The sequence below is a fragment of the Amycolatopsis sp. genome, from assembly GCF_036008905.1.
GTDB lineage: Bacteria > Actinomycetota > Actinomycetes > Mycobacteriales > Pseudonocardiaceae > Amycolatopsis.
In genome coordinates this window covers 1-54,802 of the sequence record NZ_DASYMU010000087.1, presented here as the reverse complement: position 1 = coordinate 54,802, position 54,802 = coordinate 1, and the positions used below count along the sequence as shown (strand labels likewise).

47 protein-coding genes, 2 pseudogenes and 1 riboswitch are annotated in these 54,802 nt (G+C 67.2%); of the genes and pseudogenes, 20 read left to right on the top strand and 29 right to left on the bottom strand.

What is annotated here, in order from left to right; translation table 11 throughout:
* Positions 1–161 precede the first annotated feature (161 nt).
* From VGP60_RS16630 to VGP60_RS16610, 5 genes are all read right to left on the bottom strand, one after another.
* The gene (locus VGP60_RS16630; protein ID WP_327548909.1) at positions 162–548 is read right to left on the bottom strand and encodes a hypothetical protein; all 387 of its coding nucleotides are present in this window, start codon (positions 546–548) and stop codon (positions 162–164) included.
* On the bottom strand, positions 545–2,119 hold the full coding sequence (locus VGP60_RS16625; RefSeq protein ID WP_414640362.1) for an FtsK/SpoIIIE domain-containing protein: 1,575 nt from the start codon (positions 2,117–2,119) through the stop codon (positions 545–547). Before VGP60_RS16625 ends, VGP60_RS16630 begins: the two co-directional genes overlap by 4 nt.
* A gap of 565 nt (positions 2,120–2,684) precedes the next feature.
* Positions 2,685–3,074 (bottom strand): helix-turn-helix transcriptional regulator, encoded by a 390-nt coding sequence (locus VGP60_RS16620; protein ID WP_327548907.1) that lies wholly within the window; start codon positions 3,072–3,074, stop codon positions 2,685–2,687.
* Positions 3,074–3,301, bottom strand: a complete 228-nt coding sequence (locus VGP60_RS16615) for a hypothetical protein (protein ID WP_327548906.1) — start codon at positions 3,299–3,301, stop codon at positions 3,074–3,076. Before VGP60_RS16615 ends, VGP60_RS16620 begins: the two co-directional genes overlap by 1 nt.
* Before the next feature lie 290 nt (positions 3,302–3,591).
* Positions 3,592–4,059, bottom strand: a complete 468-nt coding sequence (locus tag VGP60_RS16610; protein WP_327548905.1) for a hypothetical protein — start codon at positions 4,057–4,059, stop codon at positions 3,592–3,594.
* A 459-nt stretch (positions 4,060–4,518) separates the two neighbouring features.
* On the opposite strand from VGP60_RS16610, the gene VGP60_RS16605 reads away from it, so the two are divergent.
* Positions 4,519–5,949, top strand: coding sequence for a helix-turn-helix transcriptional regulator (locus tag VGP60_RS16605; protein ID WP_327548904.1), 1,431 nt, complete (start codon positions 4,519–4,521; stop codon positions 5,947–5,949).
* 2 nt (positions 5,950–5,951) lie between these two features.
* Here VGP60_RS16605 and cutA read toward each other — a convergent pair whose 3' ends face one another.
* A complete protein-coding gene (gene cutA / locus VGP60_RS16600; protein ID WP_327548903.1) occupies positions 5,952–6,275 on the bottom strand; it encodes a divalent-cation tolerance protein CutA in 324 nt (107 codons plus the stop codon).
* 766 nt (positions 6,276–7,041) lie between these two features.
* Here cutA and VGP60_RS16595 point away from each other — a divergent pair.
* The 4 genes and pseudogenes from VGP60_RS16595 to VGP60_RS16580 all read left to right on the top strand — a co-directional run.
* A pseudogene (locus VGP60_RS16595) lies at positions 7,042–7,830 on the top strand (dihydroxy-acid dehydratase); the annotation flags it as partial.
* 162 nt (positions 7,831–7,992) lie between these two features.
* Entirely contained in the window at positions 7,993–9,795 is a 1,803-nt protein-coding gene (locus VGP60_RS16590; protein WP_327548902.1) for a VanW family protein, read from the top strand.
* Positions 9,796–9,838: 43 nt separating this feature from the next.
* Positions 9,839–10,606, top strand: coding sequence for an ABC transporter ATP-binding protein (locus VGP60_RS16585; RefSeq protein ID WP_327548901.1), 768 nt, complete (start codon positions 9,839–9,841; stop codon positions 10,604–10,606).
* Positions 10,582–12,168: a hypothetical protein gene (locus VGP60_RS16580; RefSeq protein ID WP_327548900.1), complete on the top strand. Its 1,587-nt coding sequence runs from the start codon at positions 10,582–10,584 to the stop codon at positions 12,166–12,168. Before VGP60_RS16585 ends, VGP60_RS16580 begins: the two co-directional genes overlap by 25 nt.
* 90 nt (positions 12,169–12,258) lie before the next feature.
* Here VGP60_RS16580 and VGP60_RS16575 read toward each other — a convergent pair whose 3' ends face one another.
* The 4 genes from VGP60_RS16575 to VGP60_RS16560 are packed head-to-tail and all read right to left on the bottom strand — an operon-like array spanning position 12,259 to position 16,513.
* On the bottom strand, positions 12,259–13,830 hold the full coding sequence (locus tag VGP60_RS16575; RefSeq protein ID WP_327548899.1) for a precorrin-2 C(20)-methyltransferase: 1,572 nt from the start codon (positions 13,828–13,830) through the stop codon (positions 12,259–12,261).
* A complete protein-coding gene (locus VGP60_RS16570) occupies positions 13,827–14,450 on the bottom strand; it encodes a precorrin-8X methylmutase (protein WP_327548898.1) in 624 nt (207 codons plus the stop codon). Before VGP60_RS16570 ends, VGP60_RS16575 begins: the two co-directional genes overlap by 4 nt.
* Positions 14,447–15,568: a precorrin-3B synthase gene (locus tag VGP60_RS16565; RefSeq protein WP_327548897.1), complete on the bottom strand. Its 1,122-nt coding sequence runs from the start codon at positions 15,566–15,568 to the stop codon at positions 14,447–14,449. The genes VGP60_RS16570 and VGP60_RS16565 overlap by 4 nt, the downstream gene beginning before the upstream one ends.
* A gap of 24 nt (positions 15,569–15,592) precedes the next feature.
* Positions 15,593–16,513, bottom strand: a complete 921-nt coding sequence (locus VGP60_RS16560; protein ID WP_327548896.1) for a hypothetical protein — start codon at positions 16,511–16,513, stop codon at positions 15,593–15,595.
* Between the two features lie 199 nt (positions 16,514–16,712).
* On the opposite strand from VGP60_RS16560, the gene VGP60_RS16555 reads away from it, so the two are divergent.
* The 5 genes from VGP60_RS16555 to cobN all read left to right on the top strand — a co-directional run bounded on the left by VGP60_RS16555 (position 16,713) and on the right by cobN (position 25,428).
* Entirely contained in the window at positions 16,713–18,974 is a 2,262-nt protein-coding gene (locus tag VGP60_RS16555) for a HAMP domain-containing protein (protein WP_327548895.1), read from the top strand.
* 1 nt (position 18,975) lies between these two features.
* Positions 18,976–20,160: a poly-gamma-glutamate synthase PgsB gene (pgsB, locus tag VGP60_RS16550; RefSeq protein ID WP_327548894.1), complete on the top strand. Its 1,185-nt coding sequence runs from the start codon at positions 18,976–18,978 to the stop codon at positions 20,158–20,160.
* A 5-nt stretch (positions 20,161–20,165) separates the two neighbouring features.
* The gene (locus VGP60_RS16545) at positions 20,166–20,639 is read left to right on the top strand and encodes a poly-gamma-glutamate biosynthesis protein PgsC/CapC (RefSeq protein ID WP_327548912.1); all 474 of its coding nucleotides are present in this window, start codon (positions 20,166–20,168) and stop codon (positions 20,637–20,639) included.
* A 7-nt stretch (positions 20,640–20,646) separates the two neighbouring features.
* Positions 20,647–21,660: a C40 family peptidase gene (locus tag VGP60_RS16540; RefSeq protein WP_327548893.1), complete on the top strand. Its 1,014-nt coding sequence runs from the start codon at positions 20,647–20,649 to the stop codon at positions 21,658–21,660.
* A gap of 19 nt (positions 21,661–21,679) precedes the next feature.
* Positions 21,680–21,787: riboswitch (cobalamin riboswitch) on the top strand.
* Positions 21,788–21,822: 35 nt separating this feature from the next.
* Positions 21,823–25,428 carry a cobaltochelatase subunit CobN gene (gene cobN / locus VGP60_RS16535; RefSeq protein WP_327548892.1) on the top strand — a complete coding sequence of 1,202 codons (3,606 nt, stop codon included), beginning with the start codon at positions 21,823–21,825 and terminating at the stop codon, positions 25,426–25,428.
* A 181-nt stretch (positions 25,429–25,609) separates the two neighbouring features.
* Here cobN and VGP60_RS16530 read toward each other — a convergent pair whose 3' ends face one another.
* The 13 genes from VGP60_RS16530 to VGP60_RS16470 all read right to left on the bottom strand — a co-directional run bounded on the left by VGP60_RS16530 (position 25,610) and on the right by VGP60_RS16470 (position 38,581).
* A complete protein-coding gene (locus VGP60_RS16530) occupies positions 25,610–26,227 on the bottom strand; it encodes a TetR/AcrR family transcriptional regulator (protein ID WP_327548891.1) in 618 nt (205 codons plus the stop codon).
* A gap of 97 nt (positions 26,228–26,324) precedes the next feature.
* Positions 26,325–27,650 (bottom strand): ABC transporter substrate-binding protein, encoded by a 1,326-nt coding sequence (locus tag VGP60_RS16525; RefSeq protein WP_327548890.1) that lies wholly within the window; start codon positions 27,648–27,650, stop codon positions 26,325–26,327.
* The gene (locus tag VGP60_RS16520) at positions 27,647–28,720 is read right to left on the bottom strand and encodes a branched-chain amino acid ABC transporter permease (RefSeq protein WP_414640361.1); all 1,074 of its coding nucleotides are present in this window, start codon (positions 28,718–28,720) and stop codon (positions 27,647–27,649) included. The genes VGP60_RS16525 and VGP60_RS16520 overlap by 4 nt, the downstream gene beginning before the upstream one ends.
* Positions 28,721–28,722: 2 nt before the next feature.
* The gene (locus VGP60_RS16515) at positions 28,723–29,574 is read right to left on the bottom strand and encodes a branched-chain amino acid ABC transporter permease (RefSeq protein ID WP_327548888.1); all 852 of its coding nucleotides are present in this window, start codon (positions 29,572–29,574) and stop codon (positions 28,723–28,725) included.
* A gap of 34 nt (positions 29,575–29,608) precedes the next feature.
* Positions 29,609–30,316 (bottom strand): ABC transporter ATP-binding protein, encoded by a 708-nt coding sequence (locus tag VGP60_RS16510; RefSeq protein ID WP_327548887.1) that lies wholly within the window; start codon positions 30,314–30,316, stop codon positions 29,609–29,611.
* The gene (locus VGP60_RS16505; protein WP_327548886.1) at positions 30,309–31,100 is read right to left on the bottom strand and encodes an ABC transporter ATP-binding protein; all 792 of its coding nucleotides are present in this window, start codon (positions 31,098–31,100) and stop codon (positions 30,309–30,311) included. The genes VGP60_RS16510 and VGP60_RS16505 overlap by 8 nt, the downstream gene beginning before the upstream one ends.
* Before the next feature lie 207 nt (positions 31,101–31,307).
* Complete coding sequence (paaE, locus tag VGP60_RS16500; RefSeq protein ID WP_327548885.1) at positions 31,308–32,387, bottom strand: 1,2-phenylacetyl-CoA epoxidase subunit PaaE; 1,080 nt, start codon at positions 32,385–32,387, stop codon at positions 31,308–31,310.
* Positions 32,387–32,878 (bottom strand): 1,2-phenylacetyl-CoA epoxidase subunit PaaD, encoded by a 492-nt coding sequence (paaD, locus tag VGP60_RS16495; RefSeq protein WP_327548884.1) that lies wholly within the window; start codon positions 32,876–32,878, stop codon positions 32,387–32,389. Before paaD ends, paaE begins: the two co-directional genes overlap by 1 nt.
* On the bottom strand, positions 32,872–33,747 hold the full coding sequence (gene paaC / locus VGP60_RS16490; protein WP_327548883.1) for a 1,2-phenylacetyl-CoA epoxidase subunit PaaC: 876 nt from the start codon (positions 33,745–33,747) through the stop codon (positions 32,872–32,874). The genes paaD and paaC overlap by 7 nt, the downstream gene beginning before the upstream one ends.
* Before the next feature lie 12 nt (positions 33,748–33,759).
* Complete coding sequence (gene paaB / locus VGP60_RS16485) at positions 33,760–34,044, bottom strand: 1,2-phenylacetyl-CoA epoxidase subunit PaaB (RefSeq protein WP_326415673.1); 285 nt, start codon at positions 34,042–34,044, stop codon at positions 33,760–33,762.
* Positions 34,041–35,048, bottom strand: a complete 1,008-nt coding sequence (gene paaA / locus VGP60_RS16480) for a 1,2-phenylacetyl-CoA epoxidase subunit PaaA (protein ID WP_327548882.1) — start codon at positions 35,046–35,048, stop codon at positions 34,041–34,043. Before paaA ends, paaB begins: the two co-directional genes overlap by 4 nt.
* A complete protein-coding gene (gene paaZ, locus VGP60_RS16475) occupies positions 35,045–37,075 on the bottom strand; it encodes a phenylacetic acid degradation bifunctional protein PaaZ (RefSeq protein ID WP_327548881.1) in 2,031 nt (676 codons plus the stop codon). The genes paaA and paaZ overlap by 4 nt, the downstream gene beginning before the upstream one ends.
* A 252-nt stretch (positions 37,076–37,327) precedes the next feature.
* Positions 37,328–38,581, bottom strand: a complete 1,254-nt coding sequence (locus tag VGP60_RS16470; RefSeq protein WP_327548880.1) for a cytochrome P450 — start codon at positions 38,579–38,581, stop codon at positions 37,328–37,330.
* A gap of 67 nt (positions 38,582–38,648) precedes the next feature.
* Between VGP60_RS16470 and paaI the strand changes: the two genes are divergently transcribed.
* From paaI to VGP60_RS16455, 3 genes are read left to right on the top strand one after another with little or no spacing between them, the layout of a single operon-like run.
* Positions 38,649–39,023 (top strand): hydroxyphenylacetyl-CoA thioesterase PaaI, encoded by a 375-nt coding sequence (gene paaI / locus VGP60_RS16465; protein WP_327548911.1) that lies wholly within the window; start codon positions 38,649–38,651, stop codon positions 39,021–39,023.
* Complete coding sequence (gene paaK, locus VGP60_RS16460; RefSeq protein ID WP_327548879.1) at positions 39,020–40,303, top strand: phenylacetate--CoA ligase PaaK; 1,284 nt, start codon at positions 39,020–39,022, stop codon at positions 40,301–40,303. Before paaI ends, paaK begins: the two co-directional genes overlap by 4 nt.
* Positions 40,303–40,917: a TetR/AcrR family transcriptional regulator gene (locus tag VGP60_RS16455; RefSeq protein WP_327548878.1), complete on the top strand. Its 615-nt coding sequence runs from the start codon at positions 40,303–40,305 to the stop codon at positions 40,915–40,917. The genes paaK and VGP60_RS16455 overlap by 1 nt, the downstream gene beginning before the upstream one ends.
* A gap of 3 nt (positions 40,918–40,920) precedes the next feature.
* Here VGP60_RS16455 and VGP60_RS16450 read toward each other — a convergent pair whose 3' ends face one another.
* Entirely contained in the window at positions 40,921–41,199 is a 279-nt protein-coding gene (locus VGP60_RS16450) for a hypothetical protein (RefSeq protein WP_327548877.1), read from the bottom strand.
* A 213-nt stretch (positions 41,200–41,412) separates the two neighbouring features.
* Between VGP60_RS16450 and VGP60_RS16445 the strand changes: the two genes are divergently transcribed.
* Positions 41,413–42,060, top strand: a complete 648-nt coding sequence (locus VGP60_RS16445; RefSeq protein ID WP_327548876.1) for a helix-turn-helix domain-containing protein — start codon at positions 41,413–41,415, stop codon at positions 42,058–42,060.
* On the opposite strand, the gene VGP60_RS16440 is transcribed toward VGP60_RS16445, so the two are convergent.
* A complete protein-coding gene (locus VGP60_RS16440; RefSeq protein WP_327548875.1) occupies positions 42,005–43,060 on the bottom strand; it encodes an AraC family transcriptional regulator in 1,056 nt (351 codons plus the stop codon). The genes VGP60_RS16445 and VGP60_RS16440 overlap by 56 nt on opposite strands.
* 378 nt (positions 43,061–43,438) lie before the next feature.
* Here VGP60_RS16440 and VGP60_RS16435 point away from each other — a divergent pair, with 378 nt between their 5' ends.
* The 3 genes from VGP60_RS16435 to VGP60_RS16425 all read left to right on the top strand — a co-directional run bounded on the left by VGP60_RS16435 (position 43,439) and on the right by VGP60_RS16425 (position 47,200).
* The gene (locus tag VGP60_RS16435) at positions 43,439–44,572 is read left to right on the top strand and encodes an epoxide hydrolase family protein (RefSeq protein WP_327548874.1); all 1,134 of its coding nucleotides are present in this window, start codon (positions 43,439–43,441) and stop codon (positions 44,570–44,572) included.
* Positions 44,572–45,660, top strand: coding sequence for a winged helix DNA-binding domain-containing protein (locus VGP60_RS16430; protein WP_327548873.1), 1,089 nt, complete (start codon positions 44,572–44,574; stop codon positions 45,658–45,660). Before VGP60_RS16435 ends, VGP60_RS16430 begins: the two co-directional genes overlap by 1 nt.
* An 82-nt stretch (positions 45,661–45,742) precedes the next feature.
* Entirely contained in the window at positions 45,743–47,200 is a 1,458-nt protein-coding gene (locus VGP60_RS16425) for an NAD(P)/FAD-dependent oxidoreductase (RefSeq protein WP_327548872.1), read from the top strand.
* Between the two features lie 14 nt (positions 47,201–47,214).
* Here the strand turns inward: VGP60_RS16425 and VGP60_RS16420 are convergent, their stop codons facing one another.
* Genes VGP60_RS16420 through VGP60_RS16410 form a run of 3 tightly spaced genes read right to left on the bottom strand, consistent with a single transcriptional unit; the run spans position 47,215 to position 50,638 of the window.
* Positions 47,215–47,988, bottom strand: coding sequence for an IclR family transcriptional regulator (locus VGP60_RS16420; protein WP_327548871.1), 774 nt, complete (start codon positions 47,986–47,988; stop codon positions 47,215–47,217).
* Between the two features lie 50 nt (positions 47,989–48,038).
* Positions 48,039–49,898 (bottom strand): GMC family oxidoreductase, encoded by a 1,860-nt coding sequence (locus VGP60_RS16415; protein WP_327548870.1) that lies wholly within the window; start codon positions 49,896–49,898, stop codon positions 48,039–48,041.
* Complete coding sequence (locus tag VGP60_RS16410) at positions 49,895–50,638, bottom strand: SDR family oxidoreductase (protein WP_327548869.1); 744 nt, start codon at positions 50,636–50,638, stop codon at positions 49,895–49,897. The genes VGP60_RS16415 and VGP60_RS16410 overlap by 4 nt, the downstream gene beginning before the upstream one ends.
* A gap of 134 nt (positions 50,639–50,772) precedes the next feature.
* On the opposite strand from VGP60_RS16410, the gene VGP60_RS16405 reads away from it, so the two are divergent.
* The 3 genes from VGP60_RS16405 to VGP60_RS16395 are packed head-to-tail and all read left to right on the top strand — an operon-like array spanning position 50,773 to position 54,318.
* A complete protein-coding gene (locus VGP60_RS16405) occupies positions 50,773–51,786 on the top strand; it encodes an ABC transporter permease (protein ID WP_327548868.1) in 1,014 nt (337 codons plus the stop codon).
* Complete coding sequence (locus tag VGP60_RS16400) at positions 51,783–52,823, top strand: sugar ABC transporter substrate-binding protein (RefSeq protein ID WP_327548867.1); 1,041 nt, start codon at positions 51,783–51,785, stop codon at positions 52,821–52,823. Before VGP60_RS16405 ends, VGP60_RS16400 begins: the two co-directional genes overlap by 4 nt.
* Positions 52,824–52,833: 10 nt before the next feature.
* A complete protein-coding gene (locus VGP60_RS16395; RefSeq protein WP_327548910.1) occupies positions 52,834–54,318 on the top strand; it encodes a sugar ABC transporter ATP-binding protein in 1,485 nt (494 codons plus the stop codon).
* Positions 54,319–54,493: 175 nt separating this feature from the next.
* Here the strand turns inward: VGP60_RS16395 and VGP60_RS16390 are convergent.
* Positions 54,494–54,709: pseudogene (locus tag VGP60_RS16390) on the bottom strand (DUF6596 domain-containing protein); the annotation flags it as partial.
* Positions 54,710–54,802 lie beyond the last annotated feature (93 nt).

Below are 54,802 nucleotides of genomic sequence, written 5' to 3'. Positions count from 1 at the left end.
CCGCACGGCACCGGGACGTACCGCAGTTCCCCGGTGTCCCGGTCACCGACCTCCATCGTGAACGGCCGGACACACCCCGTACTTCTCCGCCGTCGCCTTGACGACGTCAGTGGCGAGGGCCTGCCTCATTCGGCCGGCGCGCGTCGCGATCTCCGGACTACTCACGCCGCCACCTCCCCGAGATCGGCCCAGCCACGCAGTACGAAGATGGGCATTTCCTGTCGCGATCCCACGGGAAGGTCCGGGAAAATCTGTTCGGAGAACGCCACAGCGCTCCATACGCGCACCGGGACACCAGAGGCCATGCGACCGGTGATGGACAGATGCACCGAGGGCCGGTCGGCGACCCGCCACAACGACGCGGCCACCTGGTCCAGGGTGTCCGCCCACGCGAGCAATCCACTGGCGACCACGGGCAAGTCCATGGCTTCCAACATGACTGTCACCGGCTTGTAGCCCGTGGTGACGTCCACCGCAGCCGACGGCGGCAGGTCATACAAGTCCAGGTGATCCCGGATCGAGTCCAGGAACGTCATCAGCGGATTCACGCCGCCACCCCCTCCTCCTCGCCGCGACGTGCCGCCAGGTCGACCACCCGGACACCGCCGTTGGTGACGTAGTCCTCCAGCTTTTTGACCGTCTCGTCGGCGACCCAGCCCGCCCGGATCCGCAACGGCTCCCGGATGCCCTCACCCCAGGCATAGCCGACACCGGCTTCGGAATCCCCGATCCGGTTCGCCCACGCACCCCGCTCGAACGCGCCATCACCCAGCGCCATCCCCACCTGCGTCCGCGAGGTGACCCGCACACAGATGCGGCGGGAGAACAGTTCCCGCACCGGAACCGTTTCCTTCGTCGGTTCCTGCACATACCCGCGCACCGTGATCCCCAACGCCCGGCCCTGGGTGGTCAGCAGCGCCACCCGCTCCACGATCGCTTCGCGGGTCTTGCGGTCGGTGTAGCGGGTCAGCGCGCCGATCTCGTCGAACTCCAGCAACTCCAACGGGTACTCGGTGCTCACCGGCAGGGTCCGGACACGACCGGCGAAGGTCTTCTTCCGCGATTCCATCTCCGCCACCAGCCCGTCAAGGACATCGAGCGCTTCCTTGCCGGACACGCCGTAGCGGGCGAAGATCCCCCGGCCGTAGGCAAGTTCCATGCCCTTCGGGTCGATACCAGACATCCGAATGACCCCGGAACGGATCGCGGAGGCCGCCGACACCAGCGGGCACCACAACACGGAGTTCTTGCCCGCGCCCGATGCACCGGCGATCAGCGCGTGAGCGCCGGACCCGACGAGGGGAAGCCGCCAGTCCTGCCCGTACTCGGTACACCCCGCCCACACGTGACGCAGATCCACGCCCGTCCCGTCGACCGAAGCAATATCGGGAACCGGCAAGGACGACACCACTTTGGACAGTAGGTCACGACGCTGGTAGTCGATCGATACGACGTTCGGCGACAGTTCCCTTATCTGACAACGAGAAACCTTCCGCGCCGACGCCAACGCCCGTGCCGCTTCGTCGAAGTCCTCCGGCTTCTGTCCCGCCACCAGCTGGACCCGGACCTCATCCCACGATGGGCCAGAGCGCACACCGAGGAGTTTCGGGATTTCCACTCCCGAGGAATCGCCGCCAGTCGAGCGCGCGACGGAACGACGACCGAACAGGTTCACCGTGACTGTGACCGGCAACGCGCCATCGGCGACGCTCAGCCCGCAGGCATGCAGCCACTTCGGGAGTTTGCGCCCGTAGACCGCCCAGCGAGCCCACACCGACCGCAGGACCCGGCCGCACCAGTGATCGAAGGTGACTCGCGAGCGCCACCACCACACGCCCAGCACTAACGACACCGAAGCCAGCGTGACTGCCAGCGACAACCAGCCGAGGACAGCACACCACGCTACGACGGCGACGATGGTAAGGCTTGTGCGCCAACGGGTTACGACTTGCCGCACCGCCCACGCGAGGCCCTTGCAGACCCACCACAGCGCGACGAACACCACGGCGAGAGCGGCCAACGCCTCCACTATGGACGCCAGCGCGCGGCCGATCTTATGCAGCACGTACACGCCGACCCCGAGCGCGCCCACGGCCAGGATGAGAAAAGTAGGTGACATGTTCATCACTGGTCACCCCGCGTCCGTGCCGGGATCACCAGCGGCAGGCGACCAGCGCACGAAGCGCATTCTCGATCGCCAGGTGCCAGCGACGCAAAACGTTTACAGGTGCCACACCGAGCACTCTCACAAGTCATTCGGGTGACGTTTGTCCGCCCCACTAGTGCGGATCGATTGCTGTCATTTATGGTTGTCATCTCACTGCTCCACAGGTGAGGAGCACAGAACCGGCGAAAAGGTTGGTAGCCAGGGAGCCGGTTCTGTGCTTTTGCTCTAAATCATTAGAAAAAGGGCGCGCGAAAGCGCCACACGAGCCGCGTGTTTTTATTGGTATTATTTCCTTATGAACGGCCTATGTGTGGCCGCTAGATTTCTGCTTTCGGAACGTTCATCCGTTCCTCAACCTGCGACACGTACCGCCGCTCACGCGCTGCCCAGTACTCCGACCCCACGGCTTCGTACCGTGCCACGTTCTCCAGGTGATACGTCCGAATCTCTGACAGACCCGCGCCCGGCGCTGGACGTCGCTTGGACATCTCGTCATGCGCCCAATCCAGCGTCCGCCTCACGTCGTCACCCCTTTCTCCAAGAGAAGCTGTTCCAGCGCCGCCGTCGAGTGCTCAGGGCTTGATTCGCGTTGCCGAAGAAAATCGACCCACGAACCCCACTGCGGATGCGATGGCATCACCACCACCACAGCCACCGAACCGAACTCGGCGACGCCAACGCTGTCAGCCACCGATGACAAGCCTTCTTTCAGCAAAGCTTCCAGCTCGTTCATGCGCAATCCGAGCATGCGCCCAAGCCGGGGACGCCTATATGCGTGCGGTTCAGCCCTGCCCCGTTCCCAGTTTCCTACGGTGGACGGGGAAACGTGCATGGCCTCGGCGAAGCTTTCTTGCGTGTATCCGGCCGCTCTACGGGCGCGCGCAAGTCCCGCACGTTTCCCCGACATCACTTACCATCCTTCATTCGATCTTCCATCCGTTTTGCCAATTCCTCAGCGGCGTCGCTCAGTTGGCGAAGGAACAGTACGAACCGGGTCCACGCCGCCGGGTCCGTAGGAGGCGTCAGGGCCAGGCTGTTGGGGTCCCCGTACACCACCAGGCCAATCTCCGAACCAAGCTCCACCATCCCCGCCACCGCGTCCGGCCCCGGTTGCCAATTCTCGTTGAGTATCATTTCCTTCTACCCGTCGCTGCCAGTCCTGCGATTGCTGTTCAAACGCCTCAGCAGCCGATAGCGCCGCCGCCAGTGACCACCACGGCAGATCCCCGCCTACCGTGATACGCCGCCATGCGACCGCGACCGCGTGAGACGCATCCGCCATTTCCCTTAATGCGGCAGGATTTGCGTCCCGTACGCTTGCGACCAGATCAGACGCCGCCAGATAGCGTCGATACGCGGTCTCCCAATCTCGAACTGCTTTCTTGGTTTCCATGACAGCGTTACCAAGTCAACCCGGCCGCACGTCACGCAGCTTTAGAGGACTGGTCAGCAGCACCTGAACTGACCTTCGAACCGGACGAACGAGCAGCACCACTGGCCACAGCTTTGAAACCCTCCGCCCGAAACGCGTAGGACTGGTACTTGAACTCGCCTTGCCCCGCCACCTTGGGCTGCGCGGTCAGGCCCTCCAGTTCGATCGGCCGCATACCTGGCAGCACCTCCGACGTCGTCGGAACCGGCTGAACATCAGCGGTGAGCGTGATTTCGAACGACGCCCGCTTAGCCTTGATCTCATCCGGATCGGTCACCGTGCACACCCACTGCCGCTTACCCGTGACCTCATCGACTCGTTGACGTACCGGTCGCCCCGCAGCCTTGTCCTCCCGCGACTGATACTCGTTATCCGGCGACACCTCGCCCACCATCACCAAACCCTGAGGAAAAGCTTCGTCGAACTCGACGCGAAACCTGTGATCCCTGTTAATCGCCATTTTTGTTACCTTTTTCGTTGAGTGTTTCTTCTGCTAGGTCAGTCTTGCGTTTTGTTGTCCGCTCATCCTCGGCGGCATCAATCAGCATTTGTCCAATGGATCGTGCTTCAGACTCAGTGAACGTCAAATCCCGTATTCCCGGTATCGAAAGGACAACCCTTGTCCCGTCCCGATACGCCCACAGGTATCGCTCAGCGCCCTCAGTGTCTGACTCGTCCGCAGGCGGGCCATCGCTCGGCTTCCGCCTGGCTGTTTTGTCACCTGTCATCACTCCCTCCGGTCTTCTCGGGTCGACCTGCCGACACCTACATTCCTGCAAGTCGCTGCGATTCCCAATCAGCAGTGCGCATACGACCACCGGCACCCACCAGTGCATATGCACGTCATACATATGGACTGGTCAGAGCCGTTCTGGCGAGCTACACTGGATACATACGCTATGCAGTCAGGGGATTTCGGATGACTAACGATGCCAGCACGCAGCCATCTAGCGACGTGCACCGTGCACCGGAGCGGCCCGAAGATTTTTGGATGCAAGATTCCTTGCAGGCCGCACTACGCGAGCATAATTTTGGTCACCTAGTAAGGGCCTACCGCAAAGCTCACGAGCCTGAAATCAAGCAGGCCGAAATGGCTGCCTGGCTCGGCATTACTCAGAGTCAGGTGAGCAGGATTGAGCGCATGATCACTCCTGTTACCGATCTTGTGAAGATGCAGCAATGGGCGGAAGCCCTGAAGATCCCTGCTCGGTTTCTGTGGTTCAATCTCGCGGCATCACTCGCCAATGAAAAGAGTGAAGCGTCAGCCAATGAAGTCATTTCCGCAGACGCGCAAGACGCCCACGCATCAACTAGTCCGGATGGGAAGAACCTTCATCGCCGCGATTTTGTAAAGGTCGCAGCTGGAGTTTCAGCTGTTGTGGCAGGCGGGATTCTTGCCGGTGCGCCATGGCAGCGCCTTGCCTCTTCGCTCGTCGGGGATCGGCCGGTCGATGAAGCAACTGTCCAGCTAATGGAAGATCGGACCCTGGACTTCTTTTACACCGAAGGAATGGCTCCCGCTCGCCAACTCGTGGAGTTACTTAGTCGACACCGTGAAACCCTAGTTTCATTGGCCAAGAATGCGCGCGTTGAAACACTGCGAAATAGGCTAGCAGTATCGGTGGGCGAAACGGATGCCCTTGCCGGTTGGGTGCAATTCGACCTAGGGAATTTCGATAAAGCAGCCAATGCCTACCGGTCGGCGCTACGAATTGCCAAAGATGCGGGCGACGGCTCGCTTACTGCTTGCGCGCTCGGCTACTGGAGCTATCTTGCTTCTGCCCAAAATGATGTTCGACCCGCAATAAAGCTACTACAGCAAGCTCAGGATTACGTGTCGACGGCATCCGCTCCGGCAACGCGATCATGGATTGCTGCACGCGAAGCTGAGGAATTGGCACGACTCGGCGATGATACCAACGCATTGCGCGCACTTGAGCGCTCATTTGTCTCTTTCGAGGTTGCACGCCCACGGACGGAACGACCTTGGACCGCGTTCTTCTCCGCCAGTCGACTTGGCGCTATGACGGTTTCGACCTATACCAAGCTTCATCACGAGGACACAGCCGCAGCAGCCGATTCGTTGCTCGCCTCACTTTCGCCGACCGAAAGTAAGCAGCGGGCGGTCGTCCTCGCCGAATTGACCACTGCGGCAGCTCAAGATCGAAACTTTGACCGTGCTAACGTGCTAGCGGTTGACGCTGTCGAGCTCACAGCGCGAACTGGAACCACCGTTGCCAAGAACAAATTATTGACTCTTGCGTCCACTCTTCCAGCGGTGCAGCATAGTGGATCGGCCACTGAACTTCGCGACCGAATAATCGGAAGTCTTCGGGTCCGCAGAGTCTGAGGCTATTCCTTTCGGGTTTCGGCGGTTATCCAGGAAAGATATTCGCTACTGCCGCCGACAATCGGCAGCGCGACGACCTCCGGCACGTCGTAAGAGTGATTCTTCTTGATGTGCTCCGTAAGTTCGTCGAGTCGATCAGTAGTGGTCTTTATCCAGCATTGCCACTCTTGGTCATCCTGAACGACACCGTCCCATTGGTACAGACTTCGAATTGGCCCTACGATCTGCACGCACGCAGCCAACTTGGCTGCCACGATGCTGCCCCCTAGTTCCCCTGCGGCCTCAGCGCTGTCCGTTGTTGTGATGACTGCCAAATGCTCTGACACGGTCTCACCTTCCCACTCGATCCGGCACGCACCAGCTTACCGATCGGCCGGGGATTCCAGCAGTACCCGGCACCAGGCACCAACGTGCTTTGTGTGTTGTTGCCGAATTTGGCTCTATGGGATCAAGGCGCCGCCGCTGGCGGCGCGCACGTCACCACCCGTACGTCGAACCTGCCCTAGGCGGCACGCCGGCCTCCCGCTCCGCTCCGGCAGGCGCACCGCCGGGCAGGCCCGCCCGAACCAGCGGCACCGCACGCGCACCGCCAGCATCGCCACCACGCTCCATATCGAACCAACTCCGCAACGCCCCCAGCACGACGCACCGAGCCCCACACAGCAAGAAGCCCCTCGACGCCACCGAGGGGGAGGTAGCGGCGTCGAGGGGCAAGCACTGTCTACACGATCCAGCGGAACCGCGACAGCGAACGCAACGCGGGTCACCAGGGGTCTCCTCGCAGCCAATCGTCTAACGCTGAGCCACCCGCATCAAGGCGGGAAAGATGCCTTGACACGGGCGTCTCAGCGCTAGGGGCGGCAGGGGCGAGGACGACGGACCAGAGCAGGACACCCGACCAGGAGGCCGCCATGCGCAAGCTGCCAGCAGGACCCAACCAGCTCACACTCTGGACCCGCGTCGAGCTCTCCAAGATCCCCGCTAGGCCGTCACCAGGCCGTCAGACGTCAAGATCCGTCCGGGCACAACCGGACCCAACCAGCACAAACGAGCAGGTCAGCAGCTTGCACCACCGTTCACCCGCTGGTCAGAGCCACCAGCCATCAGAAGGAGGACTTCTACTACGCGGGCGGCCTGCCCGGCCTGCTTTCGCGGCTCAAAGACCTGCTGCACACCGATCGCCCCACCGTCACCGGGCGCACGCTCGAAGCGAACCTCGCCGACGCGCGGGTGCACAACGACGACGTCATCCGGCCGCGCGAGAAGCCGCTGGCCGACGAAGGCGGTGTCGCCGTCCTTCGCGGCAACCTGGCGCCGTCGGGTGCGGTGATCAAGCACATCGCCGCCGAGCCGCATCTCCTCCGGCACACCGGCCCGGCCGTGGTGTTCGACGACTACCGCGACCTCAAGAAGCGGATCAACGACCCGGCGCTGGAGATCACCGAGGACTCGGTGCTGGTACTGCGCGGGTCGGGACCGCTCGGCGGGCCGGGCATGCCCGAATACGGCATGCTGCCGATCCCGGATCGCCTGCTGGCCAAGGGAGTCCGGGACATGGTGCGGATCTCCGACGCCCGGATGAGCGGCACCAGCTACGGCGCGTGTGTGCTGCACGTGGCGCCGGAATCCTTTGTCGGCGGGCCGCTCGCTCTTGTCCGAGACGGTGATCTCATCACCCTCGACGTGCCGGGCCGGGTCCTGCGACTCGAAGTCGGTGATGCCGAATTGAGACGCCGGCGGGAGCGCTGGACACCGCCGGCACCGCATTTCGAGCGGGGCTATGGCGCGTTGTACGCGGAACACATCACCCAAGCCGACCAAGGCTGTGACTTCGACTTTCTCGCCCGGAAGGGGCTAAATCCCGAGCCAGATGCACGGTGAGTAATTGACATATCGCCCAAACGGGCGAATCGTCGGGCTTGTCCGGGGTGTAGTTAAGCTGGCCGCAGGAGTCGCCCAAATGTCGCGCCACGGCCGACCACATGGTCTTTTGAGGGGCGCGCCTTCTGACGGAGGCCGCGATATGAATACAGAGGGTAAAGCGTGTCTCAGGATCCCCGTTGGCCCGAATCCCACTCGGAGCAGACCGACATCCTGCCCATCGTCAGGCCCATGGCCGACGAGGCGGCCCAGCCTCCCACAACCTCGCCCAAATCGCCATGGCAACGCCCTGGCCTGCGCAAAGGCGCGATCATCGCCGGTTCCGTACTGGGCGCGCTGGTCGCGCTCTACGGCATCGACCTGCTCATCAGCCAGGGCAGTGTCCCCCGTGGCGTGACGGTGGCCGGCGTCGACGTCGGCGGTATGGGCCGCGACGCCGCGGAGCAGGAACTGCGGGGCAAGCTCGAGCAGCGGCTGACGAACCCGGTGCAGGTCAAGGCGGGTGACTTCGTCGGAACGGTGCCGACGAACATCGCCGGGCTGACCCTGGACTGGCCCGGCACGCTCGATCAGGCGGGCAGCCAGCCGCTCAACCCCTTCACCCGGATCGGTTCGTTCTTCTCGACCCGCGAGGTCGGTGTCATCACCCACGGCGACGACGGGAAGCTGACCGCGGCCGTCGAAACGCTGCGTGCCAAGGTCGACCGGGAGCCCCAGGAGGGCACCATCCGGTTCGACAAGGCCACCCCGGTCGCGGTGGAGCCCCTGACCGGCCAGAAGCTCGACGGCGGTGCCGCGACGCAAGAATTACTGAAGAACTGGGCGTCCGGCGGGGTCATCGAACTCCCCGTCGCCGTCGTACCGGTGAAGGTGTCGCCCGAAGCCGTGCACGCGACGCTCGAGCAGGTCGCGAAGCCGGCCGTGGCCGGCCCGCTCGTGATCAAGGGCGAGGGCAAGGACGCGAAGCTCACCCCGGAGGCGATCGCCGGCACGCTGGTCTTCGAGGCGGCCGACGGCGGCACACTGAACGCGAAGGTCGACCAGGGCAAGGTCGCCGAAGCCGCGGGCCCGCAGCTGAAGTCGACCGAAAAGGAAGGCAAGGAGGCCCAGGTCGTCTTCGACGCCGGGCAGCCGACGGTCACCCCGTCCGAGGAGGGGCTCGCCGTCAACTGGGAGCCGACCGTCAAGCCGATGCTCGACGTCCTCAAGCGCGCCGACAACCGCGAACTGAAGGCCGAGTACGCGAAGAAGCCCGCGAAGGTGACCACCGAGCAGGCCACCCAGCTCGGCGTCAAGGAGGTCATCGGCGAGTTCACCACCGGTGGCTTCGCCGCGGACTCCGGCACCAACATCAAGGTCGTGGCGCAGAAGGTCAGCGGCGCCATCGTCAAGCCCGGCGAGACCTTCAGCCTCAACGGGTTCACCGGTCCGCGCGGCACCCCGCAGGGGTATGTCGAGGCGGGCGTGATCTCGGACGGCGCCCCCGGCCGCGAGGTCGGCGGCGGGATCTCGCAGTTCGCGACCACGCTGTACAACGCGTCGTACTTCGCGGGCATGAAGGACGCGGGGCACAAGGAGCACAGCTACTACATCAGCCGCTACCCCGCCGCGCGCGAGGCGACGGTGTTCCAGAACCACAGCGGTGGCAGCGTGATCGACCTGAAGTTCACCAACGACAGCGAGACCGGTGTCGCGATCCAGGCGATCTGGACGCCGTCCTCGCTGACGGTGAAACTGTGGGGCACCAAGCGGTACAAGGTCGAGTCGATCCCCGGGGAGAAGCACAACTTCTCCGAGCCGCAGCCCAAGCCCGGCCCGGCGGAGAACTGCCACGCCGGCAATGGCGCGCAGGGCTTCACGACCTCGGACACCCGGGTGCTGAAGGACGCGGCCACTGGCCGGGAGATCCGGCGCGACACCCGCACGGTCAAGTACAACCCGCAGCCGAAAATCATCTGCCCGTGAGCTGCCGCCGGTAACCTGCCCCCAAGGGAAATGGGGGTGCTCCGTGAGCGAACCGGCGCTGGAGCTTTACCGGCTGCGCAAGCAGTTCGGCACGACCAAGGCTGTCGACGACGTCAACCTGGAGGTGCCGCCGGGGTCGTTCTTCGGCCTCGTCGGGCCGAACGGTGCCGGCAAGACGACAGCGCTGTCGATGGCTGTCGGCCTGCTGCGACCGGACGGCGGCGGCGCGCGGATCTTCGGCGTCGACGTCTGGGCACGGCCCGAAGAAGCCAAGGCGATGGTCGGGGTGCTGCCCGACGGGCTGTCGATCCCCGAGCGGCTGACCGGGCGCGAACTGCTGACCTACATGGGCCTGCTGCGCGGCCTTGACCGGGTGACCGTGGCCGAACGTGGGCACGAACTCCTTGGTGTGCTTGAACTTCTCGACGCCGAACGCACGCTGGTGATCGACTACTCGGCCGGGATGCGCAAGAAGATCGGCCTGGCGATGGCATTGCTGCACGCGCCGAAACTGCTGGTGCTCGACGAACCGTTCGAGGCCGTCGACCCGGTGTCGGCGTCGACCATCCGCACGATCCTGCAAAGGTTCGTCGCTTCGGGCGGTGCCGTGGTGCTCTCCAGTCACGTGATGGCGCTGGTCGAGCAACTCTGCAGCCATGTCGCGGTGATCACGAAGGGCCGGGTCGTGGCCACCGGGTCGGTCGACGACGTACGCGGCGGCGGCAGCCTGGAAGACGCGTTCGTGCACCTCGTGGGTGGCCGCACCGGCGGCGCGGAAGGACTGTCATGGTTGGCGTCCTCGTCCGAATGAAACTGCGGGTGCTGGGCAATTCGCTGCGCGGCACCCGGGTGGCGGGGATGATCTTCGGCGCCCTGTTCGGCCTGCTCTTGGCGCTGGGCTCGATGTTGACCGGCTTGGCGCGGTTCGACGATCCGTCGACCACCGCCGACCTACTGGCTGCCCTGTACGCCGGATGGCTGGTCGGCTGGGTGCTCGCACCCGTCGCGACCGGCGGCGGGGACGAAACGCTGCGCCCCGAGCATTTCGCGCTGCTCCCGATCGGCAGGCGGAAACTGGCGCTCGGGCTGCTGGCCGCCAGTTTCGTCGGTGTCCCGGCACTCGTCAGCCTGGTGGCGTTCCTCGGTCTGGTCCTCTATGGACAGTCCTTCGGCGCGGGGCCGGCGCTCGCCGGCTTGGTGTTCGCGGTGCTGCAACTGGCGCTTGTCGTACTCTTCTACCGGGTGGTGACGGCCGCGCTGGGGGCGCTGCTGACGTCCAGGAAGGGCAAGGAACTCGGCATCGTCCTGGTCGCGCTGACCGGGTTCTCCGGTATCGGACTGAGCTACGTGCTGAACAACCTCGGCCCGGCGATCATCGCCGGGCAGGCCGACGGGTTCGTCTCCGTAGTGCGGATCCTGCCGTCCGGCTGGGGCGCGGTCGCGGTGCGGCGGGCCGCCGACGGCGACTGGGACATCGTCCTGCTGCTGCTCGCCGGAATGGTGGTGCTGCTCGCGGCGCTCATCGTGGCTTGGGGAGGCCTGCTGGCGAAACGCACCACCGGCGCGCCGTCACGCGGCTCGTCCCGTGGCGGCAAAGCCAAGGCGTTCGGACCGAAGCGGCGCTCGCTGCTGCCCGACACCCCGGTCGGCGCGGTGGCACGTAAGGAACTTCGGACGTGGTGGCGGGACACCCGGCGGCGCGTGGCACTGTTCTCGACGCTGATCATCGGCGTCGCCCTCACCGCCGTGCCGCTGTTCTCCGGCGACGGCGCGACGCTCGTGCCGTTCATCTCGGTGTACGTCGTGTTCTTCGGCTGCGTCCAGGTGGGCAACCTGTACGGGTTCGACGGCAGCGCGCTATGGCACACGCTCGTCGTCCCCGGCGCCGAACACGCCGACGTCCGCGGCAGGCAACTGGCCTGGGCGTTGATCGTCGGCCCGCTCGGGCTGGTGCTCGCCGCCGTCATGCCGGGGGTGATGTCGGCGCAGTACGCCTACTCGTGGGTGTTCGGGCTGGTACCGGTCACGCTCGGCGCGGGTTCGGGCGTGCTGGTGCTGCAGTCGGTGTTCGTCGCCTATCCGCTGCCCGATCCGCGCCGCAGCAACAATCCGCTCTCGTCTGGCGGCAGGCCCGGCTGCTCGCGGACGTTGCTGATCTTCGGCATCATGATGCTGCTGCTCGTTTCGGCGTTGCCGGTGGTCTTCGTCGAAGTGGCCGGAGTGGTGACGGACCTGCCAGTGCTGCGCTGGGCGGGCGTGCCCGTCGGCGTCGTCACCGGTGCGGTGCTCGCCTGGTGGTGGGGCCGGATCGCGGCGGACCGGCTGCGCAGGCGTGGTCCGGAACTCCTGCAAACCGTCGGCAAGGAGTGGTGAGCAAGGCTTCCCCGGGCGTGGTTCCCCGTGTCAAATGAGGCGAAGCAGGTGCTTGAACGCTCGCTGCGCGAGACCCTGGCACGTAAGCCTTTACTCCTCGTAACGGCGTGGCGTCCACACCATCGGCGAACCGTCGGGCCGGGTGACGACCCGTGTCTGCGACGAGCCGATGATCAGCAGGCAACGCATGTCCACAAAGGACTCGTGCAGCGCACCGAGCGTCTCGACGCGCACGGACTCCTCTTCCCCACCGACGTCCCGGGCGATGACGACCGGGGTTTCGGGAGAACGGTGTCGCAGCAACACTTCCTGCGCCATCGCGAGCTGGGTCGTACGGGTGCGCGACGCCGGGTTGTAGATCGCGAGCACCAGATCGGCCGCGCCGGCGGCGTCGAGCCGTCGTTCGATGACCGACCACGGCTTGAGCCGGTCGGACAGCGAAAGCACACAATAGTCGTGTCCCAGCGGCGCACCGACCCGTGAGGCAGCGGCCTGAGCAGCGGTGACCCCGGGCACGACCCGGACCGAAACCCCGCTCCACGGCCCGTTCTCGACCTGTTCGAGCACCGCGGACGCCATCGCGAACACCCCCGGATCACCCGAAGAGACCACGGCTACGCGGGCACCGGTGGCCGCCATCTCCAGCGCCTCCACCGCGCGTTCCGCCTCCACGCGGTTGCCGGAAGCGTGCCGCTGCTGCCCGGCGCGCTGCGGAACCCTTGCGAGATAAGGACCGTAGCCCACCAGATGCTCAGCCTGCCCGAGTTCGAGCTCGGCTTCCGGGGTCAGCCACTGCGGCCCGGCCGGGCCGAGGCCGATCACCACGACCTCACCGCCGGGAACAGCGTCTTCGGTTTTGGCCGGCTCGACAGCGGAAATCCCGGCCGAACGCGCCGCGTAGGCGGGACTCGGGACCACGGCGAGCGAGAAATACGGGACAGTCGCCGGATCGACCTTCGCGAACGACTCGATGCGCTGCTGATCGGCCCAGGTCGCGCGCTCGACATACCAGGCGTCGTCGAGTTTTCCGGCGTCGACGAGCGCGTCGCGCACCGAACCAAAAGTGCGGCCGAGCTTGATCACCGCGGCGGATTCGGTGTCCGCCAGACGTCGGGCCAGTTCCGGCGCGGGCAGTGTGCCGGGCAGGATCGTGAGCACCTCGTCGCGCTGCACCAGCGGACGGCCCAGCACGGCCGACGCCGCGCTCACCGACGTCACGCCAGGCACCGCTTCGGCTTCGTAGCGGTCGGAAAGCCGTTCGTGCATGTACATGTAGGAGCCGTAGAAGAACGGGTCGCCCTCGCAGAGGACGACGACGTCACGCCCGGCGTCCAGGTGCTCGGCGAGCCTTTCGGCGCTCTGTGTGTAGAAATCCGCGATGGCGCCTTCATAGCCGCCGGGATGATCGGTGGTCTCGGTGGTGACCGGGTAGACCATCGCGACCTCGAGCTGCCCCTCGCGCAGGTACGGCTCGGCGACCGACCGCGCGATGCTCCGGCCGTGGCGCGCGCTGTGGAACGCGATCACGTCGGCCGCGCCGATCAGCCGCGCGGCCTTGACCGTCACCAGTTCCGGGTCACCGGGACCGAGCCCGACCCCCCAAAGCTTGCCGGTGTTCAATGACTCCTCCGCTGGGAAAAACACGTCGTCGGTGTTCTTCATTCGACCTCACTCGCCAACGCGTTGATCGCCGCCACGGCCATCGCACTGCCGCCGCGTCGCCCGCGCACCACCAGATACGGCGCCGGTGCGCGCTTCACCAATTCTTCTTTGGACTCCGCCGCCCCGACGAAACCCACCGGCAGCCCCAAAATCGCGGCCGGCCTCCCGGCACCTTCGTCGAGCATCTCCAGCAGCCGGAACAACGCCGTCGGCGCGTTGCCGATCGCCACGACCGACCCGGCGAGCTTGTCGCGCCACAGTTCCAGTGCGGCGGCGGACCGCGTGGTGCCCATCCGCTCGGCGAGCGAGGGCACCTTCGGGTCCGACAGCGTGCACAGGATCTCGTTGCCCGCGGGCAACCGCTTGCGGGTCACGCCGCTCGCGATCATGTTGGCGTCACACAGAACGGGCGCGCCGCCAGCCAGTGCCTTGCGGCCGGCTTCGACGACGTCGAGGGTGTACCGGAGGTCGTCGACGAGGTCGACCATCCCGCACGCGTGGATCATCCGGACAGCGACGTCGGCCACGTCGTGCGGCAGGACGGCCAGGTCGGCTTCCTCGCGGATCGTCGCGAACGAATGCCGGTAGATCTCCGCGCCGTCGCGGATGTACTCGATCACTTGCTGCCCTTCCGTGCCAACGATTCTGTCAACTCTGCGACCGGGACCCAGACGTCGTCCACGCGGTAGCCGTCGCCCTCGGCGAGCACGTCGACGTACTGCCCGGCGGGTTTCCCGCAGCGGCGCTCGCACCCGGCGAAATGCGCGCGGAGCCGTGCGGGCAGCCCGGAAAGCACCTTGCCCGCGTCGGCACGCACGTCCGCACGGGACTTCGCACAGCCCGGATGCCCGATGCAGGCACTCACCGACGTCGACGCCGAGTCCGGGTCGACGACCAGCCCGGCGGCCGCTAGCGGCGCGCTGTCCCGCACGCCCGGGAGCAGCAGCGAACGCCAAGGCGTCACTATCGCCCGTTCCGCGAGTTCGGCCAACAGCCGGAGCTGCGCCGCCGACAGCTGCCCGAAAACCGGTGCGACACCAATACCTTCGCTGAGAACACCGATCGGCAACCCCGGCGAAGCCGGCATCGCGACCGGCTCGACCCGCGGCGCACTCACCGCGTCCACAAGCGGCGTCCGATCAGCCAGTTCCCTTACCCGCCAAGCACTTCCGCGAACAGCGAGGAACTCCTGAGCCACCGCCAGCATTGCCTCGGCCGCCTGCGAGGCAGCCACCCGTAACCCGGTGTCGACGCCGTCCAGCAGCACTGCGCCGATGTCGTCCATGGCCCGCCAGCAGACGTCGGCGCCCTCGCCGGAGATGTCACCGCTGCCGCCATCCAGCCCGAACAGGAACCTGCCCGGCAACTCCGCCAGCTCAGGACGCGCGCACAGTTCCCGGTCCAGGCGCGCGGCGAGCGCCCCCGCCTGTGCACTCAGCGGTGAAGCGAGGATGTTCCGGACGCGCTCGTGCGCGGGCGAGGGCAGCAGCCCGGCCGCGGACAGCCGCGGCACCAGCGGCGCGCCCCTGTCGAGCCCGCGGAGCTGGATGTTGCCCCGCGAAGTGAGGTGGGCGAAGCCGTCGCCGAGATCTTCGGCACATCCGGCCAAGATCGACAGCTGCTCGGCCGAAACGGCACCGCCGGGCAACCGGACTCGCGCCAGCGCGCCGTCAGCGGCGTCGTGAACTGCGAAAACACCAGGGCACGCGTCGACTCGAGCGCGCGCAGGAGTGTCCATGCAAGTCACTGTAGATGGTGCTTACTAGCGCTCGTTGAGGCGCGCTTCCGCCAGAGCCCGGACCACGGCGGCGCGGCGCTGTTCGTCTTCCCGGACGGTCCGGCTCATTTCGACGTGCAGGAACATCGTCCCCTCCGCCACGGCGGCCTTGCCCTGCACGTTCGTCGTGCCTTCGAGTTCCTTGCAGGGTTCCATCCAGGCGCGGCAGACCACGAACCCGGCCGCGCCGAGGTTGTCGGCGGCGCGTATGGCGGGCGCACCGGCTTCGGTCGCGCCCGGCGAGAGCACGAAATCCTTGCCCGGCATGCTCTGGTCGTCGAACCCGTGTAGCTGGACCTGCGGCAACCCGCGTCTGGCCAGCGACGCGGCGAAGACGTGGAACATCGAGTTTTCCTCGTGGGCGACGTCACCGCGGTTCTCGTCGGCCCGGCGGTGTGCCCCGGCCATCAGCATCACCGCGCCGGGAGCCTGTCGGAAGTACGCCAGCCCGAACAGTTCCGTCCGCAGGTCGGAGGCCGGATGCGGCACCTCCACCACCAGCGACGCCGGGGCCGACCGGTCGATCAGGTAGAGCCCCCAGGCGCGTTCGGAGTCCGGCTCGTTCATCGCGAGCGTGTACGGCCTGCCGGTCTTCTCGTCGACGCCGTCCTGGACGGAGAACCCGAGCTCGGCGAGCTCCGGCGACGCGGCACCGTCCAGCAGCGCGGAAAACCCCTGCTCACCGGTCTGGCGCTCAGTGGCTTTCGGTGCGCGATAACGCTGTCCCGCATGCAGTTTCGCGGTGAACGCGGCGATCTGGGCGGTCAGGGTGTCCTCCTGGTTCGGGACTGGGTCGCCGGTGCTCTGCCTGGTCTTGCCCCCCGAGACGACGAGCAGCGTGACGACCAGTGCAACGGCGGTGAAGGACCCGATCGCAGTGACAACGGTGAGCGGTCGGAGGGGCACCAGCGCGAGTGTAGTGACCGACTCTGACGACTACCGCCGGGCGCTCATGCACCCCAATTGGGTGGTATGTAACGTACGTGAGTCCTTCGCGATAGCTCTACGTGACGCACCAGGGGACGAAAGTCGCTAACTGGGCCATTTGATTCTGCAAGTACACCCTGATCGAGTGAAAGTAAGGACTGGGCCTGAGGTGAGTCACGTGCCGTCCTCCCGCGATCGCCCCCGTCCCGCCCAGCTGAGTCAGCAGCTCGTCGAATCCGGGTTCCCCCGAGGCGTCGGAGTGGCCTCGACGACCAGCTTCGTCCTTCTCGTGCTCATCGCCGGCTTCACCGCAGCCTATCTGACCACCACCGGCCCGCTCTCGCTGTTCGGCGTGAGCTCGCCGGCGATGGCCGTGCCCGCCGGTGTGCTCGAAACCCAGCAACAGGCAGCCGAGTCACTCTCCCAGGCGATCGCGACCTCGGCGACCGGAAGCTCGGCGGACCTGCGGGTAGTCGCCAAGTCCGGTGTCCTGGACACCCCGGACACCGGCCAGGTGCTCACGACGTTGAGCCAGACCTACCCGGGATGGCGCGGCCTGGCGGTACTCGACGCCGCGACACTGAAGCCGATCGGCGCACACGGCGAACCGGTGGCGGCCGAGGGCCTGCGCGACATTCGCGTCGACAACGTGACCGTGCAACCCGTGGTCCACACGGGCGGCACCCCGATGGTGCTCACCACCGTGCCGCTCACCGGCCCGCGCGCCGGGCAGCTCCTGGTCGTCTCGACGGCGTTGCGAGAGGCGTCCACCGACCTGGACAAGGAAGTACGCCAGCGCCTCCAGCTGATCACTACCGACGGCACTGTCGTCGACTCCCGCGGCCCGGCGCTGGACAAGGCCGACACGGTCGCGCTGGACCTGGTCACCCAAGCCGCATCGGCGGCCGCGGCGGGCAGCAGTGGCGTCCTGACCGGCGCGAGTGCCCCCGTCGCCGGAGGCACCGGCGAGGTGGCACCGGTGGTCTCCTACGCACCGGTCTCAGCCGAGGGACTGGGCGGTTCTCTCGGGCTTTCACTGGTTTCGGTGAGCCGCGTACCGCTCGAAACCACGCCGCAGCGTCGTCCTGGGCTGATCCCGGCCGGGGCGCTGTTGGCGCTGGCCGTCGCCGGTCTGATCCTGCTGCGGCGGGTCGTGGTGCTCCCGATCCGCCGCCTGCGATCGGACGCGCTCGCGGTCGCTTCCGGAGAGCTCGGCACCGCCGTCCGCCAGTCCCGGGTCCAGGAAGTGCGCAGCCTCACCGTCGCCCTCGACCGGTGCCGGGCCCGGCTCCGCCGCCGGAAACGGTCCGGAAAGCCCGCCGAAGCCACCATTTCGGCACAGGTCGTGGTGATCTTGGTCGCGGTGGCCCTGCTCGGATGGTCCGCGGCGCTCGCGATGACGCTCGGCAGGCAATCGGCGGCAGCCTCCCCGACCGTGGTGAGCGAGCACAGCCTGCGAGCGACCCGGTCCGCCGACACCTTGCGGCGCAGCTTGACCGAAGGCCTTTCGGACCTGCAGGCGGTCGCCAGGCTCAACAACGGAAAGCCGGTCGAAGAGCTGCGTCCGATGCTCGACGAACTGGCCGCCAGCGAAACCCGGTTCCGCAGCATCTACCTCGCCGACGCCGGCGGAGCCGTGTTGCTGTCGAGCGGGCGGCAAGCCCTGCGGGACGGCTCGAAGCTGCCGGACGGCGAAGGGCTGCACCAGCACAACACCAGCGGCCGGGTCCCGATCGTGTTCGCCTACACGCACTTGGCGGACACCGGGCGGGTTTTGGTCGGCGAATTCGACGTCACCAGGATGTCGGCGCTGATGCAGCCCGCGGGCGGCCGGGTACGAGTGGTCGACGAAGGCAACCGCACGATCGCGGACACCGAGGGCTACCTCGCGTTCGAAGAGCTCACCGACCCAGCGCTGCGCAGGAGCGTCGCCAGCGCGCTGGCCGGCGGGGACACGCGCGAGACGACCGGCTCGACCCTGGTCGCCGCGCAGGGGCTGGCCACCAAGGGCAGTGCCGCCGCACTGCGCTGGACGGTGGTCGCCGAGCAGCCGTTCGGCGCGCTGGGGGTGCCCGACAACACCGTGCGCGACGGCGCCCGGGTGGCCGCCCTGCTCACCGCGGTCGTCGCGGTGCTGCTGTTCGGCTGGCACCAGCTGATGGTGCTGAACCCGCTGCGCCGGGTCACCACCGCCGCCAGACGGGTCGCGAAAGGCGACACCGATCTGGTCGTGTATCCGCAGCGACAGGACGAGATCGGCACGATCGCGTCCTGCCTGGAGATCTGCCGCCAGGGGTTGGTCGAAGGCACCGAACGGCTCGGGGACGTTCGCCGTCCGCGCGGCGCGGCCACTGATCCGACGGAACTCATGTCTCGGATAAAGGCCGAAGCGGCCGAGAAGCCCCCGGCGCCACGGCAACGGGTGAGGCACGGAGTCTGACGTGCTCTTTCTCTACGGCGTGCTGCTGATCGCCTCGCTGGCCATGTTCGCCGCGGGGGTGGCCGAACAGCGCAACCACTTCAAGAACCTCCACAGCATCCCCACGCGGGTGCTGATCAACGGTATCCGCGGCAAAAGCTCGATCACGCGGCTCTGTGCCGGGGCGCTGCGCGGCGGCGGCCTGGTGACCACGGCGAAAACCACCGGGACCGCCGCCCGGTTCATCCACCCCGACGGCAGCGAAGAACCCGTGTACCGCAAGTTCGACATCGCCAACGTCGTCGAGCAGATCGGTATCGTCCGCCGCGCGGCCGCCTACCGGCCCGACGCGCTCGTCATCGAATGCATGGCCGTGATGCCGGATCTCCAGGAGATCAACCAGAGCAAGCTGATCCAGTCGACCATCGGCGTGCTCTGCAACGTGCGCGAAGACCACCTTGCCGAGATGGGGCCGACGCTGGACGACGTCGCCCGGTCGCTCAGCCGCTCGATGCCCGTCGGCGGGATCTGCTTCACCGCCGAAGTGGAACGGCTGCCGATTCTGAAGGAAGAGGCCGCGAAGCGGAACTGTGAGCTGATCGCCATCGACCCCGAGTCGATCACCGACGAGGAGATGCGGCGCTTCAGCTGGATCACCTTCAAGGAGAACGTGGCGATCGCGCTGGCCGTGGCCGAACTGCTCAAGGTCAACCGGCAGTCCGCGCTGGAAGGGATGTGGGCGGCCCCACCGGATCCCGGGGTGCTCCGCGTGCACCACTACCGCGCCGGACGCCGTCAGCTGCGGTTCGCGAACGTCTTCGCCGCCAACGACCCGGAATCCACGCTGATGAACATCGAGCAACTGCTCAACCAGGGCGCGATCGCCGACCCGCTGCACGTGATCATCAACTGCCGTCCGGACCGGGTGGAGCGCAACGCGCAGATGGGCGCGCTGATCGGGAAGATCCAGCCGGACAAAGTCGTCCTGATCGGCGAGCCGACCCGGAGCGCGCGATCGGCGATCCCCGCCGAGTGGCAGGACAGTGTGCTCGACCTTGGCGGCTCCCGGCCGGGCGGGGAGATGCTGCGCAAGATCGTCGCCGGGGTGTCCCGCGAGGCGTCGCTGGTGGCCATCGGCAACATCCACGGCCAGGGCGAGGTCCTGATCGAAGAACTGGCGAAGCTGGAAATGGTGCCGGGCGCGTGATCACGATGGAACTGGCCCCCGAGATCGCCACGATCGGGCTCGCCATCGGGCTACTGCTCTCGCTGGTGTGCTACCTGACCACGAACCTCTCCCCCGGCGGCATGATCACGCCGGGCTGGATCGCGCTGACCATGGTCGAGGACTACCGGCGCGCCGCGATCATCGTGCTGATGACGGCGCTGACCTACGGCGGCACGAAAGTGTTGCAGCGGTTGGTGATCCTGTACGGGAAGCGGCTGTTCGCCGCGGTCGTCCTGCTCGGGGTGCTGTTGCAGACGACGTTGCTCCTGTTCCTGCAGGCCGATTTCCCGCTGTTGTTCGTGCACCAGACGCTCGGTTTCGTCGTGCCGGGCCTCGTCGCCTACCAACTGGTCCGGCAGCGGCCGGCCGCGACGCTGCTGGCGACCGGCGGGGTGAGCCTCGCGAGCTACGCGATCCTGATCAGCGGTGTGCTGGTCGGACTGGTTCCCACGGTATGAGGTGGCTGTGAACAGAGGACGCCTGCTGCGGATGGCTGTGCTGGTCACGGTGATCGGCGTGTCCGGCACCGCGGCGATCCACTTCGCCACCCAAGACCGCCTCGGCGGGGTCACCGCGGTGTCGGCGTCCGGGAGCGATGCGTCGAATCCCGGTTCCTACAGCTATGAGCGGGTCGAAAACCCGGCCAGGACGCTGGTGCGCCAAGCCTCCGGCCCGCTGATCGCCACGCTCACCGACGGGTCGCGGACGGTGATGCTCGCCGGCCCGAGCCGGACCTTCCGGGAACCGAAGTTCACCACGGTCGAGGTCACGACGACGGCCTGGGTGCGGCTCGCCCCTCAGCCCTGGGCCGCAGGCGCGGAGAAGGCCGAGTGGTTCCGGACCTGGCTGGCGAAGTCCGCCGGCGACACCAGCCCGGACATCTTCGCGGTCGCCATGCAATACATCGACAGCGCGGCGGCAGTGACGAACGCCAAGAAGCTGCGCGTCGCGGGGGACGCGACGTTCGGGCCGGACAGCGGTGAGGGACGGCTGGAGCGCTCCGACTTCTATGACTTCCTGGGCGTGAACTGGGATTTCCCCGACAAGGTGACCGAGGCCGCCAGTTCGGAAAGGTACGGTTCGCTGGACTGCTCCGGCTTCGTGCGCATGGTGTACGGCTACCGCGCCGGGTATCCCTTGCGGGGCTCGAACACGGCCGGTCCCGGTCTGCCCCGGCGCGCGTGGGCGATGTCACAGCTCGGGCCCGGTACGCCGATCATCGCCGATTCGGGTCAGCGAACGCTGGCCTACGCCGCACTACAACCCGGTGACCTGCTGTTCTTCAACCTGGATCCCTTCGACGGCCCGCAGATCGACCACGTCGGGATCTATCTCGGGATCGACGACGAAGGCCATCACCGGGTGCTGTCGAGCCGTCAGGTGGCCAACGGTCCGACCTTCGGGGACACCGGCGGCAAGTCGCTGATCGACCAGGGCGGGAAATACTCGCTGGCCTTCCGGGCCGCGAAGCGCATCTGACTCACGACCTATGCTGAGCTGAACCCACGCGACGGCAGGTGGAGGAACCCGGTGCGAATCCGGGGCGGTCCCGCCACTGTGACCCGGTATCCCGGGCAGCCAGGAACTCCCGCCGTCGCGCACCACTACCCGGGGCGAGGAAACCCCGAGGAGGAGCCACCCGTGATCCTGCTGCTGTCCACTTCGGACACCGACCTGCTCAGCGCGCGGTCCAGCGAAGCCGACTACCGGCTGGCGAACCCGTCCCGGCTCGATCTCGCGGAGCTGCCCGGCCTGCTGGAGGGCACGCAGATCGTCGTCGTCCGCATCCTCGGTTCGGAGCGGATGTGGCAGGAGGGCCTGGACACCGTGCGGGCGAGCGGCGCGCACGTCGTCGTCCTCGGCGGTGAGCAGGCGCCGGACGCCGAACTGATGAAGCTGTCCAGTGTGCCGTCAGGCATCGCGGCCGAGGCGCACACCTACCTCGCGCAGGGCGGGCCGGAGAACCTCACGCAGCTGTCGCGGTTCCTCTCCGACACGTTGCTGCTCACCGGTGACGGTTTCGAGCCGCCCGCCGAGCAGCCGCTGTGGGGCATCCTCCAGCGCGAACGGCGTCGCACCGAAGGCCCGGTCGTCGCGATCCTCTACTACCGCGCGCACCATTTGTCGGGGAACACCGCGTTCGTCGACGCGCTGTCCGAAGCGATCGAGAACGCGGGCGGGCAGGCGCTGCCGATCCACTGCGCGTCGCTGCGCAGCCGCGAGCCCGAGATGATGACCGAGCTGCGCAAGGCCGACGCGCTGCTCGTCACCGTGCTGGCGGCGGGCGGCACGAAGCCCGCCGAGGCCGGCGCCGGTGGCGACGACGAAGCGTGGGACGTCGCCGAGATGGCCGCGCTCGACATCCCGATCCTGCAGGCGCTCTGCCTGACCAGCGACCACGAAACCTGGGAAGCCAGCGACGAAGGCCTGTCGCCGCTCGACGCCGGGAACCAGATGGCCGTCCCCGAGTTCGACGGCCGGATCATCACGGTTCCCTTCTCCTTCAAGGAAATCGACGCCGACGGACTGCCGCGGTACGTGCCCGACGTCGAGCGCGCGTCCCGCGTCGCCGGGATCGCGCTGGCGCACGCGCGGCTGCGGTACACCCCGCCCGCCGAACGCAAGATCGCGCTGATGCTGTCGGCGTACCCGACCAAGCACTCGCGGGTCGGCAACGCCGTCGGCCTCGACACGCCCGCATCGGCGGTGAAGTTGTTGCGGGAGATGGAAACGCTGGGCTACGACCTCGGCACGGAGTCGTTCCCGGGTGTCGTGCCGACCGGTACCGAGCAGCCCGACGGCGACGCACTCATCCACGCGCTGATCGCCGCCGGTGGCCAGGATCCCGAGTGGCTCACCGAAGAGCAGCTGTCCGGCAACCCGATCCGCGTTCCCGCCGCTCGCTACAAGGAGTGGTTCGCCCGGCTGCCCGCGGATCTGCGCGCGGGCATGGAAGAGCACTGGGGTCCTGCGCCCGGTGAGCTCTATGTCGACAAGTCGTCCAATAAGGACGGTGACATCGTGCTGGCGTCGCTGCGGTCCGGCAACGTCATTATCATGATCCAGCCGCCGCGCGGGTTCGGCGAGAACCCAGTGGCGATCTACCACAACCCGGATCTCCCGCCGAGCCACCATTATCTGGCCGCTTATCGCTGGCTGGAAGAGGAATTCGGCGCACACGCGGTGGTGCACCTCGGAAAGCACGGCTCGCTGGAGTGGCTGCCCGGCAAGACGGCCGGACTCTCGGCGTCCTGCGCGCCTGACGCGGTGCTCGGCAATCTGCCGCTGATCTACCCGTTCCTCATCAATGACCCCGGCGAAGGCGCGCAGGCGAAACGCCGCGCGCACGCGACGATCATCGACCACCTGATCCCGCCGATGGCCCGCGCCGAAAGCTACGGCGACATGGCACGGCTTGAGCAGTTGCTCGACGAGCACGCCAACATCGCCGCGATGGACCCGGCGAAACTACCCGCGATCCGCGCGCAGATCTGGACACTCATCCAGGCCGCGAAGCTCGATCACGACCTCGGCGTCGACGCGCGTCCGCATGACGCGGAGTTCGACGACTTCCTGCTGCATATCGACGGCTGGCTGTGCGAGGTCAAGGACGCCCAGATCCGCGACGGGCTCCACATCCTGGGTGAGGCGCCGGTCGGTGAGGCACGAATCAACCTCGTGCTGGCGATGCTGCGCGCCCAGCAGATGTGGGGCGGCGCGCAAGGCGCTGTCCCCGGCTTGCGCTCGGCGTTGGGGCTGAAGGAAAACAGCGACGCGCCGATGTCCGAAGTGGACGCCATCGAAGAAACCGCGCGCTCACTCGTCGTCGCCATGGAAGCCCGTTCCTGGGACCCCGCCGCCGTCGCTACCGTCTGCACCGAGATCCTGGGCAACCCGGACGGACAGGTCGTCCGGGTGCTGGACTTCGCCGCGGCCGAGATCGTTCCCCGGCTCGCGGGGACGGGCGCCGAGATCACGGCGATCCTGCACGCCCTCGACGGCGGGTACATCGCCGCCGGGCCGAGTGGCTCGCCGTTGCGGGGGCTGATCAACGTGCTCCCGACGGGCCGCAACTTCTACACCGTCGACCCGAAGGCCATCCCCAGCCGTCTCGCCTGGGAAACCGGTCAGGCTTTGGCGGACTCGCTGCTGCGCCGCTACCGCGAGGACACCGGCGCCTGGCCGCGTTCGGTCGGGCTGTCGGTGTGGGGCACCTCGGCGATGCGGACCTCCGGCGACGACGCGGCGGAAGTCCTTGCGCTGCTGGGTGTTCAGCCGGTGTGGGACGAGGCTTCGCGCCGCGTGACCGGCATCGAGGCCATGCCGCTAGCCGAACTCGGCAGGCCGCGCGTCGACGTCACCGTGCGGATCAGCGGGTTCTTCCGTGACGCCTTCCCGCACGTGATCACCCTGCTCGACGACGCCGTGCGCCTGGTCGCCGGGCTCGACGAGTCCGATGAGGACAACTTCGTCCGGGCCCACACCAAGGCGGCCTTGGCCGAGCACGGTGACGAACGCCGTGCCACCACCAGGATCTTCGGCTCGAAGCCGGGTGCGTACGGCGCCGGGCTCCTGCCGCTGATGGAATCCGGCAACTGGCGCGACGACGCCGACCTCGCCGAGGTCTACGCGGTGTGGGGCGGGTTCGCCTACGGACGCGATCTCGACGGCAAGCCGGCGCGCGAGGACATGGAGAGTTCGTACAAGCGGATCGTGGTGGCGGCGAAGAACACCGACACCCGCGAGCACGACATCGCCGACTCGGACGACTACTTCCAGTACCACGGCGGCATGATCGCCACCGTGCGCGCACTGACCGGCAACGCGCCCGCGTCCTATGTGGGCGACAGCACCACACCGGACGCCGTCCGCACGCGCACGCTCGGCGAGGAGACCGCCCGGGTGTTCCGCGCTCGCGTGGTCAATCCGCGCTGGCTGACCGCGATGCGCAAGCACGGCTACAAAGGCGCTTTCGAACTCGCCGCGACCGTCGACTATCTCTTCGGTTTCGACGCGACGGCCGGGGTCGTGCAGGACTGGATGTACGAGAAGCTCACCGAGTCCTATGTGCTGGACAAGGAGAACCAGGAGTTCCTCACCAAGGCCAACCCCTGGGCGCTGCGCGGGATCATCGAGCGGCTCAACGAAGCCGCCGACCGCGGCCTCTGGGCCGAACCCGACCCGGACCTCCTCGCCCAAATGCGCGACGTCTACCTAACCCTAGAAGGCGACCTCGAGTCCCAGTAACCCCCCGAATATGTCGACAACTTATCCGCCCCCGCGCCAAATAAGTTGTCGACATATTCGGAAGCAAGTCGCCACACGCGCCCCACGAGTCTCTCCACGCCCCAAAACCCGCGAATATGTCGACATGTTCTGGAGCTCGGAGCCAGGGAAAGTGTCGACATATTCCCCGGGTGGGGGTGGGTCAGGCGGCGGAGGTGGTGGGCGGGAGGAGGCTGCCGAGCATGAGGTTCGCGAAGTAGAGGCCGACTTGCTCGCCGGAGAAAGCGCCGTCCGGGTGGTACCACATGCCGAGCCGGTGGATCGCGCCGAAGTGGTAGTTCACCACGATGTCCGCCGGGACGTCGGCGCGGAACACGCCGTCGCGCTGGCCTTCTTCCACCAGGGAACGGAAACGCTCGTGGTAACGCCGTCGCTCCGCGCGGACGTCGGCCTGTTTCTCCGCTTCCAGCAGGTGCATGGATTGGAAAAACACCACCGCGTCGTCGAGGTTGGCGATGCTTGTCGCCACGACGTCGGCGATGATCGCGTGGATCCGTTGCGGCAACGCCAATCCGGAATCGGCGATCGTCTCCATGCGACTCGCCTGCATCCGGAGCATCCGGCTGTAGATCTCGTACAGCAGGGCGTCCTTGGAATCGAAGTAATGGTACAAACCACCCTTCGTGACCCCGGCGGTCTCGACGATCTGCCGGACCGTCGTCGCCTCGAAGCCCTTCTCCGCGAACAGCCGGGCGGCCACCTGGACGAGCCTGTCCCGGACCGACGCGACGGGCTGATCCGCCACTCCTGTCACCACCATGTCTGAGACCCCCTTCGCTCGATCGCCCAAGCCACACTATGCGAGCACCGAGGTGAGGGTGCCGCCGCCCGCGCCCTGAGCGGCGGCACCCCGGATCTCACTTCGCAGTCAGGTTGACCTGCTCGGGAGTGAGCCGTTCGCCCGAATACGGCGTGATCGCGCCGGTTGCCCGATCCGTCACGGCCGGCGGCTGAAGGATCTTCGTCGTCGTGTCGGGGTTGATCTGGAACACGTACGCGCCGGTGTAGCCGGAGTGCGAGTCCTTCGAGAAACCGAACGGCGTGAGGCCAGGGCCCTTCAGCGAGCCCGAAGTCATCGCGTCGACGAGCTTCTGCCGGGTCAGGTCGGGCCCGGCGGCCTTCAGCGCTTGCGAGAAGGTGTACGCCTGCACCATTCCGTACATCACGGTGTTGGTGAGCGGCTCCGCCGGGATGTACTTGTCGTGGATGTCCTTGAAGAACTTCACCCACGGGTCGTCGGTCAGGCCGACGTCGGGCAGGTAGCCGGTACCGACCAGACCGGACAGCAGCTGGGCGCTGGAAACGCTGGCACCACTGCGCTTCGCGAAGTCCTGCAGCAGACCGGACAACGTCGTCGGGTCGGCGCCGATGCTGCTGACGACGAACTGCGGCTTGTAGCCGATCTTCGCCGCGGCGAGGATCGAGAGCGCGGTGAACGCGGGCACGCACTCGCACACCACGACCTCCGCGCCGGCCGCCTTCAACGCGGAAAGCTGCGGGGTGACGTCGGTGTTCGCGCTGTCATAGCCCTGTTTGGCCACGACCTCGGTGGTGAGGAACTGGTCGAGGCCCTTCTGGGTGTCCCGGCCGACGTCGTCGTTCTGGGTGAAGTAGCCGACCTTCTTCCCGGCGAAGTTCTCCTTGATGTACTTGCCCTGGATCTTGCCTTCGCGGGTGTAGTCGACCTGGTAGCCGAAGGTCATCGGGCTCTTCTTGGGGTCGTCCCACGCGAGGGCACCCGAGGACACCAGAACGTCCGGCACGCCTTCGGTGTTGAGGTAGTCGACGACCTTGGAGTGCGTCGGCGTGCCGAGGCCGCCGACGATCGCGAACACCTTTTCCTGTAGTACCAGCTTTTTCACCACCTCGACCGTCTTGGTCGGGTTGTAACCGTCGTCCTCGACCTTGTAGTCGATCTTGCGGCCGTTGATGCCACCGGCGTCGTTGACGTACGAGTACACCGCGCGGGCGCCGACGGAAATCTTGCTGTAGCCCGGCGCGGCCGGGCCGGTGAGCGGCTGGTGGGTGCCGATGACGACGCTGTCCTTCGTCACCCCGGTCGAGGAGTCGGCAGCCGGGGCCGCCGAGTTGGTCGACGTCTCCCCCGCACCGGAACAACCGGCCAGCACCAGCGCACCGGCCAGAGCGCCGGCGATCAGGTGGGCGGATCTGCTTTTTCTCATGATTCTCCTTCTGATCTCTTCGACCGGCCGCGCAAAGCCCGCAGACGCTGGATGCCCCCTTGGATCCCGTGGGGGAAAACGAGAATGACGAAAATGAGAATGACGCCGTAGACCGCGAGCGGCAGGTTGTTGGCGACGTTGGTACTGAGGTGCAGCACGTCGGCGAAGTCCTCCGACCACGCCTGGAAATAGACGAGCGCGATCGCGCCCCACAGCGCTCCCCAGATACTGCCGAGCCCGCCGAGCACCACGGCCGCCAGCAGACTCAGCGACAGCGCCACGGTGAACGAACCGGGCGCCGCCGTCCCGAGCAGAAACGCCTGCAGCCCACCGGCGAGCCCACCGCACACCGCGCTGACGAGGAACGCGAGGATCTTCGTCCGTCCGATGTGGATTCCGGCGAGCGCGGCGGAGACCTCGTCGTCCCGCACCGCACGGAACGACCGCCCGATCCGCCCGCGGATCAGGTTCGCCAGCAGGACCAGCGCGATGAGCACGGTCAGCCAGACCACCCAGGTCTGCCAGCGGGTCGGCGGCACGACCCCGACGAGCCCGTCGGGGGTGCTGTTGACGGTGAAGTTCAACCCGTTGCTGCCACCGAGGAAATCGGGGAAGCGCTGGGTCAACGCCGGAAGCCCGACGGCCAGCGCGAGCGTCGCCCCGGCGAGATACGGCCCCTTCAACCGTGCGGCCGCGGCTCCCGCGAGCGCTCCGGCGAGCCCGCTGGCGACCGCCGCGAGGATGAGGTCCAGCCACAGCGGGAACGTCGGGACGTGGATGACCAGCAGCGCCACGGTGTAGGCGCCGATGAACATGAAAGCGCCGTGCCCCAGCGAGATCTGCCCGTTGAACCCGGTCAGCAGCGCCAGCCCGGCCACCGCGATCAGGTAGTAGCCGACGGTCGCCATCCGCAGGTTCGTGAACGGGTCGGTCACCAGCGTGAGCAGGATGACCAGCGCCAGCCCCAATACCGCCCACAGCAGGTGAACGATCAGCGGCGGCAGGGAACGCCTCCGGCGTGCCGGACCGGAAGTGCTCGACAAGACGTCGTCGGAGATCTGCGTGCGCACGCTCATACCTGCCTCGCGGTGGCTCGGCCGAACAACCCGCTCGGACGCACGGCGAGCACGATCACCAGGATCGCGAGCGCGGCCATCGTGACGAGCTCAGGTCCCAAGTAGCCGGACACATAGGACAGTCCGATCCCGAGGACGAACCCCCCGATGATCGTGCCCAACGGGTTTTCCAGCCCGCCCAGGACGGCCGCGGTCAGCGCGTAGACGAACACGCCGTCGAGCACGTTCGGGAAGATGAACGGCGGCGTGGCGAGAAGCCCGGCCAGCGAACCGACGGCCGCCGCCATCGCCCAGCCGACGGTCAGCATGAGACCGACCCGCACACCGAGCATGCGCGCGACCTCCGGCCGGAAAGCCGCCGCCCGCATCTTCAAGCCGAGCGAGGTTTTCTTGAACAGCAACAGGATTCCGCCCGCGGTGACCAACACGGCCAGCACCACGAACAGGTCATTGGCGGAGAACCGCCCACGGAAGTCGAAGGCGTACGGGAACGACGTCGGCTCGTTCGACCAGATCATCCCCGCGATCGCCTGCAGTACCAGCAAAAGACCGAGGGTGACGATGATCGAGCTCAGCTCGTTGCGGTTGCGCAGCGGCCGGATCAGCAGCCGTTCGGTCGCCGCGCCCATCAGCGTTCCCGCGATCAGTGCGGTGGCGAAGCCCAGCCAATAACTACCGGTGGCCTTGTTGACGGAGTACGCCAGGTACGTCGAGATCAGCGCCAGCGCGGGCTGGGCGAAGTTCACCACCCGGGTCGCCCGGTAGATGATCACCAACGCCAGCCCCAGCGCGGCGTAGATCGCCCCGGTGGAGATGCCGTTGAGGGTCAGGTTGAGAAAGTCCTCCATACCGGACCTTTCTGTGCAGCTATAAGACAGAGGGTCAGAAACCGAGATAGGCGTGCCGAAGCTGGTCGTCCGCGAGCAAAGTGCTCGCCTCGCCCGTCGCGACGACCCGGCCGAGCGACAACACGAAGCCACGGTCGGCGATGGACAGCGCGCTGCGGGCGTTCTGCTCGACGAGCAGGACCGTCAACCCGGTGTCGGCACGGAGATCGCGCAGGACCCGCATGATCTGTGCGGTGATCATGGGTGCCAGCCCCAGCGACGGTTCGTCGAGCAGCAGCAGTTTCGGCCGGCTCATCAACGCCCTGCCGATGGCCAGCATCTGCCGTTCCCCGCCGGACAACGTGCTGGCGGGCTTCTCGATTCGTTCGGCCAGAGGCGGGAACAGCTCGCACACCTCTTTGAGGGCCAGTTCCCGATCGGCACGGTCGCGCCGCCACAACGCGCCCAACCGCAGGTTTTCCTCGACCGTCAGTTCGGCGATGACCCCGCTGCCCTCGGGAACGTGCGACAACCCGCGCCGCGCGATCTTGTCCGCCGCCAGCCCGGTGAGGTCTTCGCCGTCCCAGGTGACCTTGCCCGACCGCGCGGGCACGAGCCCGCTGATCGTGCGCAGCAACGTCGTCTTCCCGGCGCCGTTCGCGCCGAGGATGGCGGTGATGCTACCGGGTTCGATGCTGAGACTCACCTTGTCGAGCGCGCGGACCGCGCCGTAGGTGGTGACCAGTTCGTTGATGTCAAGCATCAGTGCCCTCCTCTGCCGGGTCACCGAGATAAGCCTCTGCCACCAACGGATCCGCCTGGATCTCCTCGGGCGTGCCGGCGGCGATGACCTCGCCGAAGTTGAGCACCACGACCTTGTCGCAGACCCGCATGACCAGGTCCATGTGGTGCTCGACGAGGACGACGGCCATGCGTTCACGCAGTCCGCGGATGCGGTCGACGAGCTCGTCCATCTCTCCGGCGGACAGTCCGCTCGCGGGTTCGTCGAGCAGCAGGAGGTCCGGCGCGGCGACCAGCGCCCGCGCCAGCGCGACCCGTTTCTGTACGCCGTAAGGCAACGCGCCGGGATGCCTGCCCGCGAACGAACCGAGGTCGAGCTCTTTGAGCGCGCCGGTGGCACGTTCGGTGAGGTCACGTTCGTCTCGCGCGGACCGCCCGATGCCGAGCAGCGCGGGCAGTACCCCGGCTTTGGCGTGGCGGTTCGCGCCGGCCATCACGTTTTCGAGGACGGTCAAACCGGGGAAGAGCCCGAGGCCCTGCAAAGTCCTGGCGATACCCAGTTTCGCCAGCTGGTCGGGCCGGTGCTTGCGCAGTTCCGTGCCCTGCCAGTGCAGGCTGCCTTCCTGGGGGCGGACGAACCCGCAGACGACGTTGAACAGCGTCGTCTTCCCGGCACCGTTGGGACCGATCACGCCGACGACCGTGCGCGGCTCGATGCTCAGCTCGACGCCGTTCAGGGCGACGAGACCGCCGAATCTGACCGTGATGTCCTCGACCGCGAGCAAGCTCCCGGCAGCAGCAGTCATCGTTGACTCCTTTTCCACGCAGTGCGCGGAATTTCAGCAGGTTCCCAACATGTGGACTAGTCCGTACCGCGTGGTCGGTATGAAGATGATGGTGTTCGTCACGGTGGGTGTCAAGGGTGGATCGGGCACAAAACGGGCGCACTTTGTCGCTTAAGTGCGATCTTTCACGTCGTGAGAGATCGCGCTTAAGCGAGAAAGTGCGCCCGGCTAGGCGTCGAAGTCGACTGTGAGGGTGTCGGAGACGGGAAGCGACTGGCAGGTGAGGACGAACCCGGCGTCCACTTCGGACTTCTCGAGCGCGAAGTTGCGCCGCATGTTGACTTCACCACCGGACACCTTCGCCCGGCAGGTACCGCAAACCCCGCCCTTGCAAGCAAAAGGCAGATCCGGCCGCGACCGCTGAGCCCCGTCCAGCACGGAGATGTCGCGCGGCAGCGTCATCGTGGTCGAGCGGCCGTCGAGGATCAGCGTGACCTCGCTCGACGCCCCTTCGATACCGGCTTCCTCGTGGCGCACCGGCTCCGGCGGCAGGTCGTCGACGTAGAACAGCTCCTGGTGCACCCGCTCGACCGGGACACCGAGCTCGGTCAGCACTTCCTGTGCGCCGGTGACCATCCCGAACGGACCGCACAACCACCAGTGCGCGACCTCTTCGACGGGCAGCAGCAAGGAAAACAGGCTCCGCAGCTTCTCGATGTCCAAGCGCCCGCTGAACAGGTCAGCGCCACGCGGTTCACGTGAAAGCACGTGGACGAGCTCAAGACGGCTCGGCGCCCGGTCCTTCAGATCCGCGAGTTCGTCGGCGAACATGACGGTATTGGAGCGGCGGTTGCCATAGAGGACAGTCACCGTGACGTCCGGGTTCTTGAGCAGCGAAGCGGCGATCGACAGCACCGGCGTGATCCCGGACCCCGCGGCGATCAGCACGTGGTGCCCGGGCGTTTCCAGATCCGGGGTGAAACTTCCCGTCGGCGCCTGGACTTCGATCTCGTCACCGGGGCGCACGTCGTGCACGAGCCAGCTGGAGAACAGGCCGCCAGGTACCTCACGGACGCCGACCCGCGGCCGATCCCCGGCGGCAGCGCAGATCGAGTACGACCGGCGTTCGTCACGGCCCTCGACCGTCCGCTTGAGCGTCAGCGATTGTCCTGGCAGGAACCGGAATTCGTCGGCGAGTTCCGGCGGCACGTCGAAGGTCACGGCGACGGCGTCGTCGCACAGGGACTCGACGGCGGCGACGGTCAGGGTGTGGAAACCCGTCCGGCGCCGGAGGGTCGGGGCGCTCACTAGATCTCCTTGACGTGTTCGAACGGCTCCAGGCAAGTGCGGCAGCGGCGCAACGCCTTGCAGGCGGTGGCACTGAACCGGGAAAGCTCTTCGGTGTCGGCGGAATCGCACTGCGGGCAACGAACCTGACGGACCGGCGCGCTCAGCGTGAGCGGAATCGGGCCGCTGACCGACTTCGGGGCCGCACTCGGGGGTGCGATCCCGGCTTCGGCGAGCTTGCGCTTACCGTCCTCACTGATCCAGTCCGTGCTCCAGGCCGGTTGCAGGACCGTCCGGACTTCGATTTCCTGGTACCCGGCGGAGCGCAGGGCGTGTTCGAGGTCGTCGCGCATGGTGTCCATCGCCGGGCAGCCGGTGTAGGTGGGCGTGATCGCCACGACCACCCGTCCGTCCACTTCGGACACTTCACGCAGCACACCGAGGTCGGCGAGGGTGATCATCGGGAGTTCGGGGTCGGTCACCTTCTCCGCGATCGCGAGTGCGGTCACCATGTCGCACCCGGATGCGCGCGGGCCACGCTCTGCAGTTCTTCCAGCAGAACGGGCAGTTCCTCGGTGTGGTTGCCGTCGCGCCCGAGAACCCGGGAGGACTCCTCGGAGTGCGGCCGGGTCAAGGTCGCCGCGGACAGCACGTGGGCCAGCACGCTGTCGAACTCCTCGCGCAGCTCCGCGGGATCGACACCGACACGCCGCTCGATCTCGTGCGACGCGAACAACTCCCCGACCAGCGGCCACACTGTGTCCAGCCCGGCCTGCATGCGCTCATGGGACAACTCGGTGCCATCACCAAGCCGCACGGTCCACTGCGCGGCGTAATCGCGGTGGTAGGTGACCTCTTTGACGCCCTTGGCCGCGATCGCCGCGAGCACCGGGTCAACCGAGGCTGGGTCTGATGAAGAAGCCAAGCGCTGCAACAACGCCAGCCGCCAGGTCGAGAACACGAGCAGCCGCGCGATGAGATCCCCGAAGTGCCCGCCGCCGGTCTCGGTCAGCCGCACATTGCGGAACTCGCGTGCGTCACGGAAGTACGCGTACGAATCCTCGTCCCTGTCGCTGCCATCGGCTTTTCCGGCGCGGGCAAGCAGAAGCCGCGCCTGGCCGAGCAGGTCGAGCCCGATGTTGGCGATCGCGACCTCGTCTTCGAGCTCGGGCGCGTTGGTGCACCACTCCTGCAACCGGTGCGACATGATCAGCGCGTCGTCGCCCAGCATCAGGCAGTACGCGGCCAGGTCGCCACCGTCCACACCGGACGGAACGGTGGTGTCCACTCCGGACAGCGGGTCGTCGAAGCCGGTCCCGAAGGCCCAGTGGGAATCGTCGTTGCTCTCGCCGAGCGCCTCGTAGGCGTTGTCAAAAGACATCGGTGCTGCCCCCTACATGTGCGGAACGTTGTCGGGGATGTCGTAGAACGTCGGATGCCGGTAGACCTTGTCGCCGCTCGGCGCGAAGAACGGGTCCTTCTCGTCCGGGCTCGACGCGGTGATGTCAGCGGCCTTCACGACCCAGATGCTCACACCTTCGTTGCGCCGCGTGTAGACGTCGCGGGCGTGGTGCAGAGCCATTTCGTCGTCTGCGGCGTGCAGCGAACCGACGTGCACGTGGTTGAGACCGCGCTTGCCCCGGACGAAAACCTCGTACAGCGGCCAGTCGTGCTTCATCGGTTCTCCCGCTTTTTGGCATGGGCTTGCTTTTGCTCTGCTTGTTTTTCCGCATAAACAAACGCAGCTTCGCGAACCCACGCGCCTTCCTCTTGTGCCTGACGACGTTTCGCGATTCGCTCGGCGTTGCACGGGCCGTCGCCGCTGATCACGCGCTTGAGCTCGGACCAATCGATCGGCCCGAAGTCGTAGCGGCCGCGCTCGGCGTTCCACTTGAGATCCGGATCCGGGAACGTGACGCCCAGCGCCTCGGCCTGCGGGACGGACATGTCCACGTACCGCTGGCGCAGCTCGTCGTTGGTGTGCCGCTTGATCTTCCACGCCATCGACTGCTCGGTGTTCGGCGAATCGCCGTCGGGCGGGCCGAACATCATCAGCGACGGCCACCACCACCGGTTGACCGCTTCCTGCACCATGTCCCGCTGCGCCTGCGTGCCGCGCATCATCGTCATCAGCAGCTCGTAGCCCTGCCTTTGGTGGAAGGACTCCTCCTTGCAGATGCGGATCATGGCGCGCGCGTACGGGCCGTAAGAGCTGCGGCACAACGGAACCTGGTTGCAGATCGCGGCGCCGTCGACCAGCCAGCCGATCACGCCGACGTCGGCGAAGGTCGGTGTCGGGTAGTTGAAGATCGAGGAGTACTTCTGCCTGCCACTGATGAGCTTTTCGGTCAGGTCCTGACGATCCGCGCCCAGCGTCGTCGACGCGGAGTACAGGTAGAGCCCGTGTCCGGCTTCGTCCTGCACCTTGGCGAGCAGGATCGCCTTACGCCGCAACGAAGGCGCGCGGGTGATCCACTTGCCTTCGGGCTGCATGCCGATGATCTCCGAGTGCGCGTGCTGCGCGATCTGCCGAATCATCGTCTTGCGATAGCCCTCGGGCAGCCAGTCGCGCGGCTCGATGCGCTGGTCGCGCGCGATCGTGTGCTCGAAGTCCTTCTCGAGTTCTGCCTCGGAAAGTTTCCCCGGCTTTGTCTTTTCGCTTTCCTCCAGTGTTTCAGTCATGCGGATTCCTTCGCTACCAGCGTCAGGACGTCGTACTTCGCGACCGACTCGTCGTTCTGGTTGACGACGTCGGCGTCCCAGCGGACCTCGCCGTACTCGGCGCTGTCACGCGGGGTGATCTGCTTCGCGGTGAGCGTCACCGTCAGCTCGTCGCCGGGCTTGACCGGCGTCAGGAAGCGCAGGTTCTCCAGGCCGTAGTTGGCGAGCACCGGGCCGGGCTCGGGCGAGACGAACAGCCCGGCGGCGAACGAAAGCACCAGGTACCCGTGCGCGACGATCCCGCCGAACAGCGGGTTCGCGGCGGCGGCCTCGGGATCGGTGTGTGCGTAGAAGGTGTCGCCGGTGAACTCGGCGAAGTGGTCGACGTCGGCCTGCGTGACCGTGCGGGACCCGGTGACCACGGCGTCGCCGACCTTCAGCTCGGACAGGGACTTCCGGAACGGGTGGACGTCGGAGATCGTCCGCTCGGCACCCGGGATCCACTGGCCGGTGATCGTGCTGATCACCTGCGGGGTGCCCTGGACCGCGGTGCGCTGCAGGTGGTGCATGACCCCGCGGATCCCGCCCATCTCCTCGCCGCCACCGGCGCGGCCGGGGCCACCGTGGACGAGCTGCGGCATCGGCGAGCCGTGGCCCGTCGACTCCTTGGCGTCATTGGCGTCCAGTACCAGCAGGCGACCGTGCCACGGCGCGAGGCCGAGGACGATCTCGCGGGCGAACTCGGCGTCCGCGGTGACCACGGAACCGGCGAGGCTGCCGAGGCCGCGCGCGGCATAGTCGATGACCTGCTCGGTGGAGGTGTACGGCATGAGCGTCGACACCGGGCCGAACGCCTCGACTTCGTGCGGCTCGGCGCGCTCGGGGTCGGCCTTCAGCAGGATCGGGGAGAGGAACGCGCCGGTCTCGGCGTCCGCGCCGACGACGTCGACCTTGTCCGGGTCGCCGAACAAGATGCTTCCCGCGTCCAGCAAGGACTTCAGGGAGCGACGGACCTCTTCGCGCTGCTCAAGACTGGCGAGCGCGCCCATCCGGACGCCCTCGGCGGTCGGGTTGCCGACGGTGACCTTCGCGAGCCGCGCGCTGGCGGCTTCGGCGACGGCGTCGAGCAGCTCCGCGGGTACGAACGCGCGCCGGATCGCGGTGCACTTCTGGCCGGCCTTGACCGTCATCTCGGTGGTGAGCTGCTTGACGAACAGGTCGAACTCGGTCGTGCCGGGCTTGGCGTCCGGGCCGAGGATCGAGCAGTTGAGCGAGTCGGCTTCTCCGTTGAACCGCACGGAGTTGCGCACGATCGCGGGGTGCGCGCGGAGCTTCTGCGCGGTGCTCGCGGAACCGGTGAACGAGACGAGGTCCTGCGGGGTGACGTGGTCGAGCAGGTCACCGACGCTGCCCGCGACGAACTGCAGCGTGCCCTCGGGGAGGATGCCGGATTCGATGATCAGCTCGACGAGCCGCGCGGTGAGGTACGCGGTCTGGCTGGCGGGCTTGACCAGGCTCGGCACGCCCGCGAGGAACGCGGGGGCGAACTTCTCGAGCGGGCCCCAGACGGGGAAGTTGAACGCGTTGATCTGGATGGCGACGCCTCGCAGCGGGGTCGCGATGTGCTGGCCGACGAAGGTGCCACCCTTGCTGAGCGGCTCGACCGCGCCGTCGACGTAGACCGTCGAGTTCGGCAGCTCGCGCTTGCCCTTGCTGCCGTAGGTCAGCAGGACGCCGATGCCGCCGTCGATGTCGAACTTCGAGTCGCCGAGCGTCGCGCCGGTGCGTGCGGACAGTGCGTACAGCTCGTCGCGGTGCTCACGCAGGTGCGAGCCGAGCGCCTTGAGCAGCGCCGCCCGCTGGTGGAACGTCAGTTCACGCAGCGCGGGACCACCGGTGCGGCGGCCGTAGTCCAGCGCCGCGGCCATGTCGACGCCCTCGGACGAAACCCGGGCGACTTCTTCGCCGGTCGCCGCGTCGTGCAAGGGCACGCCGTCGGCCTCGGCCGTGTGCCATCCACCAGAGACGTAACTGCGGAGCAAAGCCATCAGACCCCGACCTCTCGAATTACCAACCGTCCGTTCGGTAATTCACCGTAGCCGCCGAGATGGACGAGTGCAAGGTGTGCGCGGGTAAGTGCAGTTCACGCACACCCGAGTGCAGTCTGTGTACGGCTTGGGTTCGGACGGGAGTTGCGTGCGCGCCATATGTCGACAGATGGCGTCACCACGGGAGGCACGTTGCGCTGGGTCGGGCGCCATCTGTCGACATATGGCGCGTGGAGGGCGCGTGGAGGCACGTCACCAGCGGAGGGGGAGGTGGGTGAGGCCGTTGATGAAGTTCGAGGTCAGGCGAGTGGGGGCGGCAGAGAGAGTGACCTCAGGCAACAACGCCAAAAATTCTTCGAAGAAGATTCGCATTTGCAGGCGGCCGAAGTGGGCGCCTAGGCAGAGGTGGGGGCCTTGGCCGAAGGCGAGGTGCTCGTTGGGGGTTCGCGTGATGTCGAAGTGGTCGGGATCGGGGAAGACGCGCTCGTCGTAGTTGGCGGAGACGTGGTAGACGACGACCTTGTCGCCAGCGCGGATTGGAGTCCCGGCGAGTGCGGTGTCCTGGGACGCGGTGCGGCGGAAGGTCAGGACAGGTGGGTGCCAGCGCAGCATCTCCTCGATGGCCGTGCCCAAAAGCGAAGGCGAAGCGCGCAGGCGTCGGTACTCCGCAGGATGCTCGACGAGCGCGAGTACGCCCCCGGGCAACGCGCTGCGCACGGTGTCGTTCCCGGCGATCACCACCAGGAAGAAGAACATCTCCAGCTCAGGGCCGTCCAACGACGCCTCGACCAACGCGCTCATCAGGTCATCGCCCGGATGCGCCCGCTTGTGGTCGGCGAGCTGCCGCGCGTACTCGAACATGTCCTTCAACGCCGCCGGCGACCGCGGGTTCACCGGCTTGCCCGCCGCGTCCCGCATCACCTCGGCGTGTTCCGGATCCTGATACCCGATCACCCGGTTGGTCCACTTGAGCAGCAACCCGCGATCCTCGGCCGGAACCCCGAGCAGGTCCGCCAGGTTCAGCAACGGGAAATCGTCCGTGACCTCGGTGGTCAGGTCACACTCCCCAGACGCGGCCACCGCGCCGATCAGCCCGCGCGCCCGTTCCCGGATCTGCTCGGCGGACCGCTCCAATCGACGTCGCGTGAACACCGCCCCGGCCAGCTTCCGCAGCCGGTTGTGCTCCGGCGCGTCCATGTTGAGCATCATCCGCCGAATGAACGCGAGGTCGTCGGGCTCCGGGTCGCGGATCTGCGTCGCCCCGAGCGACGACGAGAACACCTCGGGCGTCCGCAGGACGTGCTTGACGTCGGCGTGCCGGGTCACCGCCCAATAGCCGGGACCACCGGGCCAGTCCTGCACCTCGTGCTCGTCCTGCCAGCTCACCGGAGCCTGGTCACGCAGCCGCCGCAGCTCGTCGTGCGGCACCCCGCGGGCGAAAACCTGCGGGTCGAACACGTCTGGCGCCTTGACACTCGCGGGGTCGTTGCCTTTACTGAGCGACATCTTTAACAACCGTCCATTCGGTCAGTAGCAAGGCGGGGTACCCGTGTCCAGCAATGCCGCGGAAACGATGCTCGAGACCGACGAAGCTGCGAGGTCGCTCGGCATCACGCTCTCCGAGTTCGGCGACGGTCGCGCGATCGCCAGCATGCGCGTCACCGCGCAGATGGTCAACGGCCACGCGATCGCCCACGGCGGCTTCGTCTTCCTGCTCGCCGACACGGCGTTCGCCTACGCGTGCAACAGCCGCGGCCCGGTGACGGTCGCGGCCGGCGCGGAGGTCTCGTTCGTCGCCGCGGCCAAGCTCGGCGACCTCCTCGTCGCCACCGCCGAAGAGCGAACCCTGTTCGGGCGTAACGGCATCTACGACGTCACCGTCCGCCGCGAAGACACCGTGATCGCCGAATTCCGCGGACGCAGCAGAAGCATCGGAGAAGCGAAGTGACCGACAACGCCGAAAAACTGAGCCAGGACGAACTCCGCGCACTGCAGCTGGAACGTCTGCAGTGGACTCTTCGGCACGCCTATACGAACGTTCCTTTCTACACCAGGAAGTTTGACGAGGCCGGCGTCCACCCAGACGACTGCAAGTCGCTCGAGGACCTCGCGAAGTTCCCCTTCACCACCAAGCACGACCTGCGCGACAACTACCCGTTCGGCATGTTCGCCGTGCCACAGGACCAGGTCCGCCGCATCCACGCGTCCAGCGGCACCACCGGGAAGCCCACCGTCGTCGGCTACACCGAGCAGGACATCGACACCTGGGCGACGGTCATGGCGCGCTCGATCCGCGCCGCCGGCGGCCGCCCGGGTCACAAGGTGCATATCGCGTACGGCTACGGCCTGTTCACCGGCGGCCTCGGCGCGCACTACGGCGCCGAAAAACTGGGCTGCACGGTCATTCCCGCGTCCGGCGGCATGACCAGCCGCCAGGTGCAACTGATCACCGACTTCGAGCCCGAGGTCATCATGGTGACGCCGTCGTACATGCTCACCCTGCTGGACGAATTCGAGCGCCAGGGCCTCGACCCGCGCGCGAGCTCGCTCAAGATCGGCATCTTCGGCGCCGAACCGTGGACCGAGCAGATGCGGGCCGAGATCGAAGAACGCCTCGCCATCGACGCGGTCGACATCTACGGCCTGTCCGAGGTGATGGGCCCGGGCGTCGCGCAGGAATGCGTGGAAACCAAGGACGGCCTGCACATCTGGGAGGACCACTTCTATCCCGAGATCGTGGACCCGTTCACCGAGGACGTCCTGCCGGGCGGCGACAGCGGCGAATTGCTGTTCACTTCGCTGACCAAGCAGGCGCTGCCGATCATCCGCTACCGCACCCGGGACCTCACCCGGCTCCTGCCGGGCACCGCGCGGCCCGCGTTCCGCCGGATGGAGAAGGTCACCGGCCGCACCGATGACATGATCATCCTGCGCGGGGTCAACGTCTTTCCCACGCAGATCGAGGAAATCGTGCTCCGCGTCGACGGGCTCGCCCCGCATTTCCAGCTCGTGCGATCCACGCGCGGCCGGATGGACCACCTCACTGTCCACGTCGAAGCGCGCCACGACACGCCCGCCGAACGCCGTCGCGGAGCCGCGGCCGAACTGGTCGCCGGGATCAAGGACGCCGTCGGCGTGACGGTCGAGGTCACCGTGTTCGATCCGGACAGCCTGGAGCGCTCGGTCGGTAAGATGCGCCGTGTACTGGACCAGCGAGGGGGCGATTGATGACGACGATTCCCCCGGCCCGCCGCGGCCGTCCCGGGTACGACCTCGAATCACTGCTGGAGGTCGCGGTCAAGCTGTTCAACGAGCGCGGCTACGACGGCACGAGCATGGAGGACCTCTCCCGCAAGCTCGGCATCTCGAAATCCGCCATCTACCACCATGTCCCGAGCAAAGAGGAACTGCTCCGGCTGGCGGTGGCCCAAGCGCTCGACGGGCTGTTCGCCGTCGCCCACGACGCCGATTTGATCGAGGGCCGCGCGATAGACCGGCTCGAACACCTCGTCCGCGGCAGTGTGGCCGTGCTCGTCGAGCAGTTGCCGTTCGTGACCCTGCTGCTGCGCGTGCGCGGCAACACCAAAGCGGAACGAGCGGCACTGGCTCGACGCCGGGAGTTCGACCAGATCGTCACGGAACTGGTGAAACAGGCCGAACTGGAAGGCGATGTGCGGCCGGACATCGACCCGGCCGTGACAAGCAGGCTGCTGTTCGGCATGGTGAACTCGCTGACCGAGTGGTACCGCCCGCGCCGCGGCTCCACCGGCGCCGATCTGGCCGACGCCGTCTGCAAAATCGCGTTCGACGGGCTCCGGCTGAACCGGACTCCGGCTGAATAGAGATTAGTCGGCGTCCGCCTTGGGCTGGCCTTCCTGCCAGAGGAGGGCGCCGCGCAACTGCTGGATAAGTTCTTCGTCGTCGGCCTCGGACGGGTCTACGCCGAGAGGTACCCAGGCTTCGGAGACCTTCTCGCAGGAGTCGTAATGCGTGATGAGGATGCCGGCGTACGAAACCTCGCTGGCTGCCTCTTCAGCCGCGTCGAGACACACCTGTCTGTGTTCGAGTGTGACACCGACCCAGCGACCGTCACGGCTTACCGGGTCGCCATCCGAGCAGTTCATTCATGACCCCAAACGGCGCGCGCGGATCCTGTTCCTGACGTCGTCCAGCGGGTCGAGGTAGTTACCGAGGATCTATCACAGTTCGATAACTGTGGGTCTTTTTACCCTCTTGACACACAAGTCGGCGGAGTAACCGCAAGCGCTTGCTGCAACGTCTTGACGGCACGTCAATAGCGTGTTGACATCGCGTCGAAACCCCACGACGCTGGACCCATGAGCGCGGACTCGACCGTCAAACGGCGCAGGTTGGAGCCGGAAGAGCGGCGCGCGGAGATCCTCGCCGCCGCCCGCAAGCTGTTCGACGCCGGGAACTACGCATCAGTGTCCACTTCGGACATCGCGAAGGCCGCCGGGGTGGCCCGCCCGCTGATCAACCACTACTTCGGCGGCAAACGCGAGCTGTACCTCGAAGTGGTGCGGCAGATGATGGTCGTGCCCGCGCCGGTCACCGAAAGCCTGCCGAAGACCACCCGCGAACACCGGCTCGCGATCAGCGTCGACCGCTGGCTCGACGTCGTCGAGCGCAACAAGCGCACCTGGCTGACCGCGATCGGCCCCGAAGCGATCGGCCGCGATCCGGACGTCGAGCGGATCATGCTGGAAGCCGACGAGATCGCCGCCGACCACGTGCTCGAAGCCGCGCTGATGACGGACATCGTCGAGGGCCGTGAAGAACTGCGCGCGATGATCCGTTCCTACGGCAGCATGTTGCGTGCCGCGTCACGCGAGTGGCTGATCCGCGGCACGCTCGGCCGGGAAGACCTCCGCGCGTTCCTCACCGACTCGATCCTGCACCTGCTGAACGTCACCTACCCGAAGGTCCTCGCGGCGACGCGCGACGGGCGAACGCCGCCGGAGTGATTCCCTTCCAGCGCTTGAAGGCGTAGATGAAACTCGACGCTTCCGCGTAGCCAAGCCGAATCGCGACGTCCTCGACCGACAACGCGCCGATCGCGAGCATTTCCTCCGCCAGCGCCTGGCGGACTTCGTCGACCAGCACGCGGTAGCTCGTACCCGCCTCGCTGAGCCGGCGCCGCAGCGTGCGCGGGCTCATGGCGAGTTCGTGCGCCACGGCGTCCATCCCCGCCTCGACCCCGCCGACCCGCACCAGCCGCTCGCGGACGTCGTGCGAAATCCCGGACCGCGCGCGTTTGCGCGTCACCAGCTCGCGGCACTGCTCCTCGCAGATCGCCACGGTGTGCTCATTGGCCTGCGGCAACGGTTCGTCGAGGAAGGCGAGGTCGAGCGTCGCGACATTCGCCTCGGTCCCGAAAGCCGGGACGACACCGAAAAGGTCCACATAGGACTCCACAGTGGACGGCTCGGCGCGCCGGAAGTCCAAGCTGCGGAAGGCGACATCGGGCAGCAAATCCCGCATGACCGTGTAGATCGCGGCAAGATCCCTGAGCACAAGGAACGCGGCCACGTCTTCCGGGACGCGTTCATCGTGCAGGATCATCGAAATCTTGTCGGCGTCCACCGCGACGTGCGGAATACTGAAAGTGAAGCTCAGATCGAGGTACCGCAAAGAGAACGCCATCGCGTCGCGCAGCGTCGGGCTGCTGATACAGGCGAACCCGAAGATCCCGAACGTCGTCACGTGATAGCGGCGGCCGAGCTCGATCGCCGTCCCCGCGCTGTCCCCGAGTTCGCGGACCAGGTTCCGCACCACCGCGAGCTCCTGACGCGCGTCGACGAGCAACCCCGGGTCGCGCAGCTGGGACATCGCCAGTGACGTCCCGCGCAACGCGTCTACGACGTCGACCCCGCGATCCTCGCCGAAGCGGGTCATCAGCAGGATGCTCGCGGCCGTGCGCGGGAAGTCCCAGTCGCGGATCGCGGGTGCGGCGAACTCAGCCATGGCCGGAAGTATGGATCACAACCCCGCCGGGTGCATGGACAGCCACCCCCGCGCCACCACTGGCCACCCCTCGTGGGTGTGGCGCGAGGCTACTGAGGGAAGGGCAAAGGTGGCGTCGCTCGGGTGCGAAGTTTCGCACTTTGGTGAGAAAGTGCTGCTCGGCTTGTCGCCCGAGGTAGTGAAGGCCTCCTTCACGGCGTCAGACGCTGCGAAGGAGGCCTTCACGGCGTTCCCGGGGGTTCTGTCGGGGCGTTTCTGCTGGTCAGGTGGCTCGTGAGTGGCTACGAGTGTTCTAACACTCGTAGCCACTCACGACCCCCACCAGCCCGGCCGCGCCTCCGGTCGCATCCTGTCGGTGGGCTCAAATAGGTTGGGGGCATGAACGACATCAGCCCGTTCCGCATCGACATCCCGCAGCAGCAGCTGGACGACCTGCACTGGCGCCTCGACGCGACGCGCTGGCCGGACGAGCTGCCCGGCGTCGGCTGGAGTTACGGCATCCCGCTCACCTACGTCAAGGACCTCGCCGCGTACTGGCGCCACTCCTACGACTGGCGGCTCCACGAAGCCCGGCTGAACGAGTTCCCGCAGTTCACCACCAAGATCGACGGCCAGAACGTCCATTTCCTCCACATCCGGTCCCCGGAGGAGAACGCCACTCCGCTGATCATGACCCACGGCTGGCCGGGCTCGGTCGCCGAATTCCTCGAGGTCATCGGCCCGCTGACCGACCCGGTGGCGCACGGCGGCCAGGCCGAGGACGCGTTCCACCTGGTAGTCCCATCGATCCCCGGGTTCGGGTTCTCCGGCCCCACCACCGAAACCGGCTGGGACGTACAGCGCATCGCGGGCGCGTGGGCCGAGCTGATGAGCCGCCTCGGTTACCAGCGCTACGGCGCGCAGGGCGGGGACTGGGGTTCCGGTATCTCCCGCGTGCTCGGCGGGATCGACGCCGAACACGTCATCGGCGTGCACGTCAACATGTTCCTGACCTTCCTGAGCGGCGAGCCGGAACTGACTGAAGACGACAAACGCCGCCTCGCCACCGGCGATCACTACCTCAACGAGCTGTCCGGCTACATGCGCATCCAGTCGACCCGGCCGCAGACGCTCGGCTTCGGGCTCGCCGATTCCCCCGTCGGCCAGCTCGCGTGGATCGCGGAGAAGTTCAAGGAGTGGACCGATTCGGCCGATCTCCCGGAGGACGCCGTCAACCGCGACCAGCTGCTCACCAACGTGATGCTGTACTGGCTGACCAACACCGCGACCTCGTCCGCGCGGCTGTACTACGAGTCGGGCAAGTCGGTCGGCAAGCGGCCGAAGACCACAGCGCCGATGGGCGTCGCGGTGTTCCCGAAGGATCTCGCCATCCCCGTACGACACCTTGCGGAGAAGGCGAGCCCGACGATCGTGCACTGGTCCGAATTCGACCGGGGTGGGCATTTCGCGGCGATGGAGCAGCCGGAACTACTGGTCGGCGACGTCCGCGCGTTCTTCGCGCGGCTACGTTGATGAAAATCACCCAAAGGGCACTCAACCGGGCCACATTGGACCGTCAGCTTCTGTTGCGGCGAGCCAAGATCTCCCCGATCGACGCCGTCGCGCAGCTTGCCGGGCTGCAGGCACAGGCGCCGTTCCCGCCGTATTTCGGCCTGTGGGCGCGGCTCGACGGCTTCCGCCCGGAGCAGCTCTCACAGCTGATCCTCGATCGCGAAGTCGTGCGGATCGTGTTGATGCGCGGCACGGTCCACCTCGTCACGGCCGCCGACGCGCTGGCTTGGCGCCCGCTCGTTCAGCCGATCATGGTCCGCGACCTGTCCGCCAACCCACAGCACACCCCGCATCTCGAAGGCCTCGACGTCGAGGAAGTCGCGGCCGCGGCAAGGAAACTGCTCGACGAGCGGCAGCACACGAACAAAGAGCTCGGTGCCGCGCTCGGCGAGCGGTGGCCCGATCGGGCGACGTCGGCGCTCGCCCACGTCGCCCGCGGCCTGTTGCCGCTGGTGCAGGTCCCGCCGCGCGGGATCTGGGGCAAGTCCGGCCAGCCCGCGTACGCGACAGCCGAAACGTGGCTCGGCCGTCCACTGTCCAAACCGGACCCGGACAGCACGGTGTTGCGCTACCTCAAGGCGTTCGGCCCGGCGAGTGTGCGCGACGCGCAGGCGTGGACGGGCCTGACCAGGCTCGGCGAGGTCTTCGAACGCCTGCGGCCGACACTAAAAGCGTTCCAGGACGAGAACGGCCGCGAGCTGTTCGACCTGCCCGACGCCCCACGACCCGATCCCGAAACCCCCGCGCCGACGCGGCTGCTCGGGCCGTTCGACCAGATGCTCCTGTCCTACGCCGATCGCACCCGCGTGCTCGACGACGTCCACCGCAAGCTCGTCGTCACCAGCAACGGCCTGGTCAAAGGCACTGTGCTGCTCGACGGCCGGGTCCGCGGCCAATGGGACATCACCCGCAAACGGGACACGGCCACGCTCGTGGTCACCCAGTTCGACCCGTTCACCAAAAAGGAGACCGCCACCGTCACCGATCACGCCGCTGACCTGCTCACTTTCGCCGAACCCGGCGCCATCCACGACATCCGGTTCACCTGACCCACTCAGCGTGGCCGGAAATGTTGATTTACTGACCGGTCGTGTACTTCCAGCGGCTCGGACCGGCCAGTAACTTCGGGACATGGCCCCACCGTCGTCCCCCTCCGTGCTTATCGTCGGCAGCGGATTCGGCGGGCTCGGCACGGCGATCGAGCTCAAACGCGCCGGTTTCGACGACTTCACCATCCTCGAACGCGCCTCCGAGATCGGCGGCGTCTGGCGGGAGAACACCTACCCCGGCGCCGGCTGCGACATCCCGTCACCGCTGTACTCGTTCTCCTACGCCCCGAATCCGCGCTGGCCAAGGCGATTCTCGCTACAGCCGGACATCCACGCGTACATGAAACGGGTCGTCGACGAGTACGACCTCACCCCGCACCTCCGCTTCGACACCGAGGTCACCTCCGCCGAATTCGACGGCGGCGCCTGGCGCGTCACCACCGCCACAGGCGAGGTCTTCGAAGCGAACGTCTTCATCCCCGCGGTCGGCCAGCTCTCCACCCCCGCCTGGCCGGACATCAAGGGCCGTGACTCCTTCACCGGCCACACCTTCCACTCCGCGCAGTGGGACCACGACTACGACCTCACCGGCAAGCGCGTCGCGGTGATCGGCACCGGCGCCAGCGCCATCCAGTTCGTGCCGCAGATCCAGCCGAAGACCGGGAAGCTCACCCTGTTCCAGCGCTCGGCGCCGTACATCATGCGGAAGCACGACACGCGCTATCGCCGCTGGCAGCACCTCTTCTTCGAGCGCCTGCCCGCCACCCAACTGCTCGGCAGGCTGCGCATCTGGCTGCTGGCCGAGTACGCGACCTACGCGATGACAGCGCATCCGTTCCTCACCAAGATGTTCGAGCTGCGCACCGCGCAACTGCGCCGCCGCTACGTCAAGGACAAGGACCTCCGCGCGAAGCTCAAGCCCGACTACCAGCTCGGCTGCAAGCGGATCCTCTTCACCAACAACTACCTCCCCGCGCTCACCCGGCCCAACGTCCACGTCGAAACCGAACCGATCACCGAGCTCACCCCGAACGGCGTGCGGACCGCGGACGGCGTCGAGCACGAGGCCGACGTCATCATCTACGGCACCGGATTCGCCGCGACGGACTTCCTGAGCACACTGGACATCCGCGGGATCGACGGCCAGGCGCTGTCGGACAAGTGGAAGGACGGCGCCCACGCCTATCTCGGCATCACCGTGCCCGGTTTCCCCAACATGTTCTGTGTCTACGGCCCGAACACCAACCTCGGCGCCGGGTCCATCATCTACATGATCGAACGCCAGGCCCGCTACATCCGCCAGGCCGTCGAACATCTCGCCAAGCCCAATATGTCCTATGTGGACGTCGAACCCGAAGTGGAAGAGCGCTACGACAAGGAAATCCAGGGACGTCTCGCCAAGAGCGTGTGGACGATGTGCACCAGCTGGTACCGCCAGGACGACGGCCGGGTGCCCACCAACTGGCCCGGTCTCGTCTCGGAGTACGACCGCAGGACCCGGAAGCTCGAACTGACCGAATACCGCACAGTGATCACGTGACTGGCCCTACGCCGCTATTCACGAACAATGGACCGGTCCCTGGCCAGCTCACGTGACAACGCGAGCGCGGCGGTGCGGACAGCGGGCGCAAGGCGTTCGAGGTCAAGACGACAAGAGCTGCCCGCGATCGAAATCGCGGCGATCATGCGGCGGCGCCGGTCGAACACCGGTGCCGCCACCGCCACGATCCCCAGTTCCGCTTCCTCGAGGTTGGTCCCGTACCCGCGTTCCACCACGCGCGCGAGTTCCTTGCGCAGGATTCCCGGCATGACGATCGTGCGGGGCGTGGTCCGGCCGAGCCCGGCGGCCACGGCCTGCCGGAAGTAGACCGGCGAACCCAGTGCCAGGAACACCTTCCCGGTCGCGGTGCAGTGCGCCGGCATCTTGGTGCCCACCCGCGCCAGGGTCCGCGTCGACCGATGCCCGGTCACCTTTTCGAGGAAGAGCGTGCGGACCTCGTCCTGCACCGCGATGTGGACGTTCTCGTGTGTCGCTTCGTAGAGGTCTTCCAGGTACGGCAGCGCGGCTTCCCGCAGGTCACGCCGATGCGGCACGCATTGCCCGAGCTCGAACAGCTTCATGCTCAGCCGGTACCGGTTCTCGCCGCGATCCAGGCCGCCCCACGCGACGAGTTCGGCCACCAGCCGATGCGCGGTCGCCTTCGGCAGGCCTGTGCGGGCGCACAACTCGGCGAGGGTGAGTTCGGTGTCGGCCTGGCGGAAGGCGTCGAGCAGCATCAGGCCGCGCGCCAGCACCGACTTCGGCAGTGCGCGCGGTGGCGGGCTCACCGGTTCATCGTCGCCCGTGGCCCCCGCGGGCGCAATGCCCGGCGGCCCGGTCATCGGCCGAGCTCCGCGGCGATATGGCCGGCGACCTTCGCGGCCAGCGCCATGATCGTGAGCGACGGGTTGACCGAAAGCGACGCCGGTACGAGCGAACCGTCCCCGAGGTAAAGCCCGTCGACGTCGTGCGCGCACCCGTGTGCGTCGACCACCGAGCGCGCCGGGTCGTCGCCCATCGGCGCGCTGCCCTGCATATGGGTCGTGCTGAGCCCGGTCCAGATCACCCGCCGCGCGCCGGCCGCCCGCAGGACCGCGCCGGTGAACGCGAGCGCTTCGGCCATCCGCCGCGTCTCCTCGGCGGAAAACCGTTTGGTGACCACGATTTCGTCGCGCGCGTCGAGCTCGATCCTGGCGGTGTTCTCGTCAGTGGTCATCACCAGCAGCCCCGCCCAGTTCCGATACCGGCGCACCGCGTCGGCGAGACGTCGGCCCCACAACGGCTGATGACGTTCACCGTCGAGCAGGCTTTCCGCGAACGACACCGGGTCCTGGATCGTGGTGCCCTCGACGACGAACCCGCCGTCCTCGTCGCGCTGGTGGTCCAGGGAGTGCGCGGTGATCGGATAGGTGACATGACAGTCCTGCGGGTCGTCGAACAGCCCGTACACCAGCCGCGCCGGGTGCAGTCCCAGCGTCTGCCCGACCAGCTTGGCCGACGTCGTCCGCAGCGCGGTGAAAGCGGTGCTGCGCAACAGGATCTGCGGGGTGTTGAGCGAGCCGGCGGCGAGCACGACCACCGGCGCGCGCAGTGTGCCGGACCGCCCGTCGGCCGCGGTGTAGCGGACACCGGTCACCTTCGGCCGAGATCCTCGCGTGTCGACAAGGATTTCTTCGACGGTGTGCCTGGTGCGCAGCCTGAGCCCCGCGCGGAACATGGGCGCTAGGAAGGTGTTCAACGTCGACTTGCCCGCGTTGGTCGCACAGCCTTGAAGACACGAGCCGCAGCGCGAACAGTTGTGGTCGGTATAGGACCGCACCGGACGCAGGGCTGCCCCGAGCACCTCGAACCCGCGAGCGACCCGGGGCACGCTCGGGGTCCAATCGGCGCGCTCACGAACCCCGAGCCGGTTTTCTATCTGCTGGTAGAAGGGTTCGAGATCCGCGGGCCGGAACGCGTCACCGTCCTCCCCGCGCAGGCCGGTGCGTTCCCAGAACTTGGCGACGTCGAAGTCCGGCGCGCGCAACGCGACCTTGGTGTTGATCACCGTCGACCCTCCAACGCAGCGCCCGGCCAGCATCGCCACCGACTCGTCCTTTGTGGACACCATTCGCGTCGGCCACCAGAGCCGATGCCGCGCGAGCAGCTCGAACCGGCTGTGGCTCTCGGCCGGATGCAGCGCCCCGGCCTCCACGAGCAGGACGTCGACGCCCCGACCGGCCAGTTCCGCGGCGATCACCCCGCCGCCTGCCCCCGAACCGACCACCAGGACCTCGGCTTCGTCCGGTCCCTCCGCGACAACGCCGTCCCACGGACTCGCCGCCGGGGCGGGCTCACCCAGAAACGACCAGTCCTTGCGCAGGCCGCGGGTTTGCGGTGTCGTGAAGCCGATGTGCTCATGCCCGCCTGGCCCTCTCGGCGCGAAATCTCCGTAGTACGCCTCGATCGCGAGCCTGCGCATGCTGTCGAAGGCCGCGCTCCCGACCAGCCGTCCGAGCGCGGCTTCCCCGGTGACCCCGGCCAGCACGCCGATCGCCGAGTGCAAAGCGTCCTCTTCGGACGGTGTGAGCGAGGGCAGCTTGCGTTCGAGGTACGCGGCCGGATCCCCCGCTGAAGAGCCGGGTACGAGCAGCTCGCACACCCGCGCGACCACCCGTTCCTGCCCCTCGCTGAGCAACCGCGCTTCCTCCGCGGTCACCGGAAGGCCGACCCGCCATCGACGTTGATCGTTTGCCCGGTGAGGAACCCGCTGCGCTCGTCGCAGAGGTATTCGAGGGTGGACACCAGATCCGCCGGGCTTTCGGTGTGCGGGATCGCCTGCCTCGCGCGGACGCGCTCGAATCCGCCGTCGGCTCCGGTGGTCTTGACGGCGGTGTCCGTCGAGGTCAGCCCGGGGGCCAGCGCGTTGACCGTGATGCCGTCCGCCCCGACGGCGTTGGCCAGCGCGCGGGTGAACCCGACCAGCCCGGCTTTCGACGTCGTGTAGGCCACCAGTTCCGGCGGCCCGAGGAAGACGACCGCGGAGACGACGTTGACCACGCGGCCCCAGCCCGCCGCGCGCAGATGCGGCAGCGCCGCGTGCGTGACCGAGAACGGTCCCTCCAGGTTGAGCCGCATGATCCGGCGCCAATCGTCGATCGTGGTGTCCTCGAACGGGATCGGCGGGTAGATCCCGGCGTTGTTGACCACGATCTGCAGCCCTCCGAACCGCTCGACGACCTCGTCCACGGCGGCGCTCACCTGCACGGGCTCAGTGACGTCGACCTTCAGCGGCAGGAACTCACCGCCCACTCCGGCGACCCGATCCGCTGTCTCACCGAGGTCGCCGATATCCCAGCCGGACACGCGGTGCCCGAGCCGCGCGAGCGCGACGGCGAACTCCTGCCCCAAACCCCGGGCGGCTCCGGTGACGACGGCGACACGGTCGGTGATAGCCATCCGTGGAGCGTGCCGCCGTCGCCGGGGATCGACAAGGTCACCGTTCCGTTCATCGAAACGATGCCCTTGCCGGGACGTACCGGCCGCCGTGATCCTGCGCTGTGCTTGACGAGCGCCTACGGCAGGAGACGCCGATGTCCCGACCGCCCTGGTACCGCCGCGTGGTGCGCGACGAGTTCGGCGTGGCATTGGTGCTGGTGGTACTGGTCCTCGCCGTGGGAGCCGCGCACGAGGACTTCCTGCGCCCGTCGAACCTGTTCTCGACCGCGCAGAGTTCGGTCTACGTCGGACTGATGGCCTGCGGGCTGGTGTTCCCACTCGCCATGCGTGAGGTCGACCTGTCGCTCGGCGGCACCTACGCGCTCGGGATCGTCGCGGGCGCGGTGCTGATCCGCGACGGCTTCGCGCCCTGGCTCGCGGTGCCGGTGATCCTGCTGCTCGCGTTCTTCCTCGGCTGTCTCAACGGCGTGGTGACGACGTATCTGCGACTGCCGTCGTTCATCGTCACGCTCGCCAGCGCGATGCTTTTCCGTGGTGTGGCACTGGCTTTGGCCGACGGCAAGCAGATCAGCGGGATGCCGCAAGAGGATTCGTTCTTCACCGTGCTCGGTGGCAAGCTCTTCGGCGTCCCGGCTTCGGTGCTCGTACTGCTCGTCGCGACCGTCCTGCTCACGATCCTGTTCACCCGCACCAGATTCGGCGCGCGGGTGCGGGCGATCGGGTCCAATCCGGACGCCGCCGAGTTCAGCGGACTGCCCGTCGCGCGCACGCGTGTCCTGGCGCTCGGCCTTTCCGGGCTGATGGGCGGGGTCGCGGCCGTGACCGGGCTGGCGTTCTTCACCGCGGGTGACCCGACCGTCGGCAACGGCTACGAGCTGACCGCGATCGCCGCGTGCATCATCGGCGGCACGCCCTTGGCCGGTGGCCGCGGTTCCGTGCCGGGCGCGGTGCTCGGCAACCTGATTCTCACCACCGTCGCGGCCAGCCTGGTGTTCCTGGAAGTGCCGATCAACTGGACCACCTTCGCCACGGGCGCGGTGATCCTCGTCGCCGTCGCGTTCGACAGCGTCCTGCGGCGGACCCGGGGCCACGGCCTGGTGCCGCGCGCCCTCAAGCGTCGACCGAACCGTTCGGAGGAACCACGATGAAACCGTTGCGGCTGGCCCTTTCCCTGACGCTCGTGCTCGCACTGACCGCCTGTGGTGATTCGGGCGACTCGGGTGAGCTCAAGATGGGCATCGCGGTGGCGAACATCAGCCTGAACTTCGCCCAGGAAATGGTCAAGGGCGCCGAAAGCGCGTCCGGGCACGAGGGCGGCGTCGCCTTCAAGGCCGTCGGCCCGCCGAACACCGACGGCCCGGCCGAGCAGCAGCTCTTCCAGAACCTGACCGTCACGAACCCCGACGGTGTCATCCTGATGAACCTCGACCCGCCGATCTTCACCCGGCCCGCCGCCGAGGCGATCGACAAGGGCGTGCCCGTGGTGGCGCTGGACACCGCGCCCATGCCCGGCAGCAAGATCACCTTCTACGTCGGCAACGACAACTACCAACTCGGCGTGCTGCTCGCCGAGGAAGCGCTCGAACGGCTGCCGTCGAATCCGTCGGGGTCCATTGTGGTCGGTGTGCCGAACCCGGGGACGCCAGTGCTGGACAGCCGCGCGCTCGGCATCAAAGAGACACTGAACAAGAAGGCGCCGAACATCCAGGTGCTCGGCCCGTTCCAGACCTACAGCGACGCCAACCAGAACTACGGCGCGTGGAGCTCGCTCGTGCACGCGAACGCCAACGCGTTGGCGTTCCTGGGAGTCGGTGACGCGGACAGCTACAACCTGGCGAAGATCAAGCAGGCGGAAAGCGGCAAGTACCTCGTGGCAGGCGCCGACGTGGACCCGCAGACGTTGCAGGGCGTCAAATCCGGGCTCGATTTCGTCACCATCGATCCGGAGCACTTCTTCAAGGGCTACATCGCGACGGCGATGTTGATCCGCTCGGTCAAGGAACACAAGCCGCTGCCGCAGGGCTGGCTCGTCATGCCGGGGCTCGTCGTCGACCAGGCCAATGTGGACTCGGTCATCCAGCGGATGTCGTCACCGCAGGCGGCCTACGACTTCCACAAGGCCGAGATCGACAAGATTCTGGCGAACCCGCAGGCATTCCTGAAGCCGCTGTCGGAAGCGCGCTGACGTGTCGTCGATGATCCTGCGCGCGGCCGGTGCCACCAAGGCTTACGGTGGGGTGCTCGCATTGGACACAGTGGACATCGGGCTGCGCGCGGGCGAAGTGCACGCGCTGATCGGCGAGAACGGTGCCGGGAAGTCGACGCTGGTCAAGATCCTTTCCGGCGTGCTGCGCGCGGACAGCGGAGAGCTCTCGCTCGACGAGCGGCCGGTGGCTTTCTCGACTCCGAGGGACGCATTCACCAGCGGGATCGCCACGGTCGCCCAGGAACTGACCGTGTTCCCGGATCTGACGGTGGCGGAGAACCTGTTCCCGCACAACGCTCCCCGGCGCGGCGGCCTGCTCAGCCCACGGCGGATGGCGTCGCGCGCGGCACCCGTGCTGGCCGATCTCGGACTGGACGTCTCGCCTTACGCACGGGCCGGTGACCTCACGCTCGCCGATCGGCAGCTGCTGGAGATCGGACGCGCGCTGTTGCAACGTCCACGCGTGCTGATCCTCGACGAGCCGACGTCCGCGCTGCCACGCGAAGCCGTGGACCGGCTCATGACCGTGCTGCGCAGACTGGTCGAGCGCGGGATCGCGGTGCTGTACATCTCGCATTTCCTGGAGGAAGTACTCCGGCTCGCGCAACGCGTCACGGTTCTTCGTGACGGCCGGGCGGTGGTGTCCGGCGCTCCGGTGTCCACTGTGGACTTGGACAGCCTGGTCACCGCGATGCTCGGTGAGGCCGGTCGCGCGCCCGAGCGGCGGGTCATCGCGGACCATCCCGGCCCACCGGCGGTGACCTTCGAGAGCGTCAGTGTTCCTGGCGAACTGCAGGATGTCTCGTTCACCGTCTCGCCGGGCGAAGTCGTCGGTCTCGCCGGATTGGAGGGCGCCGGGCACCTGACAGTGTTGAAGGTCCTCACCGGTCGTGTGCGCTTCTTAGGCGTAGCAAGGGTTTCCGGTGTTGCTGCGCCGCGTTCGCCGCGCGGAGCGGTGCGGGCCGGGATCGCGTTCGTGTCGAGCGATCGGAAGCGCTACGGATTGATGCTGGACAAACCGGTGTGGCAGAACACGAGCGCGGCGAGCTGGCTGGGCGTCGGCCGCGGCGGCTTTTGGGCGCATCCGGACCGGCTGGCCGCGGCTTCCGCCACACACCTTTCGCGGCTACGCGTCCGTGGCGGCCCGTACGACATCGCCGAAAACCTTTCCGGCGGAAACCAGCAGAAGGTCGTTTTCGCGAAGTGGCTGGACATCCGGCCCGAGGTCGTCGTACTGGACGACCCGACCCGCGGTGTCGACGTCGGCGCACGGGCCGAAATGCACTCCGTCATCGCCGCTTTCGCCACGGACGGCAAACCCGTCCTCCTCGCCTCGACCGACCTCCTCGAGCTCGTCGAACTCTGCGACCGGGTCCTGGTCTTCCAACGAGGCCGCCTCCTCGACGACATCCCCGCCTCGAATCTCTCCGAACAAACCCTCAGCGTCGCCATGAACGCCGGCTTCGTCACCTAGGTCACTGCTTGGCTTTCAGCTCGCCGACGGCGGCCGCGACCATCGTGTTTCCTCTCTCTTCGGCCGGTCGTCGTCCAGGTGGTCAGGGATCCGGGGTCAGGCGCGCTCGTCGCGTCTCCAGGAAGGTTCGTTCCGTGTCGTTCGTGGCGAGGGCGATTGCCTCGTCGTAGAGCGCCAGCTCATGCCCCTCGGCGATCAGCTCCCGGTTCCACAACGACCGGTCCTGCTCCGCGAGCACCACCAGTTCACCCGAAGGCCCCACCCGCGCCGGCCGCCGGGCTTCGGTGAGCAGGAGCAGCGCCAGCAGCCCGATCACCTCCGGCTCGTCGGGCATCAGCTCGGCGAGCGCCCTCGCCAGGCGGACGACCTCCAGGCAAGTGTCAGGCGAACCAGCCCGTTGCCGGACTCTCACCTTGGCTACGAACAGGCCCGACGCCATTCGACACCCCGCAGAAAGAAAAAAGTGTCCGCCATCTGTCGACAG

Excerpts from the sequence above, each read along its gene's own strand:
- VGP60_RS16625 (WP_414640362.1), bottom strand. The coding sequence starts at position 2,119 with ATGTCACCTACTTTTCTCATCCTGGCCGTGGGCGCGCTCGGGGTCGGC.
- VGP60_RS16620 (WP_327548907.1), bottom strand. The coding sequence starts at position 3,074 with ATGTCGGGGAAACGTGCGGGACTTGCGCGCGCCCGTAGAGCGGCCGGA.
- VGP60_RS16615 (WP_327548906.1), bottom strand. The coding sequence starts at position 3,301 with ATGATACTCAACGAGAATTGGCAACCGGGGCCGGACGCGGTGGCGGGG.
- VGP60_RS16610 (WP_327548905.1), bottom strand. The coding sequence starts at position 4,059 with ATGGCGATTAACAGGGATCACAGGTTTCGCGTCGAGTTCGACGAAGCT.
- VGP60_RS16605 (WP_327548904.1), top strand. The coding sequence starts at position 4,519 with ATGACTAACGATGCCAGCACGCAGCCATCTAGCGACGTGCACCGTGCA.
- VGP60_RS16580 (WP_327548900.1), top strand. The coding sequence starts at position 10,582 with ATGGTTGGCGTCCTCGTCCGAATGAAACTGCGGGTGCTGGGCAATTCG.
- VGP60_RS16575 (WP_327548899.1), bottom strand. The coding sequence starts at position 13,830 with ATGAAGAACACCGACGACGTGTTTTTCCCAGCGGAGGAGTCATTGAAC.
- VGP60_RS16565 (WP_327548897.1), bottom strand. The coding sequence starts at position 15,568 with ATGGACACTCCTGCGCGCGCTCGAGTCGACGCGTGCCCTGGTGTTTTC.
- VGP60_RS16545 (WP_327548912.1), top strand. The coding sequence starts at position 20,166 with ATGGAACTGGCCCCCGAGATCGCCACGATCGGGCTCGCCATCGGGCTA.
- VGP60_RS16530 (WP_327548891.1), bottom strand. The coding sequence starts at position 26,227 with ATGGTGGTGACAGGAGTGGCGGATCAGCCCGTCGCGTCGGTCCGGGAC.
- VGP60_RS16525 (WP_327548890.1), bottom strand. The coding sequence starts at position 27,650 with ATGAGAAAAAGCAGATCCGCCCACCTGATCGCCGGCGCTCTGGCCGGT.
- VGP60_RS16515 (WP_327548888.1), bottom strand. The coding sequence starts at position 29,574 with ATGGAGGACTTTCTCAACCTGACCCTCAACGGCATCTCCACCGGGGCG.
- VGP60_RS16510 (WP_327548887.1), bottom strand. The coding sequence starts at position 30,316 with ATGCTTGACATCAACGAACTGGTCACCACCTACGGCGCGGTCCGCGCG.
- VGP60_RS16505 (WP_327548886.1), bottom strand. The coding sequence starts at position 31,100 with ATGACTGCTGCTGCCGGGAGCTTGCTCGCGGTCGAGGACATCACGGTC.
- paaD (WP_327548884.1), bottom strand. The coding sequence starts at position 32,878 with ATGGTGACCGCACTCGCGATCGCGGAGAAGGTGACCGACCCCGAACTC.
- paaC (WP_327548883.1), bottom strand. The coding sequence starts at position 33,747 with ATGTCTTTTGACAACGCCTACGAGGCGCTCGGCGAGAGCAACGACGAT.
- paaB (WP_326415673.1), bottom strand. The coding sequence starts at position 34,044 with ATGAAGCACGACTGGCCGCTGTACGAGGTTTTCGTCCGGGGCAAGCGC.
- paaA (WP_327548882.1), bottom strand. The coding sequence starts at position 35,048 with ATGACTGAAACACTGGAGGAAAGCGAAAAGACAAAGCCGGGGAAACTT.
- paaZ (WP_327548881.1), bottom strand. The coding sequence starts at position 37,075 with ATGGCTTTGCTCCGCAGTTACGTCTCTGGTGGATGGCACACGGCCGAG.
- VGP60_RS16470 (WP_327548880.1), bottom strand. The coding sequence starts at position 38,581 with ATGTCGCTCAGTAAAGGCAACGACCCCGCGAGTGTCAAGGCGCCAGAC.
- paaI (WP_327548911.1), top strand. The coding sequence starts at position 38,649 with ATGCTCGAGACCGACGAAGCTGCGAGGTCGCTCGGCATCACGCTCTCC.
- VGP60_RS16455 (WP_327548878.1), top strand. The coding sequence starts at position 40,303 with ATGACGACGATTCCCCCGGCCCGCCGCGGCCGTCCCGGGTACGACCTC.
- VGP60_RS16450 (WP_327548877.1), bottom strand. The coding sequence starts at position 41,199 with ATGAACTGCTCGGATGGCGACCCGGTAAGCCGTGACGGTCGCTGGGTC.
- VGP60_RS16445 (WP_327548876.1), top strand. The coding sequence starts at position 41,413 with ATGAGCGCGGACTCGACCGTCAAACGGCGCAGGTTGGAGCCGGAAGAG.
- VGP60_RS16440 (WP_327548875.1), bottom strand. The coding sequence starts at position 43,060 with ATGGCTGAGTTCGCCGCACCCGCGATCCGCGACTGGGACTTCCCGCGC.
- VGP60_RS16435 (WP_327548874.1), top strand. The coding sequence starts at position 43,439 with ATGAACGACATCAGCCCGTTCCGCATCGACATCCCGCAGCAGCAGCTG.
- VGP60_RS16430 (WP_327548873.1), top strand. The coding sequence starts at position 44,572 with ATGAAAATCACCCAAAGGGCACTCAACCGGGCCACATTGGACCGTCAG.
- VGP60_RS16425 (WP_327548872.1), top strand. The coding sequence starts at position 45,743 with ATGGCCCCACCGTCGTCCCCCTCCGTGCTTATCGTCGGCAGCGGATTC.
- VGP60_RS16410 (WP_327548869.1), bottom strand. The coding sequence starts at position 50,638 with ATGGCTATCACCGACCGTGTCGCCGTCGTCACCGGAGCCGCCCGGGGT.
- VGP60_RS16405 (WP_327548868.1), top strand. The coding sequence starts at position 50,773 with ATGTCCCGACCGCCCTGGTACCGCCGCGTGGTGCGCGACGAGTTCGGC.
- VGP60_RS16400 (WP_327548867.1), top strand. The coding sequence starts at position 51,783 with ATGAAACCGTTGCGGCTGGCCCTTTCCCTGACGCTCGTGCTCGCACTG.
- VGP60_RS16395 (WP_327548910.1), top strand. The coding sequence starts at position 52,834 with ATGATCCTGCGCGCGGCCGGTGCCACCAAGGCTTACGGTGGGGTGCTC.